Annotated in this window: 65 protein-coding genes and 1 pseudogene; 25 read left to right on the forward strand and 41 right to left on the reverse strand. The window is 68.8% G+C overall.

What is annotated here, in order from left to right; translation table 11 throughout:
• On the reverse strand, positions 1-587 hold a 587-nt coding region (locus tag DFR43_RS10785; RefSeq protein ID WP_133598536.1), incomplete at its 3' end, for a ParA family protein.
• 94 nt (positions 588-681) lie between these two features.
• On the opposite strand from DFR43_RS10785, the gene queA reads away from it, so the two are divergent.
• Genes queA through tgt form a run of 3 tightly spaced genes read left to right on the forward strand, consistent with a single transcriptional unit; the run spans position 682 to position 3,816 of the window.
• Positions 682-1,824, forward strand: a complete 1,143-nt coding sequence (gene queA / locus DFR43_RS10790) for a tRNA preQ1(34) S-adenosylmethionine ribosyltransferase-isomerase QueA (protein WP_133598688.1) — start codon at positions 682-684, stop codon at positions 1,822-1,824.
• Complete coding sequence (locus tag DFR43_RS10795) at positions 1,821-2,618, forward strand: SDR family oxidoreductase (protein WP_133598538.1); 798 nt, start codon at positions 1,821-1,823, stop codon at positions 2,616-2,618. Before queA ends, DFR43_RS10795 begins: the two co-directional genes overlap by 4 nt.
• A 19-nt stretch (positions 2,619-2,637) precedes the next feature.
• A complete protein-coding gene (gene tgt / locus DFR43_RS10800) occupies positions 2,638-3,816 on the forward strand; it encodes a tRNA guanosine(34) transglycosylase Tgt (protein WP_133598541.1) in 1,179 nt (392 codons plus the stop codon).
• A 49-nt stretch (positions 3,817-3,865) separates the two neighbouring features.
• On the opposite strand, the gene DFR43_RS10805 is transcribed toward tgt, so the two are convergent.
• Genes DFR43_RS10805 through DFR43_RS10815 form a run of 3 tightly spaced genes read right to left on the reverse strand, consistent with a single transcriptional unit; the run spans position 3,866 to position 6,956 of the window.
• Entirely contained in the window at positions 3,866-4,945 is a 1,080-nt protein-coding gene (locus DFR43_RS10805) for a zinc ribbon domain-containing protein (protein ID WP_133598543.1), read from the reverse strand.
• Positions 4,942-6,228, reverse strand: a complete 1,287-nt coding sequence (locus DFR43_RS10810; RefSeq protein ID WP_133598545.1) for an FIST signal transduction protein — start codon at positions 6,226-6,228, stop codon at positions 4,942-4,944. The genes DFR43_RS10805 and DFR43_RS10810 overlap by 4 nt, the downstream gene beginning before the upstream one ends.
• Positions 6,225-6,956, reverse strand: a complete 732-nt coding sequence (locus DFR43_RS10815) for a PhaM family polyhydroxyalkanoate granule multifunctional regulatory protein (protein ID WP_133598547.1) — start codon at positions 6,954-6,956, stop codon at positions 6,225-6,227. The genes DFR43_RS10810 and DFR43_RS10815 overlap by 4 nt, the downstream gene beginning before the upstream one ends.
• 153 nt (positions 6,957-7,109) lie before the next feature.
• Between DFR43_RS10815 and DFR43_RS10820 the strand changes: the two genes are divergently transcribed.
• Both DFR43_RS10820 and DFR43_RS10825 read left to right on the forward strand, forming a co-directional pair.
• The gene (locus tag DFR43_RS10820; protein ID WP_133598549.1) at positions 7,110-7,493 is read left to right on the forward strand and encodes a TraR/DksA family transcriptional regulator; all 384 of its coding nucleotides are present in this window, start codon (positions 7,110-7,112) and stop codon (positions 7,491-7,493) included.
• 5 nt (positions 7,494-7,498) lie between these two features.
• Positions 7,499-7,912, forward strand: a complete 414-nt coding sequence (locus DFR43_RS10825; protein WP_133598551.1) for a VOC family protein — start codon at positions 7,499-7,501, stop codon at positions 7,910-7,912.
• A gap of 12 nt (positions 7,913-7,924) precedes the next feature.
• Here the strand turns inward: DFR43_RS10825 and DFR43_RS10830 are convergent, their stop codons facing one another.
• Positions 7,925-8,884: a fumarylacetoacetate hydrolase family protein gene (locus DFR43_RS10830; RefSeq protein ID WP_133598553.1), complete on the reverse strand. Its 960-nt coding sequence runs from the start codon at positions 8,882-8,884 to the stop codon at positions 7,925-7,927.
• A gap of 24 nt (positions 8,885-8,908) precedes the next feature.
• Between DFR43_RS10830 and DFR43_RS10835 the strand changes: the two genes are divergently transcribed.
• Both DFR43_RS10835 and DFR43_RS10840 read left to right on the forward strand, forming a co-directional pair.
• A complete protein-coding gene (locus tag DFR43_RS10835) occupies positions 8,909-9,661 on the forward strand; it encodes a DUF3108 domain-containing protein (protein ID WP_133598555.1) in 753 nt (250 codons plus the stop codon).
• 149 nt (positions 9,662-9,810) lie between these two features.
• The gene (locus DFR43_RS10840) at positions 9,811-10,104 is read left to right on the forward strand and encodes a BTH_I0359 family protein (protein WP_133598690.1); all 294 of its coding nucleotides are present in this window, start codon (positions 9,811-9,813) and stop codon (positions 10,102-10,104) included.
• Positions 10,105-10,139: 35 nt separating this feature from the next.
• Here the strand turns inward: DFR43_RS10840 and DFR43_RS10845 are convergent, their stop codons facing one another.
• Positions 10,140-10,649: a Dps family protein gene (locus DFR43_RS10845; protein ID WP_133598557.1), complete on the reverse strand. Its 510-nt coding sequence runs from the start codon at positions 10,647-10,649 to the stop codon at positions 10,140-10,142.
• A 119-nt stretch (positions 10,650-10,768) separates the two neighbouring features.
• Here DFR43_RS10845 and DFR43_RS10850 point away from each other — a divergent pair, with 119 nt between their 5' ends.
• A complete protein-coding gene (locus tag DFR43_RS10850; RefSeq protein ID WP_133598559.1) occupies positions 10,769-11,674 on the forward strand; it encodes a ChaN family lipoprotein in 906 nt (301 codons plus the stop codon).
• Here DFR43_RS10850 and DFR43_RS10855 read toward each other — a convergent pair.
• From DFR43_RS10855 to DFR43_RS10880, 6 genes and pseudogenes are all read right to left on the reverse strand, one after another.
• Positions 11,638-12,144: a hydrogenase maturation protease gene (locus DFR43_RS10855; protein WP_133598561.1), complete on the reverse strand. Its 507-nt coding sequence runs from the start codon at positions 12,142-12,144 to the stop codon at positions 11,638-11,640. The two genes, DFR43_RS10850 and DFR43_RS10855, sit on opposite strands and share 37 nt — an antisense overlap.
• A complete protein-coding gene (locus DFR43_RS10860) occupies positions 12,141-13,655 on the reverse strand; it encodes a Ni/Fe hydrogenase subunit alpha (RefSeq protein ID WP_133598563.1) in 1,515 nt (504 codons plus the stop codon). Before DFR43_RS10860 ends, DFR43_RS10855 begins: the two co-directional genes overlap by 4 nt.
• Before the next feature lie 9 nt (positions 13,656-13,664).
• Entirely contained in the window at positions 13,665-14,240 is a 576-nt protein-coding gene (locus DFR43_RS10865; RefSeq protein WP_211338638.1) for an NADH-quinone oxidoreductase subunit B family protein, read from the reverse strand.
• Entirely contained in the window at positions 14,237-14,968 is a 732-nt protein-coding gene (locus tag DFR43_RS10870) for a 2Fe-2S iron-sulfur cluster-binding protein (protein ID WP_133598565.1), read from the reverse strand. Before DFR43_RS10870 ends, DFR43_RS10865 begins: the two co-directional genes overlap by 4 nt.
• Positions 14,965-16,788: an NAD(P)H-dependent oxidoreductase subunit E gene (locus DFR43_RS10875; RefSeq protein ID WP_245988906.1), complete on the reverse strand. Its 1,824-nt coding sequence runs from the start codon at positions 16,786-16,788 to the stop codon at positions 14,965-14,967. The genes DFR43_RS10870 and DFR43_RS10875 overlap by 4 nt, the downstream gene beginning before the upstream one ends.
• Positions 16,789-16,873: 85 nt before the next feature.
• A pseudogene (locus tag DFR43_RS10880) lies at positions 16,874-17,631 on the reverse strand (IS5 family transposase).
• Positions 17,632-17,690: 59 nt separating this feature from the next.
• On the opposite strand from DFR43_RS10880, the gene DFR43_RS10885 reads away from it, so the two are divergent.
• From DFR43_RS10885 to DFR43_RS10915, 7 genes are all read left to right on the forward strand, one after another.
• The gene (locus tag DFR43_RS10885) at positions 17,691-18,032 is read left to right on the forward strand and encodes a hydrogenase maturation nickel metallochaperone HypA/HybF (RefSeq protein ID WP_164499735.1); all 342 of its coding nucleotides are present in this window, start codon (positions 17,691-17,693) and stop codon (positions 18,030-18,032) included.
• 14 nt (positions 18,033-18,046) lie between these two features.
• The gene (gene hypB / locus DFR43_RS10890) at positions 18,047-18,862 is read left to right on the forward strand and encodes a hydrogenase nickel incorporation protein HypB (RefSeq protein WP_133598571.1); all 816 of its coding nucleotides are present in this window, start codon (positions 18,047-18,049) and stop codon (positions 18,860-18,862) included.
• A 32-nt stretch (positions 18,863-18,894) separates the two neighbouring features.
• Complete coding sequence (locus tag DFR43_RS10895) at positions 18,895-20,043, forward strand: Kae1-like domain-containing protein (protein WP_133598573.1); 1,149 nt, start codon at positions 18,895-18,897, stop codon at positions 20,041-20,043.
• 3 nt (positions 20,044-20,046) lie between these two features.
• On the forward strand, positions 20,047-20,286 hold the full coding sequence (locus DFR43_RS10900; RefSeq protein WP_133598574.1) for a HypC/HybG/HupF family hydrogenase formation chaperone: 240 nt from the start codon (positions 20,047-20,049) through the stop codon (positions 20,284-20,286).
• Complete coding sequence (hypD, locus tag DFR43_RS10905; RefSeq protein ID WP_245988907.1) at positions 20,283-21,446, forward strand: hydrogenase formation protein HypD; 1,164 nt, start codon at positions 20,283-20,285, stop codon at positions 21,444-21,446. The genes DFR43_RS10900 and hypD overlap by 4 nt, the downstream gene beginning before the upstream one ends.
• Entirely contained in the window at positions 21,443-22,492 is a 1,050-nt protein-coding gene (hypE, locus tag DFR43_RS10910; protein WP_133598576.1) for a hydrogenase expression/formation protein HypE, read from the forward strand. Before hypD ends, hypE begins: the two co-directional genes overlap by 4 nt.
• A 64-nt stretch (positions 22,493-22,556) precedes the next feature.
• Positions 22,557-22,742: a hypothetical protein gene (locus DFR43_RS10915; protein WP_133598578.1), complete on the forward strand. Its 186-nt coding sequence runs from the start codon at positions 22,557-22,559 to the stop codon at positions 22,740-22,742.
• 73 nt (positions 22,743-22,815) lie between these two features.
• On the opposite strand, the gene DFR43_RS10920 is transcribed toward DFR43_RS10915, so the two are convergent.
• From DFR43_RS10920 to DFR43_RS10990, 15 genes are read right to left on the reverse strand one after another with little or no spacing between them, the layout of a single operon-like run.
• Complete coding sequence (locus DFR43_RS10920) at positions 22,816-23,121, reverse strand: hypothetical protein (RefSeq protein WP_133598580.1); 306 nt, start codon at positions 23,119-23,121, stop codon at positions 22,816-22,818.
• Between the two features lies 1 nt (position 23,122).
• On the reverse strand, positions 23,123-23,716 hold the full coding sequence (locus DFR43_RS10925; RefSeq protein ID WP_133598582.1) for a DUF4376 domain-containing protein: 594 nt from the start codon (positions 23,714-23,716) through the stop codon (positions 23,123-23,125).
• On the reverse strand, positions 23,646-24,959 hold the full coding sequence (locus DFR43_RS10930; RefSeq protein ID WP_211338640.1) for a reverse transcriptase/maturase family protein: 1,314 nt from the start codon (positions 24,957-24,959) through the stop codon (positions 23,646-23,648). The genes DFR43_RS10925 and DFR43_RS10930 overlap by 71 nt, the downstream gene beginning before the upstream one ends.
• Positions 24,956-25,360: a diversity-generating retroelement protein Avd gene (gene avd, locus DFR43_RS10935; protein WP_164499736.1), complete on the reverse strand. Its 405-nt coding sequence runs from the start codon at positions 25,358-25,360 to the stop codon at positions 24,956-24,958. The genes DFR43_RS10930 and avd overlap by 4 nt, the downstream gene beginning before the upstream one ends.
• Before the next feature lie 21 nt (positions 25,361-25,381).
• Positions 25,382-27,976 carry an Ig-like domain-containing domain gene (locus DFR43_RS10940; RefSeq protein WP_133598586.1) on the reverse strand — a complete coding sequence of 865 codons (2,595 nt, stop codon included), beginning with the start codon at positions 27,974-27,976 and terminating at the stop codon, positions 25,382-25,384.
• A gap of 12 nt (positions 27,977-27,988) precedes the next feature.
• Positions 27,989-28,369, reverse strand: a complete 381-nt coding sequence (locus DFR43_RS10945; protein ID WP_133598588.1) for a phage tail-collar fiber domain-containing protein — start codon at positions 28,367-28,369, stop codon at positions 27,989-27,991.
• Positions 28,366-29,508, reverse strand: a complete 1,143-nt coding sequence (locus DFR43_RS10950; RefSeq protein WP_133598590.1) for a phage tail protein I — start codon at positions 29,506-29,508, stop codon at positions 28,366-28,368. The genes DFR43_RS10945 and DFR43_RS10950 overlap by 4 nt, the downstream gene beginning before the upstream one ends.
• The gene (locus DFR43_RS10955; protein WP_133598592.1) at positions 29,501-30,313 is read right to left on the reverse strand and encodes a baseplate assembly protein; all 813 of its coding nucleotides are present in this window, start codon (positions 30,311-30,313) and stop codon (positions 29,501-29,503) included. The genes DFR43_RS10950 and DFR43_RS10955 overlap by 8 nt, the downstream gene beginning before the upstream one ends.
• Positions 30,310-30,675, reverse strand: a complete 366-nt coding sequence (locus DFR43_RS10960) for a GPW/gp25 family protein (RefSeq protein ID WP_164499737.1) — start codon at positions 30,673-30,675, stop codon at positions 30,310-30,312. Before DFR43_RS10960 ends, DFR43_RS10955 begins: the two co-directional genes overlap by 4 nt.
• A gap of 48 nt (positions 30,676-30,723) precedes the next feature.
• A complete protein-coding gene (locus DFR43_RS10965; RefSeq protein WP_133598594.1) occupies positions 30,724-31,020 on the reverse strand; it encodes a PAAR domain-containing protein in 297 nt (98 codons plus the stop codon).
• Between the two features lie 4 nt (positions 31,021-31,024).
• Positions 31,025-31,450, reverse strand: a complete 426-nt coding sequence (locus DFR43_RS10970; protein ID WP_133598596.1) for a phage baseplate assembly protein V — start codon at positions 31,448-31,450, stop codon at positions 31,025-31,027.
• Positions 31,447-32,445: a phage late control D family protein gene (locus DFR43_RS10975; protein WP_133598598.1), complete on the reverse strand. Its 999-nt coding sequence runs from the start codon at positions 32,443-32,445 to the stop codon at positions 31,447-31,449. The genes DFR43_RS10970 and DFR43_RS10975 overlap by 4 nt, the downstream gene beginning before the upstream one ends.
• On the reverse strand, positions 32,433-32,651 hold the full coding sequence (locus tag DFR43_RS10980) for a tail protein X (protein WP_133598600.1): 219 nt from the start codon (positions 32,649-32,651) through the stop codon (positions 32,433-32,435). The genes DFR43_RS10975 and DFR43_RS10980 overlap by 13 nt, the downstream gene beginning before the upstream one ends.
• Positions 32,648-33,550 (reverse strand): phage tail protein, encoded by a 903-nt coding sequence (locus DFR43_RS10985; RefSeq protein ID WP_133598602.1) that lies wholly within the window; start codon positions 33,548-33,550, stop codon positions 32,648-32,650. Before DFR43_RS10985 ends, DFR43_RS10980 begins: the two co-directional genes overlap by 4 nt.
• The gene (locus DFR43_RS10990; protein ID WP_133598604.1) at positions 33,547-36,162 is read right to left on the reverse strand and encodes a phage tail tape measure protein; all 2,616 of its coding nucleotides are present in this window, start codon (positions 36,160-36,162) and stop codon (positions 33,547-33,549) included. The genes DFR43_RS10985 and DFR43_RS10990 overlap by 4 nt, the downstream gene beginning before the upstream one ends.
• Before the next feature lie 19 nt (positions 36,163-36,181).
• On the opposite strand from DFR43_RS10990, the gene DFR43_RS10995 reads away from it, so the two are divergent.
• Positions 36,182-36,370: a hypothetical protein gene (locus DFR43_RS10995; protein WP_133598606.1), complete on the forward strand. Its 189-nt coding sequence runs from the start codon at positions 36,182-36,184 to the stop codon at positions 36,368-36,370.
• Here the strand turns inward: DFR43_RS10995 and DFR43_RS11000 are convergent.
• From DFR43_RS11000 to DFR43_RS11050, 11 genes are all read right to left on the reverse strand, one after another.
• Entirely contained in the window at positions 36,367-36,519 is a 153-nt protein-coding gene (locus DFR43_RS11000) for a GpE family phage tail protein (protein WP_133598608.1), read from the reverse strand. The two genes, DFR43_RS10995 and DFR43_RS11000, sit on opposite strands and share 4 nt — an antisense overlap.
• Positions 36,512-36,754, reverse strand: a complete 243-nt coding sequence (locus DFR43_RS11005; protein ID WP_133598610.1) for a phage tail assembly protein — start codon at positions 36,752-36,754, stop codon at positions 36,512-36,514. The genes DFR43_RS11000 and DFR43_RS11005 overlap by 8 nt, the downstream gene beginning before the upstream one ends.
• Before the next feature lie 6 nt (positions 36,755-36,760).
• Positions 36,761-37,285 (reverse strand): phage major tail tube protein, encoded by a 525-nt coding sequence (locus DFR43_RS11010; protein WP_133598612.1) that lies wholly within the window; start codon positions 37,283-37,285, stop codon positions 36,761-36,763.
• Between the two features lie 11 nt (positions 37,286-37,296).
• Positions 37,297-38,733: a phage tail sheath subtilisin-like domain-containing protein gene (locus DFR43_RS11015; RefSeq protein WP_133598614.1), complete on the reverse strand. Its 1,437-nt coding sequence runs from the start codon at positions 38,731-38,733 to the stop codon at positions 37,297-37,299.
• A 2-nt stretch (positions 38,734-38,735) separates the two neighbouring features.
• A complete protein-coding gene (locus tag DFR43_RS11020) occupies positions 38,736-38,978 on the reverse strand; it encodes a hypothetical protein (protein WP_133598616.1) in 243 nt (80 codons plus the stop codon).
• Positions 38,975-39,178, reverse strand: a complete 204-nt coding sequence (locus DFR43_RS11025) for a hypothetical protein (RefSeq protein ID WP_133598618.1) — start codon at positions 39,176-39,178, stop codon at positions 38,975-38,977. Before DFR43_RS11025 ends, DFR43_RS11020 begins: the two co-directional genes overlap by 4 nt.
• Complete coding sequence (locus tag DFR43_RS11030) at positions 39,175-39,657, reverse strand: Gp37 family protein (RefSeq protein WP_133598619.1); 483 nt, start codon at positions 39,655-39,657, stop codon at positions 39,175-39,177. Before DFR43_RS11030 ends, DFR43_RS11025 begins: the two co-directional genes overlap by 4 nt.
• Entirely contained in the window at positions 39,654-40,070 is a 417-nt protein-coding gene (locus tag DFR43_RS11035; protein WP_164499738.1) for a DUF1320 domain-containing protein, read from the reverse strand. Before DFR43_RS11035 ends, DFR43_RS11030 begins: the two co-directional genes overlap by 4 nt.
• 87 nt (positions 40,071-40,157) lie before the next feature.
• Positions 40,158-40,418, reverse strand: a complete 261-nt coding sequence (locus DFR43_RS11040) for a hypothetical protein (protein ID WP_133598624.1) — start codon at positions 40,416-40,418, stop codon at positions 40,158-40,160.
• A 14-nt stretch (positions 40,419-40,432) separates the two neighbouring features.
• On the reverse strand, positions 40,433-41,338 hold the full coding sequence (locus DFR43_RS11045; protein WP_133598625.1) for a Mu-like prophage major head subunit gpT family protein: 906 nt from the start codon (positions 41,336-41,338) through the stop codon (positions 40,433-40,435).
• A 3-nt stretch (positions 41,339-41,341) separates the two neighbouring features.
• Positions 41,342-42,322, reverse strand: coding sequence for a phage protease (locus DFR43_RS11050; RefSeq protein ID WP_133598627.1), 981 nt, complete (start codon positions 42,320-42,322; stop codon positions 41,342-41,344).
• Between the two features lie 89 nt (positions 42,323-42,411).
• On the opposite strand from DFR43_RS11050, the gene DFR43_RS11055 reads away from it, so the two are divergent.
• From DFR43_RS11055 to DFR43_RS11075, 5 genes are all read left to right on the forward strand, one after another.
• Positions 42,412-42,894: a lysozyme gene (locus DFR43_RS11055; protein WP_133598629.1), complete on the forward strand. Its 483-nt coding sequence runs from the start codon at positions 42,412-42,414 to the stop codon at positions 42,892-42,894.
• Between the two features lie 73 nt (positions 42,895-42,967).
• Positions 42,968-43,489 (forward strand): hypothetical protein, encoded by a 522-nt coding sequence (locus DFR43_RS11060; RefSeq protein ID WP_133598631.1) that lies wholly within the window; start codon positions 42,968-42,970, stop codon positions 43,487-43,489.
• Positions 43,479-43,802 carry a hypothetical protein gene (locus DFR43_RS11065; protein WP_133598634.1) on the forward strand — a complete coding sequence of 108 codons (324 nt, stop codon included), beginning with the start codon at positions 43,479-43,481 and terminating at the stop codon, positions 43,800-43,802. Before DFR43_RS11060 ends, DFR43_RS11065 begins: the two co-directional genes overlap by 11 nt.
• Complete coding sequence (locus DFR43_RS11070) at positions 43,795-44,115, forward strand: hypothetical protein (protein WP_017936984.1); 321 nt, start codon at positions 43,795-43,797, stop codon at positions 44,113-44,115. The genes DFR43_RS11065 and DFR43_RS11070 overlap by 8 nt, the downstream gene beginning before the upstream one ends.
• A gap of 82 nt (positions 44,116-44,197) precedes the next feature.
• On the forward strand, positions 44,198-44,728 hold the full coding sequence (locus DFR43_RS11075; protein ID WP_245988908.1) for a phage protein Gp27 family protein: 531 nt from the start codon (positions 44,198-44,200) through the stop codon (positions 44,726-44,728).
• Here DFR43_RS11075 and DFR43_RS13630 read toward each other — a convergent pair whose 3' ends face one another.
• Complete coding sequence (locus DFR43_RS13630) at positions 44,729-45,136, reverse strand: DUF2335 domain-containing protein (RefSeq protein WP_281276448.1); 408 nt, start codon at positions 45,134-45,136, stop codon at positions 44,729-44,731.
• Positions 45,087-45,299 (reverse strand): hypothetical protein, encoded by a 213-nt coding sequence (locus tag DFR43_RS13635; protein ID WP_161936791.1) that lies wholly within the window; start codon positions 45,297-45,299, stop codon positions 45,087-45,089. Before DFR43_RS13635 ends, DFR43_RS13630 begins: the two co-directional genes overlap by 50 nt.
• 17 nt (positions 45,300-45,316) lie before the next feature.
• Between DFR43_RS13635 and DFR43_RS11085 the strand changes: the two genes are divergently transcribed.
• Both DFR43_RS11085 and DFR43_RS11090 read left to right on the forward strand, forming a co-directional pair.
• Complete coding sequence (locus DFR43_RS11085) at positions 45,317-46,648, forward strand: phage terminase large subunit family protein (protein ID WP_133598638.1); 1,332 nt, start codon at positions 45,317-45,319, stop codon at positions 46,646-46,648.
• The gene (locus DFR43_RS11090) at positions 46,645-48,213 is read left to right on the forward strand and encodes a DUF935 domain-containing protein (protein WP_133598646.1); all 1,569 of its coding nucleotides are present in this window, start codon (positions 46,645-46,647) and stop codon (positions 48,211-48,213) included. Before DFR43_RS11085 ends, DFR43_RS11090 begins: the two co-directional genes overlap by 4 nt.
• Before the next feature lie 215 nt (positions 48,214-48,428).
• On the opposite strand, the gene DFR43_RS11095 is transcribed toward DFR43_RS11090, so the two are convergent.
• Positions 48,429-49,067: a hypothetical protein gene (locus tag DFR43_RS11095; RefSeq protein ID WP_133598648.1), complete on the reverse strand. Its 639-nt coding sequence runs from the start codon at positions 49,065-49,067 to the stop codon at positions 48,429-48,431.
• A gap of 97 nt (positions 49,068-49,164) precedes the next feature.
• On the opposite strand from DFR43_RS11095, the gene DFR43_RS11100 reads away from it, so the two are divergent.
• Positions 49,165-49,878 (forward strand): phage head morphogenesis protein, encoded by a 714-nt coding sequence (locus DFR43_RS11100; RefSeq protein ID WP_211338641.1) that lies wholly within the window; start codon positions 49,165-49,167, stop codon positions 49,876-49,878.
• On the forward strand, positions 49,875-50,348 hold the full coding sequence (locus DFR43_RS11105; RefSeq protein ID WP_133598650.1) for a phage virion morphogenesis protein: 474 nt from the start codon (positions 49,875-49,877) through the stop codon (positions 50,346-50,348). The genes DFR43_RS11100 and DFR43_RS11105 overlap by 4 nt, the downstream gene beginning before the upstream one ends.
• The last annotated feature ends 11 nt before the right edge of the window (positions 50,349-50,359 follow it).

Here is a 50,359-nt window from a genome sequence, read left to right on the forward strand (position 1 = left end):
CTCTCATCTTCGGTGTCTGGTGTCTGGTCGTCGTCGCCGTGGCTCACATGGTACCCGTACCAAGACCGGCCACAGGGGAGTTTTTCAACGGCCTGGTAGAGCGCCTGGCGTGAGAAGTCGTCGCAATCGAACGGGATGAGGCAGCCGCTGGCCCCCATCAAGGCCGATCGGGTGTAGAAGTTCAGCGCCGGCGGCGTGTCGATGTAGATGTGCTCATACGCCTCGCCCAGTTGCTGCAGCGCCTCGCGCAGCTTGTAAATCTTGTGGCGCGATTCGAGCTTGGGCAGCAGCTCGTCGAGCCGTTCGCTGGCGGCCATCAGGGCCAGCCCGTCGAACGGGGAGGGGATGACGAATGCGCTGGCTGGCAGCGGGTGGAAGGTGAAGCTCAGCGTTTGGTCGAAAAAGCTGGCCACGGTGGGTTGATCGCCATCGGCCTGCGCCCCCAGCAGGTAGCGGGTGGAGTTGCCTTGGGGGTCGAGGTCGATGAGCAGGGTTCGCCGCCCTTGTGCCGCGCTGATGGCCGCGAGATTGCACGCGATGGTGGACTTGCCCACCCCACCTTTCTGGTTGAACACGACGAGGGCCATGGGGTTCTCCTGCTTGTTGCAGTGCAACATCATACCTTCTGCGACAATCGCGGCCATGTTTCACTTGGAACGGGCCCGTCCGGCCCTCAAGCCCATGACCCTCACCGCCGCTAACGCCCCGCGCGTTTTCACCCTGAGCGACTTCGATTTCTCGCTCCCCCCGGAACTGATTGCCCAGCACCCGGCGCCCGAACGCAGCGCCTCGCGCCTGCTCGACGGCCGACGCGCGCCGCCAGCGGATCGCATCTTCCGCGACCTGCCGGCGCTGCTGCAACCCGGCGATTTGCTGGTGTTCAACGACACCCAGGTCATCAAGGCCCGCCTGTTTGGCGAAAAAGCCACCGGCGGCAAGCTGGAGCTGCTGGTGGAGCGCGTGCTGCCTGGGCCCGGCCATGAAGTGGTCGCGCACATGAAGGTCAGCAAAAAGCCCCCCATCGGGGCCACGCTGCGCATGCATGCCGGAGGGAGCACCGAGGTGGCCTTCACCGCCACGCTGCTGGGCCGCTGGCCGCACGAGGATGGCCCCCTGTTCCGGCTGGCGTTCAGCGACGAGCCGCATGCCCTGATGGCCGCGCACGGCCACGTGCCGCTGCCGCCCTACATCGAGCACGCCGACACCGAGGAAGACGAGCGCCGCTACCAAACCGTCTTTGCCAAGAACCCCGGGGCCGTGGCCGCTCCCACGGCGGCGCTGCATTTCGACGAAGGCGTGCTCGCGGCCCTGGATGCCCGTGGCGTGCAACGCGCCAGCGTCACCCTGCACGTGGGCGCGGGCACTTTCCAGCCCTGCAAGACGGAAAACATCGCCGAGCATGTGATGCACAGCGAGTGGTATCAGGTGCCCGAAGCCACCCAGCAGGCCATCGCCGCCACGCGCGCCCGTGGCGGGCGCATCGTGGCCGTGGGCACCACCACCGTGCGCACGCTGGAGAGTTGGGCCCGCACCGGCCAGGCCACGGGCGACACCGACATCTTCATCACCCCGGGGTTTGACTTCCGGGTGGTGGACCTGCTGATCACCAATTTCCACCTGCCCAAGAGCACGCTGATGATGCTGGTGTCGGCGTTCGCCGGCTACGAACCCATCATGGCGCTGTACCGCCACGCCATCGAGCAGCGCTACCGCTTCTTCAGCTACGGCGATGCGATGCTGCTGGCGCATGCAGCATGTGTTTCATCTGAAGATGGTGACCGTTGTGGCGAGCGTGAACCAGGCACCAAAGGAGATCAACGATGAAAAGACTGGCAGGAAAGTCTGCGCTGGTCACTGGAGCCGCCCGCGGCATCGGGGCAGCAATCGCTCGTGCCTTTGTCGAACAGGGCGCGTTCGTCTTTGTGACGGATATTGACGATGCAGCCGGCGAGCAAACGGCGTCTCGGTTGGGCTCTTCAGCCACTTACCTGCACCTCGACGTCAGGGAAGAGTCCGAGTGGCTGGCTACTATTGAGCATATCGACCAGGCCCGCGGCCCTCTAGATATCGTCGTGAACAACGCAGGAATCACAGGGTTCGAGCGGGGTGAGCATGTCCACGACCCTGAGCGCGCGAGCCTTGAGAGCTGGCGCGAGGTGCATCGCACCAACCTGGACGGGGTATTTCTGGGCTGTAAGTACGCGATTCGGTCGATGCGGCCAAAGCGGGCGGGAGCTATCATCAACATCTCCTCCCGCTCGGGTCTAGTCGGCATACCAGGCGCCGCGGCGTATGCTTCGTCGAAGGCGGCGGTACGCAATCACACCAAGACGGTTGCACTGTATTGCGCGGAGCAGGGGCTCAACGTGCGCTGCAACTCCATCCACCCGGCGGCCATCCTGACACCGATGTGGGACCCCATGCTGGGAACCGGCGCCGAGCGTGAACAACGCATGAAGGAGTTCGTCAGCGACACCCCCGTCCGCCGCTTTGGAATGCCGGAGGAAGTCGCAGCCGTCGCGGTGTTGCTTGCCTCAGATGAGGCCGCGTACATGACCGGCTCGGAGCTGAGTATCGACGGTGGCTTGCTGGCTGGCTCCGCCGCCGCGCCGCGATGAGATCTACGTATTGCCTGCCATGCTGACTTTCCAATTGCTGAAGACCGAGGGTCACGCCCGGCGCGGCGTGCTCACGCTCAACCACGGGGTGGTGCAGACCCCCATCTTCATGCCCGTGGGCACCTACGGCACGGTCAAAGGGGTGATGCCGCGCAGCCTGCATGACATGGGCGCCCAGATCATCTTGGGCAACACCTTCCACCTGTGGATGCGCCCGGGGCTGGACGTGATGCGGGCCTTCGGCGGGCTGCACGGCTTCGAGCAATGGCACAAGCCCATCCTGACCGACTCCGGCGGCTTTCAGGTCTGGTCGCTCGGCGCGATGCGCAAAATCACCGAGGAAGGCGTGCACTTCGCCTCACCGGTCAACGGGGACAAGCTGTTCATGTCGCCGGAGGTGAGCATGCAAATCCAGACCGTGCTCAACAGCGACATCGTCATGCAGCTGGACGAATGCACGCCCTACTGGCAGGGCGACAAGGCCAGCGGCCACGTCACCACCGAGGCCGAGGCGCGCGCCAGCATGGCGCTGAGCCTGCGCTGGGCGCGGCGCTCCAAGGCGGAGTTCGAGCGGCTGGGCAACCCCAATGCGCTGTTCGGCATCGTGCAGGGCGGCATGTTCGAACATCTGCGGCAAGAGTCGCTGGAGGCGCTGGTGGACATGGACTTCCCCGGCTACGCCATCGGTGGCGTGAGCGTCGGCGAGCCGAAGGAGGAGATGCGCCGCATCATGGCGCACACGCCGCACCGGCTGCCGGCGCACAAACCGCGCTACCTGATGGGGGTGGGCACGCCGGAGGATCTGGTGGAGGGCGTGGCCTGCGGCGTCGACATGTTCGACTGCGTGATGCCGACGCGCAACGCGCGCAACGGGACGATTTTCACCCGCTACGGCGACCTGAAGCTGCGCAACGCCCGCCACAAGGCCGACCCGCAGCCGCTGGACCCCACCTGCACCTGCTACGCCTGCGCGGGCGCCAGCGGCGTGAGCTGGGCCGACGGCGGGCGCGACGGGTTCAGCCGCGCCTACCTGCACCATCTGGACCGCTGCGGCGAGATGCTGGGCCCGATGCTGACCACCATCCACAACCTGCACTACTACCTGAACCTGATGCAGGAGGTGCGCGACGCGCTGGACGCCGGCACCTTCGCCGCCTTCCGCCAGCGCTTCGCGGCCGAGCGCGCGCGAGGGGTTTGAGCCCTACAGGGGGGCAGAGACGCTGCGCTGGGTCGCCTGAGGCGGGCGCTCACCCAGGCTGCGTGTGGGGCGCGGCGCCGGGGGCTTCGGCGGCGGCCGCTGCCGGTGTGCCGCAGTGCTGGCAGAACCGGCTGAAGCTGTTTTTGCGGGTCTGGCAGGCGTGGCAGCGGTCAAACAGGCACAACCCGCAGTGGATGCAGAAATCGGCCTGCGCATCGCTCAAGTTCACGGGCCGCTCACACCCCGGGCACACCCCTTTGGCCAGGCGTGCTTGCGCCAAGTCATAGTCCAGCGCTTGCCGGCGCTCGGCCTCCGGGCGGGCTTCGGCGGCTTTTTGCCGCTCCAGGTAGCGATTCAGCGCCACGATGACGTATCGCCCCACCAGCACCGTCAACACCACCCCAACCCCATGGCGCACGTAGCCGCCATAACTGGGCAAAAAGGGCACCAACTCCACGAAAAACACAAAGCCCGCAAAAAACACAAAGCCCCAGACGAAGGGCCACCACGTGCCGTGGCGGTGACGCACGAACAGCCAGGCGGCCACAGCCAGCAGGGGCAGGGTCAGCGCCAGCCGGTAGCCAAAGACCCGCAATTCCTGCTGGCGCAGCGCGGCCTGCCATGCGTCCTGGGCCGTGGCATGCAGCCGCTGCCATTCGGCTTGCGCCCGCTCCTGGGCTTGACGGGCGTCGAGCAGGATGCGCTGTTGGGCCTCCACCACCGCCAAGGCCTCGCGCTCGGCCTGACGCAGGCGCTCCAGCGCGGCGCTGCGCCGGATGAGCTCAGGGTCTTGCTCGGCGCGTTCGGTCACCTGCCGCGTGGCCAGCCATTGGCTGAAGGTATCGCGCGCGGCCCGGTGGTCGGCTTGGGCGATTTGGTGTTGCAGCTGCGCCTGCTCCAGCGCTTGTTGGGCGTCGCGGATCTGGCTTTCGGTGGCCTGCATCGACTCGCGCCACGCGCGGCTGGCTTGCGCGTCGATGAAGTGCTCCACTTCCAGGCGCTGCTCCACCCGGGGCAAGTCGCCCACCACCGCGCTGCCCAAGCCGATCAGAAAGCCCGCAAACACAAAAGCCAACAGCCACAGGCCGCGGCGAAACCATTTTTCCGACAGACGCAATGCTTTGCTCATGATCCAACGCTGGGCTTGGCCGCCTCCTCGGCCGTGAACACCGTCAGTACCCCGGTGTAGCCGTAGAGCCTGTGGTGCGCGATTTCGCCCCCCGCGAAAAAGCCGATCAGGGGCACGTCGCCCAGGGCATGGCGAACGATTTGCAACTCGGCGCTGGGCGCGCCGAAATGGGGGCCACCCCGGCCGCTGCAGCTCACATACACCGCGCCGACGATGCGCTCGGCCGGCGCGGGCGCGGCAGCCATGTCGGCGGCCGGCAGAGCCACGGGTTCCAGCTCTTCGCGGATTTCGGCGCAGATGCGCATCAGGTCGGCCCGCGCGGCCTGCACGTGGCGTTCGCAAAACAGCAGCCGGCCGCCTTCAGGCACGGTGTCGGCGATGGCCACGCCGCGGCGTGCCGGGTCCAGCCCGATGAGGTGGCGTACCAGCACGTCGTCGCCCAGCGCGCCGGGTACCTGCACGCCACGGGGCTGTGGCGTGTGCGGGGCCGTCAGGCCCACCAGCGTCTGGCGCAGTCGTTGCACCGCCGCGGGCGGTTCGTCCAGCGTGATCGACAGGTCTTGCAGCAACACGTCCAACGCCGGGTGGCCATCGAGCTGCAGCACGACATGGTGGTCGGCGCGATCGATGCGGTGCGCAGGGGCCAGTGGCCGCACGCCTTGCGTGACGCGCGACAGCAGCCGCACATCTGGCCCGAAGGCCACGCCGCTCAAGCCCCCGTGAAACACGCCGGCCGCCCCGCGCCGGCCGCTGCCAGCCAGCGCGCCGTGGCTGGAGCGGGCAAATTGCACCGTCGGCCCGCGGCTGGCAGCCAGGCCGCCAAACACGTAATGGCTGACCGTGCGCTGCGCCATTTCGGCGATCAGGTCGGCTACGTCGGGGGTGGCGCCATCGGCATGCACCAGGGCGGTTTGGGGCACGAACCCGTCGGCCGCCTGGGTGGCGGCCAGCGGCGCCACGCCACTGAAGACGCGGTATTGGTGGGGGGCCAAATCGCAAAGCATGACGGCCAAGGCCGGCTCGTCGATGTACTCCACGTTGTTCGACGCGATGCCCACCCCCACGGTGCCGGCCCAATCGGTGACCTCGGGCAGCTCGGCCCCCAGGTGGTCGAGGAGGTCTTGTGCGTCGGCGGCGTAATGGTCGGTGATGTAGAGCAGCCCCAGCGACGGCTGGCTGGCGTGACCGGGCAGGGCCATTTGGGCGCGCAGCTGCGCCAGCACCAGCGCCGCGGCCATGCGCCATTGGGGGTGGGTGGCGTGGGCGTAGGGGAAGCGTTTCATGGTTGTCGGCGGCGGCGAGCGCCTGTGCGCGGCGCCGCAGAGGGCGTGTTTTTGCCCGCGCCCGAGGCAGGAGGGGTTGCACGCGCGGGCGCAGGGCTGGCCGTGCTGGCGCGACGGCGCGGTTTCGCCGCGGCGGCAGGCGCGGGCCCCTCGGGGGGCGGGGCGGTCGGGGCCATGGCTTCGGCGCCTGCCTGCACCGACTGCGCCATCTGTCCGGCGGCCCGGCTGGCGTGCTCGGCCATGTCGCGGATGGCGCCGCTGGCGATGGTCTGGAACTGCTGGGTGAGCGCGCTCCACCACTGCATCGGATCGACCGGCGGCGGCTCGGCAGGGGCCGCCGCCGCAGCGGTGGCCGCATCGCTGGGGGCCGCGGCTGCTTGGACCTCCTCGGGCCGGATGCGGAACGCTTCGGCCATGTCTTGCAGGCTCACGTTCATGCGCCGCAGCGCGGCCAGCGTCATTTTCTGCACCTCCAGCGCCTGGATGGTGGCCGCCAGCGCCTTCGTGTTTTGATCGAGCCAGAAATGCACGGCGCGCAAGTCTTGGATGCGGCGCTCGATTTCTTCGACATCCATCGTTGGGGCCACCCAGTGGCCCAGCGGCGGCATGCCGGGGGCGGCACTGGCCTGTCCTGGCGCGGCGCTGGAGGCGGCTTGCCGCGAGAGGTTCTGCAAGAACTCGAAGCCGGGGATGTAAGCGGTGAAGGAGGAAGGATTGGGCGTGTTCATGGCGGGCCTGCGGGCGAAGGGGATGCCTGCCTAGCATGCCACAGCTTTCCCGCCTTGGCACGCCGCCCGGGCCAGATGCGCCGCAGTTGACCCGCGTCAAACGCCAACGTGGCGTTTGCGGGACAATGCCACGACGTCCACAGGAGTTCCGCCATGAGTGAACCGATATCCGACACCTTTGCCCGGCAGCTGCAGCAGATGCGCGCCGACGTGATCGCGCAGATTCGCGCCCAGCGGGGTGGCAAGATCGGCCGCGCCGAAGCCGCCGGCGACCTGCGCGACGTGCAAAGCGGCGACTGGGCCCAGGTCGATGCCGAGCGCGATCTGGCCATGGCCATCGACGAGCGCGAGGCCGAAGCGCTGGCCGCCATCGACGCGGCGCTCAAGCGCATCGCCACGGGCGACTATGGCCTCTGTGTCGATTGCGGGGTGGACATTCCCACCGCCCGGCTGCACGCCAACCCCACCGCCTTGCGTTGCGTGGCCTGCCAGGACAAGGCCGAGCAAGCGCGAGGCAGCGCCCATCCTTCCCTGTGACGCCCATGCGCAGCCTGTTTCATTTCGCTTTCAACGTCACCGACCTGGACGAAGCCCGCCGCTTCTATGGCGGCGTGCTGGGCTGCACTGAAGGGCGCAGCACCGAGACGTGGGTGGACTTCGATTTCTTCGGGCACCAGCTCTCGCTGCACCTGGGGCAGCCCTTCGTCACGGCCGATACCGGGCACGTGGGCGACCACCTCGTGCCCATGCCCCATTTTGGTCTCATTCTGGCGCTCGATGATTGGCAGGCCATGGCCGATCGGCTCAGCGCCGCCGGGGTGCGCTTCGTGATTGCGCCGCAGGTCCGCTTCCAGGGGCAGCCCGGCGAGCAATGGACCATGTTTTTCCGCGACCCTTTCGGCAACCCGATCGAGATCAAGGGCTTCCGTTCGTTGGAGACGGTGTACGCCGCCTGAGCGGGCGGGGCCTCATTCGGCCAGACCGATCGTCTGCTCGATGGCCCCGAAGACGGACTGGCCATCGCGCCCTTTCATGTCCAGGCGCACGGCATCGCCGGTGGCCAGATAGGCCGTGGTGGCGCGGCCGTCGCGCAACCGCTCGGCGGCACGTCGGTCGCTGAGGCTGCCGTGGCCGCGCGGCCACTGGAGCGGATCGTCCGCGGCCGGGGCGTTGCCCACCACGCCGGCGCCCACCAGCGTGCCAGCGCGCAGACGGCGCAGCTTGCCCAGGCCGGCGATCAGGGCGCCGAAAGGCGCTTGCATGTCGCCCGCATCGCACATGCCGACGCGCCGGCCGTTGCAGGTGGCTTGCAGCGTCAGGCACAGGCGTCCCTGCTGCCAGGCGTCACCCAGCTCGTCGGGCGTGGCCACGACCGGGGCAAAAGCCGTCGGGGCCGGCACGAAGCGGCTGGGGTCGTCCTGGCCGGGTGGCACCAGCTGCGCGTCGTTGTACAGCGTCAGCAGCCGCACCGCTTCCAGCGCCCGGTGGGCCGTGGCGCCGGCGGGCAGGTCATCGATGACCACGGCCACGCCGGCGCCGAAATCGGCCGCCCAGCCGGGCCCGGGCAGGCGCAGCGCGTCGGCTGCGCCACGCAGATCGTCGCTGGGCCGCTGCTGCCCGCTGCCGTGGCCCCCATCGTCCACGGGCTCCCGCCCCGGGTGGGGGTAGCTGTCGAAGGTCACCCACTGGTAAGCGCGGGGCAGCGGGGCCATGCACATCTGGGGATCGAAAGGAAAGGCGTGCCGGGCCTTGCCCTGGTTGAGGGTGACGGAAAGGTCCTGCAACTGCGGCGCGATGAAATTCCAGTCGTCGAGCACTTGCTGCAGCGTGCCGGCGATGCCCGTGGCGTAGTGGGCGGTGCTCAGGTCGCGCGAGACGACCACGAGCTGGCCGTCGCGCGAGCCGTCCTTGTAGGTGGCGAGTTTCATGGCCGACAAGTGTACGATTGGCGCATGCATGCACGCCGTACCGATGGCCGGCTGAGCCGGCGAGCTTGGCTGGGGGCGCTGGTGGCCGCCGGTTGTTGCCCTGCCGCCGTGTGGGCCTCGGCCGCCTGGCCCTGGTCCCGCGCCTGGGTGCTGGACTACGAGGTCAGCGGTCGTGCCCGCGGGGTGCCTTACCGCGCCAGCAGCCAACTGCGCTGGGAGGCCCGGGATTGGGCCTACACGGCGGTGCTGGAGATGCGTGCGCCCCTCGTGGGCACGCGGACCCAGCGTTCCGAAGGCCGTATCGACGACCGCGGCACCCTGCGGCCCGACCGCTTCACCGACCAGGCCCGGCGCGAGCACCGCTACGAATTGGAGTGGGCGCGCCAGCGGTATCGCTATGTGCGCGAAGGCGAGCCGCTGCGCGAGGGCGCGCTGCCCGCAGGCACGCAGGATCGGCTCAGCCTGTTTTTCCAGTTGGGTGGGTGGGCCGCCGCCCAGGCCCCGAGAGGGGAGGCCAGCGTGGAGCTGCCCGTGCTGGGGCGCGGCGGCGCCGAGCCTTGGGCGTTTCGGCTGACCGGGCGCGAAGCGGTGGACACCCCGGCCGGCGCGTTGGACGCGTGGCGGCTGGAGCGCCAGATTCGCGCACCCGACGACACCGCCATCACCCTCTGGCTGGCACCGGCTTTGCAATACTTGCCCGCACGCCTGCTGCTGGAAGACGATGAAGGCCACCGGGTCGATCAGCGGCTGCGCCGGCTGCCTGCTGGAAGGGACTGACAGGGCCAGCGCCGCCGAGGTGGCCGCGCGGGCCTCTTGAAGCGCCGTCGGTCGGCCTCAATTCAGGGATGAGGCGGCTGTGCCGATGTTTCGATCAGAAACGTGGCATGAAGCTTGCAGGGTTATTGCGTTTCGAGGACATTTCCACCATGCACATGCTCTACGACTCGGAATCTTTCGCGGTGGTGCACATCTTCGCGAATGCGCCTGATGCGTCAGGAGCGGATGCGCACGCCCAGGCCGACGGCCCCCGGATGCCGCGCCACGGCTTTGAAATCGTGGACAAGCGCACCGGCAAGGAGGTCTATCTCGATGGCTCCTGGGCCGAGCTGTTTCAGCAGCAGATTCAGGCCTGGCAACGCCACACCCCCACCCAGGAAGAGGTGGAGGACACGCTGGAAGGCTACGCCACGCTGGCGCAGACGCCGGTGGTGGTGCACTGAGGGGCCGCGGCGGCTGCGCGGCCCGCCCAGGCGGGTCAGTCTTCCAGCAGGCTGCGCAGCATCCAGGCGGTTTGCTCGTGCACGGCCAGGCGTTGCACCAGCACATCGGCGGTGGGCTCGTCGCTGGCCTTTTCCACCAGGGGGAAGATGCTGCGCGCGGTGCGGGCCACGGCTTCATGGCCTTGCGCGAGGATGCGCACCATCTCCATCGCCTTGGGCGGCTCGGACGGGGCATCGGGCAGCGAGCTGAGCTTGCCGTATTCGGCATAGGAGCCGGGGGCCACGTGGCCCAGGGCGCGGATGCGCTCGGCGATCGGGTCCACCGCATTCCAGAGCTCGGTGTACTGCTCCATGAACATGGCGTGCAGGCTGTTGAACATCGGCCCGGTGACGTTCCAGTGGAAGTTGTGCGTGGTCAGGTACAGGGTGTAGGTGTCGGCCAGCAGGCGGCTGAGGCCCTGGGCGATGGCGGCGCGGTCTTTGTCGCTGATGCCGATGTCCATCTTCAGGGATTTGGCGGGAACGGTCGGGGCTTTCTTGGCCATGGGCTTCCTCCACAGAACGGGTTGAACGGGCGAAACCCCCCTATCGTATCGCAGTGCTTGAACGCTGGACATGTGTCGCGCCGCCGACGCATGGGCCGGCCTTGGCGTAGCATGGTGGCATGAACCGATACCGATGGTGGCGTTCGTGTGTGCTGCATGCCTGGCTGCTGGCGCTGGCCGGGGCGGCTGTGGCCATGGAGCCCAGCGCGGCGCAGCCGGCCGCCCCCGTGGTGGAGGCCGCCGCCGTGGCCCAGCGGCTGGCGGCGCTGCTGCCGGCGCAGGTGCTGATCTTGGGCGAGCAGCACGATGCCGAGTCGCACCAGGCGTTGCAAGCCGCGGTGGTGCGCGAACTGGCCGGGCGCGGGCAGCTGCGGGCGCTGGTGCTGGAGATGGCCGCCCGCGGACACGATACCGCCGCCCTGCCGCCCGATGCGAATGCCGCTGCGGCTCGCCAAGCCTTGGCGTGGGAGGCCGAAGGCTGGCCCTGGGAGCGCTATGCCCCGGTGGTGATGGCGGCGGTGCGGGCCGGTGTGCCGGTGCACGGCGGCAACCTGCCACGCGCCGCGCTGCGGGCGGCAATGACGGATGCCTCGCTCGACGCCGCGGTGGATGCGGCGCATTGGCCGGTCTTGCAAGCGTTGATGCATCAGGCGCATTGCGAATGGTTGCCGGCCAGCCAGCTGCCGGGCATGGCTCGGGTGCAGATCGGCCGCGATCAGGCCATGGCCGAGACCGTGCTCGGGCTGCTGGAGCCGGGCCGGGTGGTGCTGCTGGTGGCCGGGCGGCAGCATGCGCGCGGCGATTTCGGCGTGCCCTGGCACCTGCTGCGCCAGGCGCCGGCGCTGCAGGGGGCGGTGCGGGTGGTCGATCTGCGCACGCCCGAGGCCGACCCCTTGGTGCCACCGGGCAGCGCTTGGCAGCCCGATGCCGTCTGGCCCACGCCTGCCGCGCCGCCGCAGGACCACTGCGCCGCGTTGCGGCAGCGGTTTCAGCGCCCGGAGGCGGGTTCCGGCGTGGCCCCTTGAAGCGGGGCGATGGTTTCACGCGCCGGGGGCGTGAGCCAATCCCGCGCCCAGTCCAGGGCCTGCGCCAGGGCGGCCCGTGCCGGCGGGGAGAGGTCGTCGCCCAGCCCCCAGCGCTGGCCGTGCAGGCGCAGCAGCCACGCCGGCGGCGGGGTGCCCAGGGTGTCGGCATAGGCTTGCAGCACGGCGGGTGGGCTCAAGGCGTGGCTGGTGAAGCTGGCGTCGCGCCGGGGGTGGAGTGCGGTGACGCAGTAGCCCCCTGGATGATCGGCAGGCGTGCGGGCCGCATCCACGAACAGCACGCGCGCACGGCCTTGCAAATCCAGCGCGTGCTCCACCTGGAGCTGAAAATCGGTCAGGCACTCCACGCCGGGCAAGTGCCAGGCCTGCACGGCCTCGGCAAACAGCGGGCCGAGTGCGTCGTCGCCCCGGCTGGGGTTGCCCCAGGCGAGGATCAGGGTGGGCGCGATCATGGCTTGAGGAGGGCGCCGCCCGGGCGCAGCCGGCGATCCAGCTCGGTGCCATCGGCATCCAGCAGCACCACCTCCAGCGGCATTTTCCCCAGCGCATGGGTGGCGCACGAGAGGCAGGGGTCGTAGGCGCGGATGGCGACTTCGATGTGGTTGAGCAGGCCTTCGGTGAGTTCGCGCCCGTCCAGGTAGCGCTGCGCGACCTCGCGCACCGCCGTGTTCATGGCCTGGTTGTTGTGGGTGGTGGAGACGATCAGGTTGGCCATGGTGACGAGGTCGTCATCGCCCACCTGGTAGTGGTGGATGAGCGTGCCGCGCGGGGCTTCGATGACGCCCACGCCTTCGCGGACCTCAGCCAACGGGCGCTCACCCTGGGTCATGAGGTCAGTGCCTTCGAGCGCGTCGTCGTGCAGCAGGCGTTCGATGGTTTCGGCCGCATGCAGCATCTCGATCATGCGCGCCCAGTGGTAGGCCAGGGTGGCGTGCAGCATGGCGTGGCCGCGCGCGCGGGCGTAGGCCAGCAGCTGCTGGCGCGCCTGTTCGGCCAGCGGGGTGGGCAGGCGGTCGGCGTTCTGGATGCGTGCCAGCGGCCCCACCCGGTACCAGCCTTGTTCTGGCCCCAGGGCGGTGAAATAGGGGAATTTCATGTACGTCCAGGGCTTGACCGCTTCGGTCAGGAGGCGGTCGTAGCCGCGGACGTCGAACTGGTCGAACAGGCGCTGGCCGTCGGCGCCGGTGGCGCGCAGAGCGCCGTCGTACAGGTCCAGGCTGCCGTCGGGCGCGACCAGCCCCATGAAGTTCGACGGAAAGCTGCCGAAGGTGTCGTAGAGCGCCGGGTTTTGCTCGTGCAGCCGCTGCACCAGCGCCACGGCCTGCCGGCTCCAGTCGATCACCTGCCCGATGCCTTGCTGCAACGCCAGCCGCTCGGCCCCGGTGAGGGCCTTGTTCACGCCCCCGGGCACCGACGCGGTGCCGTGCACGCGCTTGCCCGAGGTGAGGCGGATGACTTCCTGCCCGTACTTGCGCAGCAGAATGCCTTGCTTGGCAATCTCCGGATGGGCCTGCGCCACGCCCATGAGGTGGCGGCGCTCCACCTCCGACTCGAAGCCGAACAGCAGGTCGGGCGAGGACAGGTGGAAGAAATGCAGCGCGTGGGACTGCAGGATCTGCCCGTAATGCATGAGGCGGCGCAGGGCCTCGGCGGTGGGGGTGAGCTGCCGTGCGCCGACCACGGCATCCAGCGCCTTGCTGGCCGCCAGGTGGTGCGACACCGGGCAAATGCCGCACAGCCGCTGCACCATCACCGGCACCTCCCAGTAGGGTCGGCCCTGGATGAAGCGCTCGAAGCCGCGGAACTCCACGATGTGCAGCCGCACCTGGTGCACGCGGTGTTGCTCGTCGAGCAGCAGCGTGACCTTGCCGTGGCCTTCGACGCGCGAGACCGGGTCGATGGCGACCCGGCGCAGGCCCTCGCGCGGCACCTGGGCGGTTTCGAGGTCGGCGGCAGGGGTCATGGCAGGGCGTCAGTCGTAATGCAGCAGGCCATGGCCCAGGCGGGGCTCGCGGCCGGCGATGAGGTCGTTCAGGAAGGCCCAGATGGCGTCGCCCGAAGGCGGGCAGCCGGGCAGGAAGTAATCGATGCGCACCACCTCGTGCACCGGGTGGACCTGGTTCAGCGGCAGGGGCAGTTCCGGGTCGTTGGGGATCTGGCTGCCTGGCGCCAGGCCGTGGCCGGTGATGTAGACCTGTTGCAGCACGTCGCCCACTGCCAGGTGGTTGCGCTGCGCGGGCAAGCCGCCGTTGACGGCGCACGCCCCCAGAGCCACCAGCACGCGGCACTGGGCGCGGAATTCGCGCAGCACGTGCACGTTCTCAGCGTTGCACACGCCGCCTTCGATGAGGCCGATGTCGCACGGGCCGCAGTGCTTGATGTCGGTCAGCGGGGAGCGGTCGAATTCCACCAAGTCCAGCAGCGGCAACAGGCGTTCGTCGATGTCGAGGAAGGACATGTGGCAGCCGAAGCAACCGGCCAGCGAGACGGTGGCGATCTTGAGTTTGCGCGGGGGCGTGGCCATCGGTGTGTCCACGGGCGGGTTCATGCGTCGCCCCCCGAGGACGGGGCCACGTCCACCGCGCTCGCAGGCTGCGCGTCGTAGCGGCGCTGGCCGATGGGCACGGCAAAGCCCACGCGCTTTTTCAGGATCACGCCCACGGGGCAGATGTCGGCCGCGCGGTCGGTGGCGGCAAAGTCGGTGTCGGCCAGCCGGCCGGTGGGGCTGTTGACGATGAGGTGCGATTGCGTGCCCCGGCCCGAGAGGGCGAACACGTGCTTGCCGTCCACGTCGCGGCTGGCGCGCACGCACAGTTCGCACAGGATGCAGCGGTTGAAGTCCAGCAGCACGTCCGGGTGCGAGGCGTCCAGCGGCCGGTCGGGGAAGAAGTGGTCGAAGTGCGGGGTGAGCATGCCGGCCTCGTAGGCCGTGGCCTGCAGTTGGCAGTTGCCGCTTTTCTCGCACGCGGGGCAGAAGTGGTTGCCTTCCACGAACAGCAGTTGCAGCAGGGTGCGGCGTTTTTCTTCAAGTTCGGGCGTCTGGGTGCGCACCTCCATGCCTTCGGCCGCGGCCAGCGTGCAGCCGGTGGCCAGCCGGCCGTTGGCCTGCACGGTGCACAGCTTGCAGGAGCCGTGGGCGGCAAAGTCGGGGTGCCAGCAGAGGTGGGCGATGTAGCGGCCGGCCGCGTAGGCGGCCTGCATCACCGTCTGGCCAGGCGTGAAGGGAACGGGCTGGCCGTCGAGCAGAAAAGTGGGGGAGGCAGATGGCGTGCTCATGGCGTCTGCCCCAGGCCCGCGCTGCGGTTGCTGCCCAGGTGGGCGAGGGCGTCGTCGCGCCTGGTCATGCGGCGGGCTTCGCTCAAGGCCGCGTCCAGATCGAAGGCGGGTTCGTAGGTGGTGGAAGCCAGCCGGCGCTCGAACGCGGGGCGGAATTTGCGCGCCAGGTCCTGCAGGGCCAGCGTGGCGGTGTTGCCCAGGCCGCAGTGGCTGGCGCCCTGCATGAGGCGGTGCATGCGGTCCATTTCTTCCAGGTCGTAGGGCGAGCCGCGATGGGCGGCCAGCTTGTCGAGCAAGCGGGCGTTGACGGCGGTGCCCACGCGGCAGGGCGTGCAGAAGCCGCAGCTTTCGTGCGCGAAGAAATGCGCCACGTTGTGGGCCAGCTCGAACAGATCGCGCGAGCGGTCGAACACCATGATCGAGCCGCCCGTGGCCACGTCCTCGAAAGCGATGCGGCGATGCAGTTCGCCGGCGCTCAGGCAGGGGCCGGCCGCCCCGGCCGTGGTCACGGCCTGCACATCGGCGGCCCCCGCCGCGTGCAGCACCTCGGCCAGCGGGGTGCCGAAGGGGCATTCGTAGATGCCGGGGCGGGCCACGTCGCCCGAGACCGACAGCACCTTGGTGCCGCTGGACGACTCGGTGCCGATGGCGCGCAGCCAGTCGCCCCCGTGCAGGGCCACCAGCGCGGCCGTGGCCAGCGTTTCCACGTTGTTCACGGTGGTGGGCCGGCCCAGGTAGCCCTGCGTGACCGGGAACGGCGGGCGGATGCGCGGCTTGCCGGGCTTGCCTTCCAGCGATTCGATCAGCGCCGATTCTTCGCCGCAGATGTAGGCGCCAGCGCCCAGGTGGATGTCGATGTCGAAGTCCAGCCCCGGCCCTAGGCAGCCTGCGCCCAGCAGGCCCTGGGCACGCCGCTCGGCCAGCCGGGCCTGCAGGCGCGGCAGCAGGTAGCGGTATTCGGCGCGCAGGTAGAGGAAACCCAGCCTCGCGCCCACGGCCAGCGCCGCCACGCACATGCCGTCCACCACCAGGTCGAAGGCGGTGGAGAGCAGCACGCGGTCCTTGAAGGTGCCGGGCTCGCCCTCGTCGGCGTTGCACACGATCACCCGCTGCGCCCCCGGGGCCTCGGCGCAGGCGCGCCACTTGAACCCGGTGGGAAATCCCGCACCCCCGCGCCCGCGCAGGCCCGAACGCGCCACCTCGTTCAGCACCCCCTGAGCACCCCGCGCGCGCGCCGCCTGCAGCACCTCGCCAGGCCGCCACACGTGGCGGAGCAGCACATCACGCCGGTGGATGCGGTCTTCGATCGCAAACCAGTCTTCAGGCCAGTCGGCCACCGGCACGCGCTGCTGGATCAGACCCGCCATCGCGTCGATGCGCTCGGGCGTGACGCGCGGCATGGCGCGGCCATTGACCAGCAGCGCGGGCCCCTGGTCGCACAGGCCGGTGCAGGAAGTGGTGGCCACGCTGGCCAGCCCGTCGGGCGATACTTTGCCCGGCTCCAGCCACAACCGCTCGCACAAGCGTTGCATCAACGCAGGGGCGCCCAACAGGCAGTCGGTGATGTTGTCGGAAAACAGCACCCGGTACTGGCCCACGGGCCGGGTGTACAGGAAGCTGTAGAAGCCGGCCGTGCTTTCCACCGCCACACGGGGCAGGTGCAGCCCGTGGGCCACGGCGGTCAGGGCTTCGGGGGGCAGCCAGCCGTACAGGTCCTGCACGTCATGCAGGATTTGCAGCAGCCGGTGCGGCCGGTGGCCATGACGGGCCAGCACGGCAGGGATGGGGCCGGCGGGATCGGGGGTGACGGTGGTTTGCAAACGGGGCCCTCCACGGCACGCCAGTCAGGCGGGTTACGCGCCATTGTGCCTTGGTCCATGCCGCATCGGCTAGGGCCTGTTAACACTATCGCAACGATTCGACGATCAGTGCGAAGTGGATGAAGGCCGCGAACATGACGTCGAGCTTGTCGAAGCGGCTGAAGATGCGGCGGAACCCTTTCAGACGGCGCAACAGGCGCTCGATTTCGTTGCGGCGCTTGTAGATCTCGGTGTTGTACGCCCATGGCTGGGCCCGCAGCGGATGCGGGGGCACGACCGGATCCAGGCCCAGATCCAGCGCGAGCTGCCGGGTTTCATTGCCCTCGTAGGCGCGATCCATGACCAGATGGCAGCGCGCGCTCAGGGGTGGCAGGGCATGCAGCAGGGCGCGACCGGCTGGGGCATCGCCCGCCTGGCCCGGCGAAAGCCAGAAGGCTAACGCGCAGCGGGAATCCGCGGCAGCCATATGAATTTTGGTGGTCCAGCCTCCGCGGGAGCGGCCGATGGCCTGCGGGCCGTTTTTTTTCGTGCGCCGGTGCCGTCCGGGTGGACCTTGACGATCGTACTGTCCAGGCTGACCGCCTCCAGCCGCACCCGGAGCAGCTGTTCGGCCTGCATGCGCTCGAAGACCCGATCCAGGACCCCGGCCTTGGCCCACCGGTTCATCCGCGTGTAGATCGTGTGCCAGTTGCCGAACCGCTTGGGCAGGGCCCGCCACTTGCAGCCATTTTCGGCCACGAACAGGATCGCGTTGAGCACTTGAAGGTTGTCCAGCGACACATTGCCCCGCTGCCGCGGCAGGCAATCCTCGATACGCGCGAATTGCACAGGCGTAAGTTCCATGCGCAGTATGTTAGCACGTAGTGTTAACAGGACCTAGGGGATGAGGGACAATGCCCCCCATGCACGAACTTGCCCTGGCCGATGAGATGGTGGCGCTGATCGAGGCGGCGGCGCGGCAGCAGGGTTTTCGCCGTGCCCGGGTGGTGCGGCTGGAAGTGGGCGCGTTGGCGTGCGTGGAGCCGCAGGCGCTGCAGTGGGCGTTCGAGGCCGCCAGCCAGGGCACCTGCGCCGAAGGGGCCGAGCTGGTGTGGCTGCGCGTGGCTGCCAAAGGGCTGTGCCCGGCCTGTGGGCAGCGCCAAGGGCTGGCCACGCTGTACGATGCATGCATGGCCTGCGGCCATCTGCCGATGCAGGTGGCCTCGGGCACCGAACTGCGCGTCCGCGATCTGGACGTGGAATGAACCGGGAGACAGCGATGTGCACCACCTGCGGCTGTGGCGGCGACGGCGCCACCTTCCATGCCCACCCTGCCCACGACCATCCGCATGACCATCCCCACGAGCACAGGCATGCGCACGAACAACGCCATGCGGGTGCCCATATGACACTGGCGCCCGAACCGCGCCTGGTGCAGATCGAACAAGACCTGCTGGCCCGCAACGACCGCCAGGCGGCGATCAACCGCGCCACCTTCGCGGGCCTGGGCGTGCTGGCGTTGAACCTCGTCTCCAGCCCCGGCTCGGGCAAGACCACGTTGCTGGTCAAGACCATCGAGCGGCTGGCTGGCAGCGTGCCGGTGGCGGTGATCGAGGGCGATCAGCAAACCGCGCTCGATGCCGAACGCATCCGCGCCACCGGCGCCCCGGCGCTGCAGATCAACACCGGCAAGGGCTGCCACCTGGACGCCCGCATGGTGGCCCAGGCCCTGCCTGCCTTGCCCCTGTCCCGTGGCGGATTGCTCCTGATCGAGAACGTGGGCAACCTGGTCTGCCCGGCCGCGTTCGACCTGGGGGAGGCGCACCGGGTGGTCGTCCATGCCGTGACCGAAGGCGAGGACAAGCCGCTCAAGTACCCCGACATGTTCCGCAGCGCCGACGTGATGTTGCTCAACAAATGCGATCTGCTGCCGCACCTGTCGTTCGACGTGGCCCAGGCCGAAGCCCATGCGCGGCGCGTCAACCCCACCTTGCGCGTGTTCCGGGTGTCCGCCACCACGGGCGAGGGCATGGACGACTGGCTGGCGTGGCTGCGGGCGGCGCTGCGCCTGGCCCCGCTCGCGGCGGCGCGCTGACCTTGGCTGTCGCCTGTGCATGCCCCCATGCCGTGAACGAGGTTTGGATCGATGACCTGCCCCTGCCTGCCGGGCCGCCGGTGCTCGCGCTGGGGGCGCACTTCCAAGCCGCGGTGTGCGTGGCCGGCCCGCGCGTGGCCCGGCTCAGCCCGCCGCTGGTCGATCTGGACAGCGCCCAGGCGTGCGACAGCCTCCGGGCCCAGGCGCTGGACGGTTTGCGCCGGTTGGCCGGGCAGGCCGTGGCGGTCCAGGCCATCGCGCACGATGCGCACCCGGACTTCCCCAGCACTGCGCTGGCGCGCCAGCTGGCCGCCGAGCGCGGGGTGCCCGCATGGGCCGTGCAGCATCACCATGCCCATTTGGCGGCGGTGTGGGCCGAGCACGCCATGCCCGAGCCGGCCCCACACCTCGTCGGGCTGGCGCTGGACGGCTTTGGCCTGGGCACCGATGGCCAGGCTTGGGGCGGTGAGCTGCTGCACCTACACGGCCCACGCGCGCATCGGCTGGGTCATCTGAGCCCGCTGCCCTTGCCCGGTGGCGATGCCGCCAGCCGCGAACCGTGGCGCCTGGCCGCTGCCGCGCTGCACCGGCTGGGCCGGCGTGACCAAGCGCTGGCCCATGCCGTGGCCCACGGGCCGGCCGGCATGGCCGAGCCGCTGCTGCACCTGCTCGACCGCGGCTGGCGCTGCCCCCCTTCGACCAGCCTGGGCCGGCTGTTCGACGCCGCCGCCTCGTTGCTGGGCCTGTGTCACCGGCAGACGCACCCGGCCGCCGCCGCGCAGGCCCTGGAAGCCGCCGCCTTGCGCCACGGCCCCTGCCCACCGCTGCCTGGCGGCTGGCAGCGCCATCGGCCCGCCAACCAACCGGAACAGCTCGATTTCGGCCCCTTGCTGGCGCACCTGGCCGATGCCACCGACCCCCTGGCCGGCGCCGCCTGCTTCCAGGCCACGGTGGCCGAAGGGCTGGCCCTCTGGCTGATGGGCGCCGCAGCCCAAGTGGGCACCGGCGCCGTCGCGCTGGGCGGCGGCTGCTTGCACAACCGCTTGCTGCGCAGTGCCCTGCACGACCGCCTTTCCCGCGCCGGCCTGCGCTGCCTGCTGCCGCAGCGCCTGCCACCGGGCGATGCCGCCATCGCCTATGGGCAAGCCGTGGTGGCCCGGCTGGTTCTGGCCTACCATTGAGCCATGTGTCTGGCCGTTCCTGCCCGCGTGGTCGAATTGCTCCCTCCTCAGGACGCCTGGGTGGAGCTGGACGGCGTGCGCCAGCGCGTCTCCCTGGCCCTGCTCGACGCGGTGCAGGTGGGCGACTATGTGATCGTGCACGTGGGCTTTGCCCTGCAAGTGATCGACGAGGCTGAAGCCCAGGCCACGCTGGCCCAGCTGCGCGAGCTGCAGCGCGAAACCCTGCCTCCGCCCTTGCCATGAGCCCCGCCACGGCGCCGCCTTTTCCGCTGATGTACGCCTTTCGCGATGCTGGCCTGGCGCAGGGCCTGGCCCGTGCCATCGCGCAGGCCCTGCCCGCTGACCGCGAGGTGCGCGTGATGGAGTTCTGCGGCGGGCACACCCACGCCCTGGCCCGCCACGGCCTGCCCGACCTGTTGCCAGCGCGGCTGCGCCTCGTCCATGGCCCAGGCTGCCCGGTCTGCGTGCTGCCCATCGGCCGCATCGACCAGGCCATCGCGCTGGCGCAGCAGCCCGGCGTGACCCTGTTCACCTACGGCGACGTGCTGCGCGTGCCGGCTTCGGACCGCCTGACGCTGCGCAAAGCCCAGGCGCTGGGGGCCCAGGTGCGCATGATTACCTCGCCGCTGCAGGCGCTGCAATGGGCGCGGGACCATCCGCGGCAGCAAGCGGTGTTCCTGGCCATCGGGTTCGAGACCACCGCGCCTCCCACGGCCGTGGCCGTGCTCCAGGCCCACGCCGAGGGGCTGCGCAACTTCTCGGTGCTGTGCCACCACGTGCTCACGCCAGCGGCCATGCACGCCATCCTCAGCGGGCCTGAGCCTGCGGTCATCGACGGGTTCATCGGCCCTGGTCACGTGTCCACCGTGATCGGCAGCGCCGCCTACGAGGCCGTGGCGCGCCAGCACCGCAAGCCCATCGTGATCGCGGGCTTCGAGCCGCTGGACCTGTTGCAAGCGCTGTGGATGCTGCTGCGCCAGATCGTCCAGGGCCAGCACAGGGTGGAGACCGCCTTCACCCGCGCCGTCACGCACGAGGGCAATCTCAAGGCCCAAGCGCTGGTGCGACAGGTGTTCGCCCGGCGCGAGTCGTTCGAGTGGCGCGGTCTGGGCACCCTGCCCGACAGCGCCCTGCGGCTGGCCGATGCCTACGCCGATTTCGATGCCGAGCGCCGTTTCGGTCTCGCCTACCGGCCCGTGCCCGACCACAAGGCCTGCGAATGCGCCGCCATCGTGCGCGGCGACAAGCGGCCCCAGGACTGCGCCATCTTCGGCACCGGCTGCACGCCGGATCACCCGATCGGCGCCTGCATGGTCTCGGCCGAAGGCGCCTGCGCGGCCCATTACCAGTATGGCCGCTGGCGCGACCCGGTGGCCATGGCGCACAAGCCCCCAAGCCCATGAGCAGACCCCTGCCTTTCGTCGCTGAAGCCCTTGATCTGTCCCACGGCCATGTCGATCTGACCCATGGCGCCGGTGGCCGGGCCATGATGGCGCTGATCCACCACGTCTTTCGGCAGGCGCTGGGCAACCCGGCGCTGGACGCCGGGCACGACGGCGCGGTCCTGCCCGCCGTGCCGGGCCGGCTGGTCATCGCCACCGATGCCCACGTCGTCGCGCCACTGTTCTTCCCGGGGGGCGACATTGGTTGCCTGGCGGTGCACGGCACCCTCAACGACGTGGCCGCCATGGGCGCGCAGCCCCTGTACCTGTCGGCCAGCTTCATTCTGGAGGAGGGCCTGGCGCTGGCCGATCTGCAACGCATCGCCGCGTCCATGGGGCGGGCCGCCCGCGAGGCAGGCGTGCCCGTGGTCACGGGCGACACCAAGGTCGTGCCGCGCGGACAGGGCGGCGGCGTGTACATCACCACCACGGGCGTGGGCGTGCGGCGCGAGGGCGTCGAGGTCGATGGCGCGCGTGCCCGGCCCGGTGATCACATCCTCGTCACCGGGCCCATCGGCGACCATGGCCTGGCCATCCTGTGCGCCCGCGAAGCGCTCGGCCTGGCCACCCCCATCGTGTCCGACACCGCGGCCCTGCATGGCCTGGTGGCCGATTTGCTGCACGCGGCCCCCGAGGTGCATGTGCTGCGCGACCCGACGCGCGGTGGCCTGTCGGCCACGCTCAACGAGATCGCCCACCAGTCCGGCGTCGGCATGGTGCTGCAAGAGGCCGCCATCCCGGTGCGCCCGGCCGTGGCCGCGGCCTGCGAGCTGCTGGGCCTGGACCCGCTGGACATGGCTTGCGAAGGGCGCATGGTCATCATCGTTGCGGCCGCGGCCGCTGGCCGGGCGCTGCAGGCGCTTCGGGCCCACCCGTTGGGGCGCGAGGCGGCTCTGATCGGCGAGGTCGTGGCCGACGGGCGGCATTTCGTCCAGATGCAGACCCGCTTCGGCGGCCGCCGGCTGGTGCACTGGCTGGCCGGCGACCCGCTGCCGCGTATCTGCTGACGACGCGCTATAGTGACGAGACGCGCCCCATTCTTCTTGCCGCCTTTCTGCCGCCCTCCTGCCCATGTATCTGACCGACTTTTTCGCCGATGCCGATACCGATCTCATCGGCTGCATCCGCTGCCGCGACGCCCAGCCGCTGGAGATGGCGCTGAAAATCGCGTTCCAGCCGATCGTCGATGTGCAGGCGCGCCAGATCTTCGCCTACGAGGCGCTGATCCGGGGTGCCCAGTGGGCTTGCACAAATTAAATGCGACGCGTGCACGCATTACACGCGACGTGCACGCATTCCACGCGACAAAAAGATGTCGCACGGAATGCGATCAAAGCCGCTCGATGCTGCGCTCACAGTGACCAGGATCAAGTCGATCCAGCAGTCGGCAGAGGAGGCAGGCCCACCGCTTGCCTTGCCGCTGCGCGCGGCCTGCGCGGCTGCTGATCGTCTCGTCCTCATGCCCGCCGAAGGCCGCGTTGGCAAGCTGGTCATAGGCTATCGCCAGAGTCCATGCGCGGCGGCCATGCGGGCTTGCGATGGCGGCGAGTAGCATCCAGGCTGCCGCGACCAGTGCGGCGACCTGGCATAGCGCCCATAGCGCGATCAACAGCGCGCGGCGTTTCAGGTCGTCCATCTTAGGCAGGCCAGCCCGTGGCGATGTCGATGGCGGCAAGGTCGGCCTCCGTCGTGGCCGCATCAACAGCCGCTTTGAGCTGCCGTGCGTGCAGATGGACGGCATACACGCGCTGCATGAGCGCAGCAGGCATGCCGATCATCTGCTGAGCGTCCAACGTGATCTCGGTGTTGTCGGCGCATACCCAATCAATGCTGAATGGCGCACCGGCAGAAACAGCCGCCTGGGCGGCCTGCACCGCGCCGGTGATGCGCTGGATACTGCGCTCATCAGCATCGAAGGTCTTGCCGAGGTAGGTAAGCGGCATGGTCTCTTGCCGATACCGCTCGGCATTGACGCGCGCGCGCAGCTCGGTTTTGGCCGCCGCGAGCTTGGCCGCTGGGTCGGCCTCCAGCTTTGCCTCGCCGATGAGCTGTGCACCGCTGCATGCCGGGACTTCCTCGATGCCACCCTGCGGGGTGACGGAGATGAAAACCCCATCCGGCCGGTAGTCTTCCGGGACGCTCCAGGCCCGGACGATGGCCTCAACAGGCAAAGACGGGAGGCTGTAGGACTGGGAATTGACGATCAGATGACGATCTTCGGTGATGTGCATGGCTTGCTCCTAGGGTGAACCGGGAAAGGATTGATGCGCTTGTCCTCCACGCGTTTGCGTGACGCATGACCGCGAGAAACGACATGACGCGCTGTCGGCACTGGCCAAGCGTCGCTTGGCCGCTTTCGTGGCGGCGGCGCAAAGCGGCAAACCGTTTTTTCCAGGCGCACAGACAGCGCTTGCGCGGCCGGATATGTGCATGAAAGATACGATAGCCGCAAAAATCAACGCCGCGCGCGGCAGGCCATATCCCGCTCTTTGGGTTGACGCGCAGACCAAGCGCGGCAAGCTCCAGCGCAATGCGCCCCAGCAAGCTACGGGCGGCATTCTTGCCACTAACGACGGCCACCATGTCGTCCATGTAGCGTACGTAGTAGCGCACGCCAAGGTCATCCTTGACTTTGTGATCGATGACATCGAGCAAGATATTGGCGGCCAACTGGCTGGTCAGCGCACCAACTGGCAGACCGACGCCGCTAAAGCCATAGCCGCTATACACCGTACGCAGCAAGGCAAGAACGCGATCATCGCGCACGACGCGCGACATCTGACGCAGCAGCACATCGTGGTCGATGCTGGCGAAGTAGCTCTTGACATCGACCTTGACGATATAAGGCCGCGACCACGTGCGCACCGCGCCGCGCAGAAACGATTGCGTGCGACGCACGGCAGCGTGCGTGCCTTTGCCGCGCCGGCATGCGTAGCTGTCGTGGACGAAGCGGCGCTCGAACAGTGGCTCGATAATGCGCACGATGGCGTGGTGAACGATGCGGTCTGGAAACGGCGGCGCGGTGATTTCACGCCACTTCGGGTCGCGCACCCAAAAACGCCGTGCCTGTCCGGGCTGCCATGTGCCGCGCAGCAGGTGTTCGTGGATGTCGACCAAGTTGGCGAATGCGTCTGCATCGAAAGCGGCCACTTCCTGCGACTGCCGCTTGCCTTTGCGCGCTTCGCGGTAGGCGGCCACGAGGTTGTCCCACGCCACGATACGCTCGAATAGGGTGGGCGAAGCCACGGGCACTTTACCCGCCGCGTCGCCCGGCTTTTGTTCGTCTCCGATGAGACAGGAGTGCGCCCCCGAAGGATGGGGCACTGTCGGCGCAGCCGTAGCCGCACCGCTTCTGGCCCAGTCTTCCATCGCCAGGCGGCAGCCGATGTTGCTGTTCGCGTTCGACGGAGCGTTGTTCGCGTTCAGATAGAACAACCCGGCGTTCCCGCCGTTGCCCCAGTTGCCGCCGTTCACAGGACACCTCCCTTCGCCTTGGCCGACTCGTGCTTGATCCACGCGCCGACCATGCGACCGATTTCGGCTAGGTGTCGTGCGCACACCTCAAGCCGGTGATCGTTGATGTATTGCAGCCGCCATGCCTTGCGCACGAGCGATTTGAGTACATGCAGTTCGACATCGAGGTCGAACAGCGCACCAGCGCGGCTCTTGCGCTTCCACGCCACAGCTACGAGCCGATGAATCTCCGTCATCTGCTCGCGGCAGCGTGCAGACAGCCCGTGGCGCTCAGCCTTCGGCCACTGCTGCGTGATCTGGTGCAGATAGACATCAAAGTCTTCGAGCGCCGCCATCAGACGCGCCAGCGGCTGCGGAACTTCGTACTCTTGCCCCGCGCTTCGGCGCGGGGCTTGGATCATGGGATCGTGCACCATATACCATCACACCTTCGCCAGGCGGCCGCCGATGCTGCCGTCCGCGGTCGACGGAGCGTTGTTCGCGTTCAGATAGAACAACCCGGCGTCCCCGCCGGCGCCCCAGTGACCGCCGTGATAAGCGATTTGGTCGCCGGTGGTTGTGTTCGACCAGAAACAATCGCCGGTCGAGCCGTTAGATGCCGTGCCATCGACGGTGGCCGGGACGATGATCCCCGCCGACAGCAGTGTCGTATCGAAGGTCACCGGGTACCCGCTGGTGGTTAGCGCCGCTCGGCCCGTATTGACGTAGCCGGTTGCGAAGTCCGACGTGGTGGTGTTGCCGGGCACGTTGTACTGCCAGCGCCACCATGTGCCGCCGTTGCGCTTGAGGCCGTCCACCATCTGCCAGACATTACCCCACAGGCCGACAATGCCGCGCCAGGTGGCCTGGGCAACATCGCTGGCATCGACGTTGGCCGCACTCGATGCACTGACGCGCCCTTGGCCGATGAGGGCTTGCATGTCGAGCCCGCCCATTTCGATGGTGGCGAGCATCTGGATGGCGGCAAGGTCGTAATAGCTCCACAGGCGGAAGCCCGATACGCCGGAGACGTTGCGGGCATAGGCTTCGGCACGCGCTGTGGGGAAGTCCATGCTTACACGCGGCAACACACCGGGGACGGATTGCAGCTTGCCGCCGGAAGAGCTGGCTTGGTATTTTCCGACCCAAATTTGGTCGAGCTCGACGCCGCCTGCGCCGATAAATGCTGGGTGCACGCTGAAGCCCGATACGGGCTGATCCGAGATCATCCAATAGGCTTTGCCCGCATACGTGCCAGACGGCACAGTGCCCGCCTTGAAGTAGAACTTCGGAATCTTGATCATCGACTGGCCGTCGATGGTCTGCTGGATGATCCCTGCGTACGTCGGGTGGTTATTGAAAAACGCCGCGTCGGTGGTCTGGGGCGCGAAGTTTTCGTTGATGCGGACGTAGGCACCGGCACCGCCGCCGGTGGCGGCTTGTACCAATCCGACGATGGTCGCGAATTGCTGCTTTGTCGTGATCGTCACATCAGCCGACCACTCCGACCAGCCCAGTGTCGCGCCTTTGTGGCGCACGCGCAGCACGTATTGCGTCTGCCCGGGTTGTAGCACACCGGCAGGTACAACGTAGCTTGTCTTGGCAGTCGTCGTCTCGCCCGAGTCGTGCACAGGCGATGACCAGCTGCCGCTGGCCAGGCGAATCTGCCATTGGCTGGATTGATGGGTGTCGGTGCCGCCCGTCACCGCAAAGGGCGACGAGATGATGGTCGGCCGCTCAGGAATGTCGGTTTGACCGTTGGTCGGGCTGGTGATTGCCGGCGTGTTGACGTATGCGAATGAGGTTTTGGTGGTAAAGCTCGATGCAGACGACCAGTCCGAGACGAGTCCTGCTGCATCCTTGACGCGGGCGCGCACATAGTAGGTGGCGCCTGTCGAGAGGATGCCGGCGGGCAGCGTGTAGGACTGCGCTGCCACCTCGCCGGAGTCATGCAGCACCGACGCAAACGTCGATGCAGTCGAGATCTGGAATTGCGTATAGGCGAACGAGTTGCCGGCCGGCGAACTGAATCCGGCGACGGCCAGCGTCGGCGTCTCGCCAATATCGGTTGCGCCATTGGCTGGATTGGAGATGGTTGGCGCATCGGGGCGCATGGCTGGATTGACCGCTCCGCCAGCGCCCGTGGGCGAGCCCGTGGCGACGATGTGAAGGATATCGACGGGTTCGCCGTCGATCTCGATGCGCAAATAGCCGTTGCCGCGCATCGGCACCAGATATTCGTCGTCGCAGTAACCATCCGGCACGCCGGCGATCTCGCCCTGACGGCGCAGACTCCAGATGCGCTCCGTCCAGGCTGGCGTATAAGCGTCGCGATAATAGAGTCGCACCGCGCCGGCATTGAGGCTGCGACGGATGATCACAGCGCGCGCTGTGTTGTCGTCGCCCAAAAACAGCTCCTTCGAGACCCAAGCATCGCCGACCTGGCCGCGCACGCCTCCGCTGCCGCCCGCGATGGGCTGAAGCGACATACCGGTGAGCATTGCCGCGCTCGTCCAGTTGCGCGTGAGCGTGGCTGTCAGGCGCAGGCGCTGACTGGTCAGGATTTGCGCCACACGCACCAGCGCGACGTTTCCGCCCTCAACCAACAGATAATCCTGGCCGACCTTGAGCCCTTCGGTGCTGGTCACATCCAGCGACTCGTCTCCGGCGACGCCAGATACCACCGACACATCCTCGGTGGGCACCAGACGATAGCCGGCAGCGAAGAGTTCGAAGGCGATGCGGCGGTTGCGGTAGAGCCAGTCGAGCCCCACGGCGCGCTGCACCGACACGGGCGACGCCATGCCGGAGAGCGTGCCGGAGATGCCGCCGATTTGCGTGATGATGGCGTTGATGGTGGCGGCGAGATTCGGATTTCCTGCTCGCGCGGACGAAACCTCGGACTCAAGCGCGCTGGCGCGTTCATCGAGGGCGGAGAAGTTTTCGTCGATCTCGACATAGCGCGTGTTCCAGAGGCTGGGCACGGCCTCCGGTTCGTTGTTCGGGATCGGGGTGATCGGGTGGTGCGGCAACGTCATGTCAGGCTCCTATCAGAAACGGGGTTTGATGCGGACTTCGTAGCGCTCGCCGGCCTCGACCGCCTTGGGCGCAAAGGTGCGCCAGGCGATGAGCGTGCCGTCGTCGCCGATCAGCCCGACCTCGGAGAACAGGCGGCCCACCATCGAGCCGCCCTCCAGGTAGGCGACGGCCTCCGCCTCGGTGGGCGCAGGACGGGTCAGGCTGGCCAGCGCCACGCGGTCGCGCTCGGCGTACAGCGCCGTGCGCGCGGCTGGCGCTGGTTTTGGCGTGAGGTCAGGATTGTGTCCGCCGTCGCCGAAGGCGATGTGGGTTGGCACAGGGGCGGTGCGCCCGCCGGCCATCTGCTCGGCCAGGCGCTCGCGGAAGGCATCGGTCAGTACGGCTTCGCTCATGCGGCAATCCTCTCAATCGTGATCTCGGGGGTAACAGGCTGCCCCAGCCGCCAGCGGCCGGAGACGGTCAGGCGAGCAGGAGGCGGCGCAATGTGGCCTTCGCCCAGACGGAAATCGCCGAAGCGCAGACGGCGTCGGAAAGCGGCGTGCGCCAACCGAAAGCCGAACGCCTGGCCGAAGCGGCTGTGGTGCAGCCGCCATCCACCATCCAGGCGGCGCGGTCTGTCGATCAGGCGCGGCGGCGGCAGGATGATCGGGTCACGGTTAGCGGCTAGCCGCTCGCGCGGCAGCGCGGCATCGAGCGTGGGCAAACGCCCGGATACGGCGATGGGCGCGCGGCACCCACGCAACACGCGGCCAGGCACTGCACCGCGCCGCTCGCCCACGCTGAAAGAACCGAAGGGCTGCGGTAGACGCACGGGCTCGCCATCGCGCCCCATGCGCCATGCGGCATCCGGGTAGGCGGATAGCGATGCGTTGCACCATGGGTGCAGCCGGGTGGCGGGCAGCCGTACATCGAGTTGCTGCTCGGCGGCCATTGCCGCTCGAAAGTCGGCGATGAGGAGCAGCCAAAGCAGAAAAATCTGATGCCGCGAGACCGGTTTCCACTCGTCGATTAGGCGGCGCGCCAGGGCAAGACCGTCAGCGTCGCGCGCATCGGCCAGATTGACGCGCGCGATGAACTGCGCCCAGTGCTGGATTTGCGGCACGGCGGCCAGCCGCTCGATGGGCCGGATCGTATGAGCGCCATCGAGCCGCCACGAACCATCGATTTTCAGTGGCATGAGCGGCGCGTAGATGGCGCGCTGCGCTGTCTGGTCGATGATCTCGACCTCGAATCCAACCTGCTTGAGCGCTTCTTTGATGGCCCACGGCGTGCCTTTCTTGCGGTGCAGGGCGATCGCGCGGCGCAGGATGGCGCGGCGCTTCTCGGGCGTGTCGGCCAGCCGCCAGCCTTCGAGGTCGGTGACATGCCAACCCCAGGCGAGCGTCGGCAGCAGGCGCTCATCCACCCGGTCCACCAGATGGGCGAGCACCTTGTCCACCGGCAGCGCCTCCAGCCGCGCCGACAGGTCGGCCAGCGCCGCCAGACGCGCGTCGGTGGCGATGACGTCCGGATACCAGCGGCGGTCACTCATCCTCGGGCTCCGTGACGGTCACCGCGATGCTGGTGGCGTTCGTCCAGTGGTGCACGTCGGCGGCGATGTCGGCGGCGGGGTGCGCGAGCGCCACGCGCTTGACACCCGGCACGTGCAACGCGGCGATCAGCGCTGAGCGGGTCACGTCCTGCCCCAGGCGCTGCGCTTTCGTCGCGCAGAATGCGGTCACGTCGGCAAGCGCGGCGGCGCGCACGCTCTCGGCATCGGCCCAGGCGTAGGGGGTGACGGTGGCGGCCACGCTGTAGGGGAAGTCCACCGGGTCCTGCACGCTAACTGTGTCGCACAGGGGACGGGCGTCCTCTGCACTGGCAGCGGCCAGCACGCGCGCCTTGATGTCGGCGGAAGGCAGACCGGAGGCGGTGAGCGGGTGTAGCACCACGAGCCCAGGCTCGGGCGAGCGCACAGCCACATCGGTGATCGAGGCATCCGCCGTCATGGCGTGGTAGCGGTAGGCCAGGCGCGGCCCGGCCACAGAGAAGTGCTCTGGCGCGAGCCGGATGCGCTCGCGCAGACGCTCGTCGTCCTCGCCCGGCAGACGCGCCACCCCCACCAGCTCGCCCAGGTAGTCGAGCATGGGCGCGCGCGCGAAGGCGACCAGGTTTTGCCGCGCGGCCTCGTTGATCGCGGCGCGGCACAGGGATTCGCGGTAGGCGCAGATGTCGATCAGCAGCTGCTCGACCTGACCGGGGTAGACGGTGCGGCCGGTGGCGGTCTCGTAGGCCGCCTTGAGCTCGGCTGCGATGGCCGCCGGGTCGTCGGCGATGAGCTTGATAGGGTCGGTCATGGACGCACCTCGGCCAAGCCGGATAGACCATCGGCGGCAGCGAAGTGCACGCCGATGCTCAGGTGATGCGCCTCATCCAGATCGACGCTGACGCGCTCGATTTTGACGCGCGGCTCCCAGCGCCGGATGGCAGCATAGACCTCGCGCACGAGGTGCGGGCGGGCGCGGTCGATGGGGTGGTCCAGATAGCGCCAGAGGTCGGATCCGAACTCCGGGCGCAGCGGGTCGCTGCCGCGGCGCGTGGTGAGGATGATGGCAATGGCCTGGCGCAGATCGTCGAGCGCCTGCGCGTAGCCATCCCCGCCCAGGGCAAGCTGCCAGTGGGCGCGGCGCGGGATGGAGGCGGCAGCGGGCGCAATCATGGCAAACATGATCCTCGCGCGCGCGCGTGGCGCGAAGGCTGATCGGCTTCAGGCAGCACGGTCATCGGCAAACACATCCGGGCTGCCGGTGGCGGCGGACGAGCCGCAATCGACCGGATCGCCGATGCGTCCGGCGGCGCGGCCGTTGACGAATACGGTCGGGCTGCCGGCAGCGAGAGCGCCGCCGTGACAGACCGGCCCGCAGCAGTGCGCGGCCCAGCCGTCGCCGACGCGGTGCCAGCCCATGCCGTTGACGAAGACATCTGGGCTGCCCTCGGCATTGGCGCGGCTGGGGTAGCAGCCGTGGCCGGTGCAGGTGTCGGTGTGGCGGTGCGCGGCGGGCATGGCGTCAGTTGAGGTCGATGCGCGGCGCGCGCAGGATGATGTGCGTGGCGGAGACGATCTCGATGTCGCCGACACAGTGGACGCTGAGCTTGTGCGTGCGCCGGTCGTAGTCGATGGTGGTGCCATCACGAAAGCGGATGTGGTGTCGATCCGGCGCGCCGGTGACGGGCGCCGGGTCGCGCTGCGAGTAGATGCAGCCCAGGCACACGCCGGTTTCGCCGCGGCGGTCGAGCAGCACGGCCACGTGCTCGCCGATGTCGGGCAAGCCATAGTGGCGGTCGCCGCGGCTACCCATGGTGAGCACGGGCAGCCACCAGGTCTCGATCTCGAGGTCGGGGATCTGCGCCCGGATAGTGTGGGCCGTCTCATCCAATGCGGTCACGAACGCGTAGCGCAGGGTCACGCCGGCCTCGTCGTGGGTCTCGATCATGGCAGCCTCCGGGTTTGCAGGTCGGTCGTGTAGCCAGCGCGGGAGATGCTGTGCCGCGCTTCGACGATGAGGTAGCGGCCATCGAGGCGCGCGAAGCCCTCCAGCCGCACTATCGAGCCGGCCACGAGCAGCGGCTCGCCCGGCAGCGAAAGCTCCAGCGCCGTCTTGTCCACGGCGTGGCGCTCGGCCTCGCCTTCGGCCTGTGCGGCGGCGTCCTCGGGCGAGCGGGCGCGCCGGTGGATGCGCCGCACATCCACCGGCTTGACCTCGCCGGTGGCGGCATCCTTGCCATAGACGAGCGCGCTTTGGGTGTCGTGGTGCTTGACCTCCACCTTTTGCGGCACGTCGGAAATCTTGTCGCGGTAGCGCCAGGCGGTGATGAGGGCGGGCGCAAGCACGGCCACATCGTCTTGCTCGGCCAGATGATCGGCGCGCGCCACGGCCAGCGTCTTGTTGTTTTCGGTGAGCTTGATCGTGTAGCCGTATTCGGCCAGCAGCCGCCGGAGGAAGGCCCAGTCGCCCTCCTGGTATTGCGTCACGCGGTCGAGCAGCGGGTCGGGATCGATTCTCCCGGCGCGCTTGGCGCCCAGCCGCGCCGCCACCGCATCGACGATCTGGGACAGGCGCAGGTTTTCATACGCCCGGCCCAGCCGCGTGCGCGCCTGGCGCGTGATGCCGGCGGAGAGCGCCCGGATGCGCACGCTCAAGGGCGGCGCGGCGATCTCGATCTCGTCCACCTCCATCTCGCCGGTGTCGCCCAGCAGCCGGTCGCGGTAGCCGTAGCGCATCCGCAGCGTCACCCCCTTGTCCGGATACCAGTCGGCCAGCCACCGGGTGTCGCGCACGGACGGGCTGGCCAGCTCGACATCGAGGTCGTCGGCCTCGCCCGAGAGCCGGTCGGTGTAGGTCGCGCTCATCAGGTAGGGCGAGAGATCGGCGGTGACGTCGCGCCCGTTGTAGAGGAGCTCGACGGCGGGGTGGGTCAGCGACGCCATGGCGGCAGCCTCGCGGTGGAGACGACGGCCTCGCGTCGATCGATGATGGGCACGACGACGCGCTGGCCGGAGGGCAGCGTCGGGCGCGCGGCCAGATGTGGATTAGCCGTCAGCAGGCGCGGCAGCTCGGCCACGTCGCGCCAGTAGCGCCAGGCGATGGCGTCCCAGCGCTCGCCGTCGCGCGTGATGTGGATGAGCGCCTTCATGCCACCGCGCTCCGGATGGCGATGTCTGCGGCAAGGCTCGACAGCGCCTGCCGCCCGCCCTCGAGGGCGCGCAGGGCGTATTGCGCACCGCTTGCGGCGGACTGGGCGCGTAAAAGGATGTCGACTGGCCCCGCGCCATCGAGCACGGATGCCGCCGCTTGCAGCTGCGACACGGCCGCCTGCGCGGCGCTGGCGGCATCGGCCAGACGCGCCACACCGGAGAGCGCGCCCACTGGCAGCGCATCCGCTGCGCCGGAGATCGACGCCGCCACGCTCGGCGCCAGCGCCAGCGCAGACGCCGGCGCGACCCGCGCAAGACTTGCGAGACTGGCGACCTGCCCGGCCACCTCGGCCACGCGCGACGCGCCTGCCACCGCCGCCGAGACCGTCTCGGCCAGATCGCCCACGGGCGAGTCGGCGAACACCGTCGCGATGGGCGCATCGACCACATCCACGCCGTCGGCCACCGGCGCTTGCCAGCCAGGCAAGAGCACCGCCGGCGGATTGGGCTCGGCCGGATCGCCCACGCACTCTTTGAGGGTCAGGCGCGCCTCCAGCGCCATCAAGGCGCCGGCGCCATCGGTCTGGCGCGTGGTGGTCTCGATGTCGGTGAGCACGAAGACGCCGCGATACTCGCCCGTGCCGAGCACGAAGGCCATGGGCTCGGCGGCGTCCAGCCGCGCCTTCAGCCGCCCCAGCTCGGCGCCAGGGTCGCACCACTGCGCGTGCAGCAGCACGTCGATGCGCACCTCATCTGGCTTGAAGCCGGTGTGCTGGATCAGGCTCTTGCGCCCGATCAGGCCTTGCTCGGGCCACTCGGCGGCGAACTTGGCCTCGAAGCCATCGAGCCACTGGATGACTTCGAGCTCCGTCTCGCCCAGCACGGCGTATAGACTCATGACATCCACCCTCCGCCGGGCGCGATGCGCCGCCGCTCGGCCTCATAGCGGCGCATCAGGCGCTCGAACTCGGCAAAGCTCATCTGCACTGCCTGCTGCACCTGCTCGCGCGCGGCGGCCGGGTTGCCGCCTGCGTTGACGTTGATCGTCGGCGCGAAGGTGATCTGCGTGGCGGCTGGCGCACCCGTGCGCGCGGCAGATGCCGTCGCACCCGCGCCGACTTTTGTCGCCTGCAATTCGGGCAAATCGGAGGCCAGCGCGGGCTGAAATGCCGTCGTGGCAGCAATGGCCAGCCCCGCCGACGCCTTGCCCACCGCGCCTGTCATTCCGGCGATTCCCTGCGCCGCACCCTGGCCGATCATCTGGCCGAAGCCGGCGAAGACAGTGGAAGGCGAGCGGATGCCGAGCCACCCCTTGAACCGGCTCTTGATGCTCTCGCCCAGCTCTTCGATGGCCTTGCCCGCCGAGGCGAGTTTGTCTTTGATGCCCTTGATCAGCCCGGCGACGATCTCGCCGCCGATGCGCAGCATCTCGCCAGGCAGCGAAAGCAGCTTACCCGGCAGCGACAGGAACATCTGTGCCGCGCTGGCAATGGCTTGCCCGACGCGGCGACCTAGCGCCTCTGCCGCGCCGCCCGCATCGTCCATGGGTTTGAGCAGATCACCCACGCCCGAGACGAGCCTGCCGACCCAGCCGATGACGGTCTTGAACGCGCCAATCACAGGATCGAGCAGTGGCGCTACCGGCGCGAACGCGGCGCGGAAGGCGCCGACCACAGGCGCCAGTCCAGCGGTTATGCCGTCCCACAGACCTTTGAAGAACCCCTTGATCGGCCCCCAGAACTTGTAGACGAGCAACGCCGCCGCCGTGAGCGCCAGCCCGATCGGATTGAGCATCACCGCGCGCCCCAGCCACAGGATGGCCTTGCCCGCCCCAAGCAAGGCCGACTTGAGCGCGCCACCCACCGCCAAGGCCGCGCCTTTTGCCTGCCCGCCAATCTGCGCCAGGTGCCAGCCCACCGCCTTCATGGGCGCGCCGGAATTGGCGATCTCGCGCAAGCGACCGAGCAACCCCGCCGCCGCCGGCGCGGCGTTGCCCAGCAGGGGCGCGAGGCTGCGCGTCTGTATCGCCAGCGACGCGGAGATCCACGCCGCGCGCAACGCCTGGATGCGTCCGATGCTGCCCAGCACGCCGATGGACATGAGGTGATAGGCCGCGCGCGCCGCGAGGCTGCCCGCCTTGAATGCCAGCAGCGCGGCGGTGAGCTTGCCGATGGCCGACACGACGCCGGGGTTTTCTCTGGCCCACGAGGCCAGCCCCTCAACAACCGGGCGCAGACTGGACAGCACGCCATTGAGCGGCGGCAGCAGCACCGAGCCGATATTGATCGCCAGCTCGGAGACCGTGTTTTTCAAAAGCTGCAGATTGTTGGCCGTGGTGGCCGCCCGCGCCGCGAATTCCTTGCCCATCGACCCCTGGGCGCGCGCCGCCGCGTCGAGCTGCTGCCTGTAGACGTCCAGGTTGCCGGCCAGCGCGGCGATGTCGTCTGAGTACTCCAGGCCGAACAGATCCACCAGCACGCCCATGCGCGCCTCCTTGGGCACGGACTCCAGCGCCTTCAGGAAGCCCAGCAGCGCGCCTTGCGCATCTTCGCCGATCGCTTGCTTGAGCGCGCCGGCCGACATGCCCATGGACGCGAGCGCCGCCTGGAACTTCTCGCCCTGCTTGTCCGCCGTCTGCAACTTGAGCAGCAGCGCGTTGATTGCCGTGCCCGCCACCTCGGGCGGCTTGCCCATGGCGATGAAGGCCGCCGACAGGGCCGAAGCCTGCTCGGCAGACAGACCGAATGCCTGCGCCACGCCGCCCACGCGCGACAGCGCCCGCACGATCTCGCTGGCCTTGGCCGGGCTTTCGTTGGAGATCTGGTTGATGGCATCACCCAGCCGGCCAATCTCGGCGATGGGAATCTTGTAGACGTTGGCGATCTTGGCCATGGCATCGCCGGCCTCGTTGGCACCCATGTCGAAGGCCACCGCCATCTTGGCCGTCGTCTCGACAAAGGCCGGCAGGTCTTTCAGGGCCACGCCAAGCTGCCCACCGGCGGCAGCCAGGGCGGCAATCTCGGTATGCGCCAGCGGCAGGCTGCGCCCCATGCGCATGATGGCGGCCGACAGGCCGTTCAGTTCCTCGTCCGTGCCGTCGACGACCTTCCTGACATCGGCGAACGCGGACTCGAAATCCATGGCCGCCTTGACCGGCGCCGCCATGGCCATCCCCAGCCCGGCCACGCCGACGGCCTGCCCCCAGAGCTCGCCGGCGGCGGCCTTGTGTCCGGCGATCTTCGCCTGCACCGCCTCGAAGCGTTCGGCATGCGCCCTGGCCTGCTCGATCGTCCGGCCAAGCTTCACGTAGGCATCGGACAAGCCCTCGATCGGGCGATTCTGCCGGCCCACCAGCGCCAGCTTCTCGCCCAGCTGCGCATGGCTGCGGGCGGCCTCCGCCGTGCGCGCCTTCAGGCGATCCATGTTCTGGCCGAGGGACTGCAATGCGCCATGCGCCGCACCGGCGGCTGCCGTGACCAGGATCCCGAGCGTTACCGTTGCGCCTGCCATGCTCTATACTCGTCTAGCCATGTCTTCGGAAAACCTCACCCTCGCCGCGCTCTGCGCCGCCATGGCCGCGCCCGCGCTGGTCGTGCTGATCACCGGCGGCAGCCTGGGTGCTGCGCTGCTGGCGGCCGTCCTTTGCCTGCCCGTCAGCGGCCCGATCATGGCCGCCTTCTTCGGCGCCGCCGCAGAGCTGTTCGGGCCGAAGCCCTAACCGCTGCCGCCCTCGTCCCTGATCTGCTCGCGCGCGAGCCTCACCCAGCGCAAAAAATCAGCCACCTCCAGCGAATCGATTTCCGACGGCTGGAAGCGAAACCAGCGCGCCAGCAGCGCCGCGCCCGCCCACAGGTCGCCATCACGCATCCAGCAGTTCGCGAAAGGACTCCTGGATGCGCTTGTAGTCGGCCAGGTCGATGAGCTCCACGTCCTCCGGCACCAGGCCGGTGAGGCGGGCGATCAAGGCCAGTTCCTGGTCCTCCGGCTTGTCGGCCTGCCGCTGCGCGGCCTTCAAGTCGCCAACGGTGGCGCGGCGCAGGGTGACGCTGGCCACCTTGCTGCCGTCGGGGCGGGCGATTGGAAATTTGAGGTCGATCTTCATCGCTCATCAGCCTCCGATGTTGGCGCGGTAGTTCGCCAGCACATCCGCTCCGCCCACCTTGTAGATATTGGCCGCCACGTCGATCTCGAGGATGTCCTGGCCTTCGGCCGAGAGCTTCAGATACCAGGCGTCGAACTCGGTCTCGACCTCGACGTTTTCGTGCTGCTTGAAACTACCGGCCGGGAAGGTCTTGAAGAGCACCTGCATCACGGCCACCACGGGCTTTTCCGCGTTGCGCCCGGCCGGCGTGTTCCACTCCTCGAGCGAGCCGCGCACCTGAAGCTGCACGGTCTTGAAGGGGTTGGCGGCTTTCTTGAGCACGTCGGCATACAGCGACGCCCACTTGATCTTGCCTTCCAGCGCCTCGACGCCGGCAAAGGCGCGGATGGTGCCGACCATGCCCAGCGCCTTGTGCTCGGCCATCTTGACCTTGACCTGCGGCAGCGCGATTTCCTCGGCGCGGCCCAGCAGGTTGGAGCCGTCCATATAGACGTTGGCGTTGGTGATGCGGTGGATCAGTACGTTAGCCATGATCTAGCTCCTCATTGCTGGCTGCCCAGACCGCGCAGCAGGTTGATGTCGATGAAGCTCTCGAAGCTGATGCGCTCGGCGGGCGTGGGCGGCATGAAGGTGATGTCGAAGGTCAGATGCCCCAGCGCGATCTCGGTGGGCGGGTTCTTGGCCGGGTCGTAGGTGCAGCTGCCATCGATCAGCGCGCCGCGCGCGATCAGTGTGCGCATGAAGGCGTTGACGCTCTCCTTGATGGCATCGATGAGGCCATTGTCGATGGGGCAGTCGATGAACTGGAGCATCGAGTACTCCACGCTCTCGTGCAGCACGTCGGCGGTGCGGCGCACGTTGATGAAGTTGCGCGGATGCGTCATCGACGGCCAGGCCGCGGAGCGGTTGCCCCAGGCGCGGTAGCCGGTGCCAAAGCTGTTAAACACCGTGACGATGCCGTTCTCATTCAGCAGGTTGGCCTCGGACTGCGGGTCATTGATGCGCGCGGTGATCGGGCGCTCGGTGCCGGTGATGCCCATGATCTCGGTGTTCGACGGGCTCCACCAGTAGCCGTTTTCCGTGTCCTTGCGGCAGATCACGCCAGCCAGACGCGCGGCCATGCCCTCCAGCCGCTCGCTGCCCGTGGCCTGATCGAACACCTTGAGGTGCGGGTAGCACAGGATGGCGCGCTCGGAGCTGGTGTTGAAGTTGATGCCGCCCGACGGGCCGCGCCCCTCCACCGCCTGCTGCACGGTCACGCCGATGGGCGCGTCGATGAGGGCCATCGCGCGCAGCTTGTGCGCCATGCTGATGAGCTCGGCGGAGACGCTGGCGAGCGTGCCGTAGACCGGCGCGACGAGCAGCTTGGCGTTGAAGCCGAAGCGGTTGTAGGTGTCATCCAGCGCCTTGAGGCCGGTGCGGCTGCCTGCGGCGTTCACCGTGCCGATGATGTCGGAGGCGGTGACAAGCTGTGGGTCGAGGTATTGATAGTCCACCTTGAGCGAGGCGCCAGAGGCGATGGCCCCGCCCGGCTTGCGCGTGATGGTGCCGGTGGTGGCGTCGAGCGTGTAGTCGGTATCGAGCACGTAAGTGGTCGTGCCGGCGTCGTTCTTCACCACCACCGACGACACGTAGGGGTGGGCGAGCTTGGCGCTGTCGGTCACGGTGGAGAGCGTCACCGCCTCGGCGGTGACGGCGCTCTTGTGCGTGGCCGGGTTGAGCACATTGACCACGATCACGGTGCCCGCGCCCTGATCGAAGATGGCGTCCAGCGCGGCAGGGATGGTGAAGTCGCGGCTGATGGCCACATCGCCGAAGGCGGCGGCGTCGCGCTCGGAGAGCACGATGGTCGGCTCATTGACCGCGCCGGTCGGGGCGGTGCCGATCAGGCCGACCACGGCCGTTTTGACCTGGCGGATGGGGCGCGGGCCTTTGAGGACTTCGATGGTCTCGACGCCGTGCAAAAAATTGGCTGGCATGGTCAGTCTCCTTGTTCAAAGCGATCGATGCCGCGCGCGGTGATGTGCACGGCGGTGCCGCGGTAGGCAGCGCAGCCCGCCTCGATCAGATAGTCGAGCGCGAAGCGCGCCTCGGCTTCCGCTTGCCCGGCCTGGGCCGTCAGGTCGCGCGCATAGACGATGCGCCCCTCGGCGCGCGCGGCGTACAGCTCGCCCAGCATGGCGCGGCGGATGGCGCGCTGGCGCGAGACGAAATCCGGGCTCATGCCGCCTCCTTGTCCTTGGCGGCGCGCGCCGGGCGAGCGGGCGCGGCTGGTTGTTCGACCAAATGCCCCAGCGCCGCCAGGGTCTGCACCCAGTCGTTGTCTTCGGGCAGCTCGACGGTCTGGCCGGGATAGAGCACCACGTCGCGCCCGTCGGGCAGGGTGGCGGCGCTCATCGGGCCGCTGTAGCGGTAGGTTTTCATGGCGGGGCCTCCTGTTCAAAGCCATAGTCGGCCGTCACGCGCGCCAGACGCGGCACGGCGGATAGATCGCGATCCTCGATGGCCAGCGTCTCGGCCTCGAAGACGAGCTCATACGTCCAGATGCCCGCCTCCTCGCTCACGAAGCGGTCGGAGACGAGCCGCATGCGTCCGCAGTTCGTCGCGCGCAATCCGAGCAAGGCGTCCGCCGCGGCATCCACCAGCGGCACCGCGCCATAGGCGTCATGCAGCGCGCGTGCGACGACGTAGACGTGCACGCGCAAGACGCGCTCCTGCACCACCAGGTCGGCGTCGCGCGCATCGCCGTAGCGGCTGCCGCCGTAGGCCACCAGCAGCGCCGCGCGCGGGTGATTGAGCCGCCAGGCTTGCGGCCGCTCCGGCGTGAGCGCCACCTCCACCTCGGGGATGGCGGCGCGCAGCCGCTCGGCCACGTCCTTGAGCACGGCGCGGGTGTCGATCATGCGAGCATCCCCCAGTCACGCGCGCGGCTGCCGGGCACCACCTCCAGCGTGCCAGACGGGTGGCCAGCGGCGCCGATGCGTAGCCGCCCGGCAGCGATGGCATCCAGCATCTTCTGCGCCGCCTCCATCTCGCGCCGGATCGCCTCCGGATAATCCATGCCCTCGGGGCGGCGCGCGTAGAGCCAGCCGCGCGCCAGCTGCACCGCAAGATGCCGGATCACCGCCGGCGGCGGGTCGGGCAGCGTCGCGCCAGCCGAAGCCAGCGCCGCATCGATGCGTGCATCGGCGTGCGCCAGCGCCGCATCGACGATGGCGGCATCGGGAGCGGTCGCCATCGGGTCGTCGCTCGCCAGCCGGGTGAGCACATCCGGCGGCATGGCCTGGGCCAGATCGGTCAGCGCGGCGTATCTCATCCGGCCAGCCTCCATCTAACCCCATCAAACGGGTTTTTAGGCCCGTGGAGCGATTTTTTGGGGATGGGTGATACCACCATAGCCACCTCAGCCGTTCGAGGCCTCAGCGCCGTTTTTGCGCCGGGTGCGTGCAGCAGCGGGCGGCGGCGCGGGTTTTGCGGCGGGCGCGCCCGCATCGGCTGCCCCGTCCGCCTCGGCCACCAGCAGCGCCGGGTCGGCGCGCAGCGCCTCGGCCTGCGCGGGCGTGACCTCCACTTCGAGCGGCTCGCGCCCGAAGGGGCCCAGCCCCGCGCGGTAGCGCCGCGCGTCGCCGTGGGCGGGCCGGGTGCGGACGATGAGGCGGATCACGGCATCACCTCACATCAGGCCAGCCACGGCGAGACGATCACCTCGACCGCCTTGTAGTTGGGGTTGCTCACCCCGCCCGTGGTCAGTTGCGCCTCGATCAGCGCCATGGCATCGGCGCGCAAGCTGGGCGGCACCACCAGGGTGGTGGGCTTGACGCCCAGCGGGCGGCCGCCGTCGGCCTTGGCCTGCATCATCGCCGCCATCGCGGCGTTGAAGTTGGCGGCATCCAGCGCGGCCTTGCTCTTGTAGGCCAGCTGCCAGAAGCCGAAGCCCGCGTTGCAGCGGTAGCGCACGCCGTAGCGGTAGGCGTCCGACATGAACACCATCTCATCCTGCGTGCTGGTCAGCGCATCGAGCTCCGGCGTGGTGCGCTCCTGGAAGATGAGCGGCTTGAGCGCGCGGCTGGTGTCGAGCAGATACCAGGCCGGGCCGGTGCCGGCTTGCAGGTTGGAGACGAGCGTCGCCGTGCCGGTGCCGTCCACGTTCGGGTAGACCGGGTGGTCGGTGTCGAAGAAGTTCTGCTCGTCGTAGCAGGTCGTGTTCTCGCCGGCGGCCAGCAGGCCGAAGACCAGCTGGTCGGCGTGAGCCTTGGCAGCGCGGCCCATCTCAGAAAACAGCGGGGTATAGACGCCCACGTTGTCGTCTTCGATGTCGGTGCGCTTAACCGCCACCGTGCCCTCGTAGAGCTTGTTCTGGACCTGGTAGGCCTGCGCCGCCATGTCCTTGAGCACGCGGTCGCCCACCCACTCGCGCAGGGCCGGGAACTGGCCCAGCCAGCCGTAGGTGTTGCTGGCGGAAGAGGACGGCACGCGGGTGGCGACCTTCTCCCAGTCGGTGGGGGTGGCGGCGAGCGCGTCCTGGAAGGCTTTCGAGAAGCCGGTGCGCAGGCCGGACAGCAGGGCGGGGGTGATGATGGCCATGTCTTACTCCTTGTTGAGCGATTCGAGCTTGCGCTTGTGGGCGATGAAGTCGTCCTCGGTCAGCCCGAGCTGGGCGCAGACGTAGCGCTCCTCCTCGGTCAGCACCTCGGGCGTCTTGGCCGCGTGCGCGTCGGACTGGGCGCTGACGATGACCGGGGCGGCTGCGGCCCAGGCGGCAAAGCCCTCGGGGTCGTGGCTGGCGTAGCCCATGGCCCAGTCTTTGAGCGCCGGGGCGAGCTTGCCGGCGCGCATGGCTTCAGACACGGCGGCCTCGGCCTTTTGCCGGGCCACCTCGGCTTGCAGACGGGCCAGCTCGTCGGCCACGGCCTTGTGCTGGCTCATCGGCACCCACTCGGCGGGATCGGGGGAGTCTGCGCGGCGGCGCAGGCTGGCCGCATGGGCCACGAGCTGCGCGGCGTCGGCGTCGGCAGGCGCGCCCAGGGCCTCGGCGATGGGCGCAAGATCGATCGGATCGGACATGGCGTCTCCTTGTCGGTTGGCAACCGGATTGAGGTCGAGATTCGGGTAGTGCACCAGCCCCGCCCCGGCCAGAGCCACCACGCGGCCCTGTTTGTGGCGGAACACCGGGGAGAGGAAGCGGTACTCGCGCGCGGCGATCAGCTCGGCGGCGCGCGGCGTCCACTGCACACGAGCCCACAGCGCGCCATCGCGCACCTCGAGTTCCTTGATCCAGCCGGCGGCGGGCACCGGCCCGGCCTTGGCCTCGGCCTCCAGGCTCTGGTGCTCGTAGTCGATGGGCAGGTCGATGCCGCCCGCGGCAAAGGCCTTGAGCACCGCCTCGGCATCGAGCCGGTACGGCCCGCGCCCGTCCCGCCCGGAAAAATCCCCCGCCGGAATGAGCTCGACCCACTCCGGCGGGGCGTCGGCGGCCACTGAAGGGCTGGAGGCATGAATCGACATCAGCGCGCCGCCGGCCGACAGCTCGGCGGCGGGGTGCGCGGGCGATGTGCGTGGGGTCTGCATGGCCGCCAGTCTGCGCGGCCGCGCCGGCAGCGCCAACGCTGACAGGCTTCAGACTGTCACCGGAGCCGGTACTGGACGACGATTGCGCCATGCAGCGCACGCCTGCCATCCTCATCACCGTCTCGGCGCTCACCTTGGCCGGCATCGCCGGCTGGGAGGGCTACCGCCGCACGGCCTACGACGATGGCGCGGGCGTGCAGACCGTGGGCTTTGGCTCCACCACCCACGAAGACGGCCGCCCGGTCAGGCCCGGCGACACCATGACGCCGGAGCGCGCCGTGCTGCGCCTGGCGCAGGATGCCAACCGCCTCTGGCGCGAGGCCGCCGCCTGCATCGGCGACGTGCCGCTGGCCGCCCACGAGGCGGCCGCCTTTCAGTCGCTGATCTACAACATCGGCCCGGCGGCGTTTTGCCGCAGCACGCTGGTGAAGAAACTCAAGCAGACCCCGCCGGACTACGCGGGCGCATGCAAGGAAATCCTGCGCTGGACGCGCGCGGGCGGCCGCGAGCTGCCCGGGCTGGTGCGTCGGCGCGAAGCCGAATACCGGCAGTGCACGGGAGAGACCCCATGATCGGACTGTGGATGCTGCTGCCCGCGCTGGCGTGGCGGCTGACGCTCGACGCTTGGCTACAGGGGCGCTGGATATGGTGACCCCCTGGCCCATGCTCGCGGTGGCCGCTGTCTGCCTGGCCAGCGGTTTCGCAGGCGGCTACGCGCTCAAGGGCCGCCTGGCCGATGCCGAGATCGCCCGCCTTCAGGCCGCCCATGCCGCTGAACGCCAGGCCGCCGCCGAGGAGGCGGCCCGGCGGCTGGCCGCCGCGCAGGACGCCGAGCGCGCCGCCGTGCACGCATTGCAGGCGACGAAAACCCGCCTCACCGACACCCAACGCCGCCTCAAGGAGACCCTGTATGGATTGCCGACCGCTGACCGCTGCGGCCTGTCTGGCCCTGCTCGCGGGCTGCTCAACGCCGCCATCGCAGACGCCAGTGCCGTGCCCGCGCCCGCCGGCGAGCCTGCTCACACCGATGCCGCCGCTGCCGCCGATCCCGGCGCGACAGAGGCCGACATCGCCGGATGGGCCGCAGACGCCATCGCCCTCTACGGCGAATGCCGCGCCCGCATCGACGCCATCCGCCAGTGGGACGAGGTGACGCATGGAAGGTGACATCCTCTCCGGCCTCATGCGCTGGCAGGTCTCGGTGTGGGCCATCGGCGCGCTGCTGGGCGCGGTGGCGCTGATGGCGCGCGGCTTTGCCAACCGGCTCATGCGCGAGATCGACCAGCGGTTCGAGCGCCTGGAATCCATGGCCGCCGAGATCCGGCGCATCGATGCCGAGCTCACCGGCCTGCGCGCGGAACTCCCGCTGCACTACATCCGGCGCGAAGACCACATCCGCGACATGTCGGCCATCACCATCAAGCTCGACCGCATCCACGAAATGCTGCTCATGATCGTCAAGGAGACCCGCCATGGCTAATCCGCTCGGCCAGGCCATCGACATCGAGCGCGCCGAGCGCGAAACCCTGCGCTGGGTGCTGCTGACCGCCCTGTGGCACGCCCGCCCCTACGGCGCGCTGGAGACGCTGCTGGCCGCCTGCGCGCACGACATCCCCGTGCGCGCCAGCGCCGCCGACATCCGCCGCGAACTTGGGTGGCTCAAGGCCCACGGCCTGGTCACCATCGATGAGCGCGGCCCCGTGTGGTCCGCCGAGCTCACCGCGCACGGGATGGACGTGTACGAATACCGGGCGGATGCCCCCGCCGGCATCGCCCGCCCGCCGAGGTGGTAATCATGGTGCACCCCCACGCTCGCATGCGCTCGCTGCCCCCCGAGGGGGCGCATGCCTCCCTCGGGGCGGCCCGTCGGGAGGCATGATGGCCCGCCGCAGCAAGGTCGATGCCCTGCCGCCCGAGGTACGCGCCTGGCTGGAAAAGACCCTGGCCGACCGCGCGCACCCCGGCTACGTGGCGCTTGCCGAGATGCTCAAGGCGCAGGGCTATGAGCTCTCGCACTCAGCCATCTGGCGCGCGGATCAGCGCATCCAGCGCACCATGAGCGCCATCAAAGCCAGCGCCGAAGCCGCCCGGCTCATCGCCGAAGCCGCGCCGGACGCCGCCGACGAACACTCCGCCGCGGTGATCCGCCTGGTGCAGTCGGCCCTGTTCGAGGCCATGCTCAAGGTGCGCGAGGCCGAAGACGCCGACCCGGCAGAGCAGGTCAAGCTCCTGTCGCAAGCCGCCCGCGCCGTGGCCGAGGCCAGCCGCGCCAGCATCGGGCAGAAGAAGTGGGCGGAGGAGGTCAAGACCAAGCTGGATGCCATCGAGCGCGAAGCCGGGCGCGCCGGCAAGACGCTGGACGCGGAGACGCTGCGCGTGGTCAAGGAGGGGTTGTATGGCGGGTGATCAGCGTTTTCTTCTCACCAGCTCGGCGGCCACGATCATGACCGGCAGGCTGATGAATGCCACCGACACCTGCCATGGCGCGCCGATGGCGACCGACCAGATGGCGGCACCCAGGCTGGCAGCCAGCGCCAGGAATCCAAGCACCATGCCGAGGAGGTTGTCGCGGGCGGTGATGCGAACCGTTTCTTGCTTGGTATGCATGGAGGCGGCTTCGATGGCGTGGCGGTGGCGCTGCTCATCTTCCGCCATTTGCAAGATGCGGGCGGCGGCTCCGGGCACGATGCGCTCGAAACCCTCCAGGGCGGCAGGAGGCGGAACCGGCCCCAACCACTGCTGTGATGCCGCGACGACCCGGCTGTCAGCGGGTTCGGTGGGCTTCTTCAGTTTGGAATTTCTCGACTGCGACACGGAAGTCGCCGCCGATCTTGCGCCAATCGCCGCGCAGCGCGTCGAGATCGCTTCGCTTATGGATGCTTGGGGCAAGCGGGCGCAGGTCTCGCGCGGCGAAAAGCCCCGCGCCCATGCCAAGCGGCATGGCGGCCACGATGCGAGACAGGCGCGCCGGATTCATGCGCTGAAGCTTATCACATGACCGGCCCCATCCTCTACCGCTATCAGCGCCGCTATCTGGCCGACACGGCCCGCTTCAAGGCGGGCATGTGGAGCCGCCAGGCGGGCAAGACCTTCACGACCACCTTGGAGGCGGTGCTGGACGTGCTGGAAGCAGAGGCCGCCGGGCGCGTCTCGCACTGGACGATCCTCTCCGTCTCGCGCGACCGGGCGCTGGATGCCATGGACAACGGGGTCAAGCTCCACCTGCGCGCCATCGGCGCCGCCTTCGAGGCGCTGGATGAGCCGCTGGATGTGGACGAACTGGCGCACGTGGTGCGCATCGGCTCGCGCGGCAGCTACATCCGGGCGATTGCCAGCAAGCCTTCCACCGCGCGCGGCATGAGCGACAACCTCATCCTCGACGAATTCGCCCACCACCAGGACAACAGGGCCATCTGGACGGCGCTGCTGCCGGTGGTCTCGCGCCCTGACCTCAAGCTGCGCGTCATCTCGACGCCCAACGGGCGCGGCGACAAGTTCTACGAGATCATGACCGCGCCGGACAGCCTGTTTTCCCGGCACGTGGTCACCATCTACGACGCCGTGGCGGACGGCCTGCCGCGCAACGTGGACGAGCTCAAGCGCGCGATGAACGACCCCATCGCCTGGGCGCAGGAGTTCGAGTGCCAATTCATCGACGAGGCCACCGCCTGGCTGCCCTACGACCTCATCGACGGCTGCGAGGATGCCGCCGCCCCCGGCGAGTACCAGGGCGGCCCGGTGTACGTGGGCATGGACTTCGCCGCGCGCGGCGACCTGACAGTGATTGCCGTGCTGGAGCGGGTGGGCGACGTACTGTGGCTGCGCGAGCTGATCGAATTGCGTGCGACGAGCTTCGCCGCGCAACTGGCCGAGCTCGACCGCGTGATGCGCGACTACCGCGTCATCCGCGCCGCGCTGGACCAGACGGGGCTGGGCGAGATGCCGGTGCAGGAAGCGCAGCGGCGGCACGGCGCCTACCGCGTGGAGGGGGTGCTTTTCAGCCCGGCGCGCAAGCTCGACATGGCCACCGCCTTGAAGGAGGCGATGGAAGACCGCAGGCTGCGCCTGCCCGCCGGCAACGCGGCCCTGCGCGCCGACCTGCATTCCGTGCAGCGGGTGGCCGGCCCCACCGGCGCGCCGCGCCTGGTGGCCGAGCGCAGCGAGCAAGGCCACGCCGACCGCTTCTGGGCGCTGGCGCTGGCGGTCTCGGCCAGCCTCGATGCCGCCCCGGCCTATGACGGCTTCGTGCCGCTGCCGCGCCGTCCAGCCAAACCGGACTTCGATGACGCGCCCCGATACGGCGGGCGCGGGGAGGTATTCGCATGACCGAGACCATCCGGCCCGCGGCCCTGCGCGAGCCGCAGACCGCGCGCGTGGCCCGCTACGCACGCCCCTGGCACGAATCGGCCCTCTCGGGCCTCAAACCAGCCACCGTGGCCGCCATGCTGCGCGAGGCCGACGCGGGCGACCTCTCCGCCCAGGCGCGGCTCTTTGCCGACATGCAAGACCGCGACGCCATGATCGCCGCCGCCATGCAGCAGCGCGCGCTCGCCATCGCGCGCCTGCCGCGCAAGATCGAGCCGCCGAAGGACGCCTCGACGGCAGAAAAACGCGCCGCCGAGGCCATCGCCGGGTGGCTCGACGGCATGAGCGACGCCATCGAGGACGCCATCGTGGCGCTGACGGACGCCGTGGGGCATGGGTTTTCCGCCATCGAGATCGTGTGGGACAGGGGCGACGGCCTGTGGCTGCCGCAGCTGCACGCCCGGCCGCACGACTGGTTTGCCATCTCCGAGGATCGCCGCAGCATCGAGCTGGCCACCGACGCCGGATCGGAGCCGCTGCGCCCCTACACGTGGATCCTGCACCAGCCGCGCATGCCGCGCGCAGGCTATGTGGCGCGCGGCGGCATCTACCGCGCCATCATCTGGCCGTTCGTCTACAAGGCCTATGCCATCGGCGACTTCGCCGAGTTCCTGGAGACCTTCGGCCTGCCCTTCGTCATCGGCAAATACGGCCGCGAGGCCACCGAGGAGGACAAGAGCCGCCTGCTGCAAGCGGTGGCCAGCCTCGCCCACGATGCGCGCGCCATCATGCCGCTGGAGATGCAGCTCGACATCCAGCGCGTGGCATCCAGCGGCAGCGACAGCCCGCACCTGGCCATGGCACGTTGGGCGGACGAGGCCATCGCCCGCGCCATCCTTGGGCAGACGCTCTCCATCCAGGCCAAGAGCACCGGCCTAGGCTCCGGCGTGGCCGACATGCACGAGCGCGTGCGAGAGGACATTCGCGACGCCGACGCGCGCCAGGCGGCCGCCACGCTGACGCGCGACCTCATCGCGCCCTTTGCCGCGCTGAACTTCGGTGTCCCGCCAGACCGCTGCCCGCGCCTGGTGTTCGACACCAGCGAGCCCGACGACATCGCCGCCTACGCCCAGGCCATCCCGGCGCTGGCGGCCGCCGGCGTGCGCATCCCCGAGCGCTGGGTGCGCCAGCGCCTGGGCATCCCGGATCCGGCCGATGACGAGCCCGTGCTGGGCGGCGCCGCCCAGCCTACTGCGCCCGACACCGAAGCCAATGCCGCGCAGCTTGTCGCATGCAATGCGAGCAAACATGACGGCTGGCGCGACGCAGCCGACGACCCCACGCCCGTCACCGCCATGGTCGAGCGCATGGACATCGAGGCCGCGCCCGCCTGGGGTGTGATCCTCGACGCCGTGCGCCGCCTGGTCGATGAGGCCGAAAGCCTCGAGGCCCTGCGCGATGCGCTCCTTGCCGCCTACGGCGACCTGCCCAGCGACCAGCTTGCCGAGGTCATGGCGCTCGGCTTTGCCGCCGCGCATCTGGCCGGGCGCTATGACGTGGAGACGGAAAGTGGCGGACGACGCTGACATCACGCAAGCGCGCCTGGAGCGCGAAGAGGCGCTGCGCCGCCGCCTGCGGCCCGCGCCGAGCCTGCCTTACTGCGGCCAGTGCTACTGGTGCGGTGAGCCGCTCAAGGCCCCGCTGCGCTGGTGCGACGCCGACTGCCGCGACGACTGGGAGCGCGACCATGCCCGCCGCGCGCGCGCACCTGAGGTGGCGGCAGCGCTCAAGCTTACCGGGTCTATCTTTCACAGTGGCCGCATGGATAGTCCTTGTAGCGATCAACGTCGAACATTGGGCAGACATCTATGTTTTGTTCAATGGCGTGCGAAAGAATTTGGCTTTTCTTGTCTGGCGCTTCTTTTGCCTCTCTTATTTTCCAGCCAGTCATCTGTCTGCATGGAAGAATAAGAAATGGTCTTTGTTCTTGCTCTGGTTGTTGGAACACCAGTTCACCAGGCATCCTTATAGAAATGACACTGGTTACGATCGGCCCTCCGTACTCGTACACAGATTTGCAGTAGTCTTCTTGGTGCGTATGAGAAAAAGACTTTACGTAACACTCTATAACCTGCTGTATGCGCCATTCCCAACGCATCGGACGCCCTTTCATGAACATCATGGTTCCACGCCATCCCGACACGATCGGCATGAGAGCAAGAAGTCTGGTTGCGTCGCGTTCCGTCTTTTTGAATCCGACAAGATAAAAGGTCTTCGATTCCGATTTGTCTTCTGCAAAAAAACTTGCGCTTCTGGCAATCGAAATGGCAAGCCTGGAGCCAACGCCTTTCGATTCGAAGAAAAAAACGACGGCAAGGTAATCGCTTGCGGCCAACAAATCGACCGCTTTATGGGAGATTGATGTGAGCGCGCCTTCCATATCTTATGTCCTTCCAGGAAAGGACAAGGATGGTAACTGGGTTCCCGTCCCCTTCGAAGAGCAAATCGCCTTCTTCCGCGGCAAGCTCGGGCGGCTCGTGCCCACCGCCAAGTGGGACGACCTCATGCACGCCGAGCACGACGTGGCCTTCATGGTCGCCGGCGCGGCCAAGGCCGACCTGCTGGCCGACCTGGCCGAGGCGGTGGACAAAGCCATCGCCGATGGCGAGACGATCCAGCAGTTCCGCCGCCGCTTCCTCGATATCATCCAGCGCCACGGCTGGGCGGGCTTTACCGGCGACGACCGCAAGTCGCCGGATGACAAAGGCGGCAAGGGCCTGGCCTGGCGCACCCGGGTGATTTACGAAACCAACCTGCTCACCAGCTACGCCGCCGGCCGCCGCGCCCAGCTGGAGGACGGCGGCTACACCCACTGGATGTACAAGCACAGCGACTTCGTGCAGCGCCCGCGCCCGCATCACGTGGCGCTGAACGGCATCGTGCGCCCGAAGGACGACCCCTTCTGGCAGACGCACTACCCGCCCAACGGCTGGGGCTGCCGCTGCCGGGTGCTTGGGGTGCGCGGCCCAGCGCAAGCGCGCCGCCTTGGAGGCGACCCGGACAAGCCGCTGCCATCGTGGGCCGGGCAGACCGACCCCAAGACCGGCGCGCCGGTGGGGGTGGACAAGGGGTTCGGCTATATGCCCGGCGGCAGCGTGGTGGATCGCACGCGGGCGCTGCGCGACAAGCTGATCAAGCTGCCCGGACGCCTGGCTGATGATCTACGCAACGACCTGGACGCGAGATCATGATCCACATCGAAGTCGACGACCGCGAAGTCCGCGCCGCGCTGGAAAACCTCCAGCGCCGCGTCTCGGACCTCACCCCCGTCATGCACGACATCGGCCAGGTGCTGGTGGAGGGCATGCGCGCGCGGCTGCGCGACAGCCGCGACGTGGAGGGCCGGCCCTTTGCGCCCAACTCGCCCGTGACGCTGGCACGCAAGAAGGGCACCCGCCCCCTGGTGGACTCCGGCATGATGGCCAGCCAGTTCGCCTACCAGGCCGGGCGCGATTATGTCGAGGCCGGCAGCAACGCCGTGCAGGCCGCCACGCTGCACTTCGGCGCCAAGCGCGGCGCGCACGGCAAGACCCGCCGCGGCGCGCCCATCCCCTGGGGCGACATCCCGGCGCGGCCATTCGTCGGGCTGTCCAGCGAGGACAAGGAGGCGGTGCTCGAGACCATCGCCGAGGCGCTGGAGCGGGCTGCGCAAGGCCGCTGAAGCCGCGCCTC

Source organism: Tepidicella xavieri, assembly GCF_004363315.1.
Classification (GTDB): domain Bacteria; phylum Pseudomonadota; class Gammaproteobacteria; order Burkholderiales; family Burkholderiaceae_C; genus Tepidicella; species Tepidicella xavieri.

Excerpts from the sequence above, each read along its gene's own strand:
- queA (WP_133598688.1), top strand. The coding sequence starts at position 682 with ATGACCCTCACCGCCGCTAACGCCCCGCGCGTTTTCACCCTGAGCGAC.
- DFR43_RS10795 (WP_133598538.1), top strand. The coding sequence starts at position 1,821 with ATGAAAAGACTGGCAGGAAAGTCTGCGCTGGTCACTGGAGCCGCCCGC.
- tgt (WP_133598541.1), top strand. The coding sequence starts at position 2,638 with ATGCTGACTTTCCAATTGCTGAAGACCGAGGGTCACGCCCGGCGCGGC.
- DFR43_RS10805 (WP_133598543.1), bottom strand. The coding sequence starts at position 4,945 with ATGAGCAAAGCATTGCGTCTGTCGGAAAAATGGTTTCGCCGCGGCCTG.
- DFR43_RS10810 (WP_133598545.1), bottom strand. The coding sequence starts at position 6,228 with ATGAAACGCTTCCCCTACGCCCACGCCACCCACCCCCAATGGCGCATG.
- DFR43_RS10815 (WP_133598547.1), bottom strand. The coding sequence starts at position 6,956 with ATGAACACGCCCAATCCTTCCTCCTTCACCGCTTACATCCCCGGCTTC.
- DFR43_RS10820 (WP_133598549.1), top strand. The coding sequence starts at position 7,110 with ATGAGTGAACCGATATCCGACACCTTTGCCCGGCAGCTGCAGCAGATG.
- DFR43_RS10825 (WP_133598551.1), top strand. The coding sequence starts at position 7,499 with ATGCGCAGCCTGTTTCATTTCGCTTTCAACGTCACCGACCTGGACGAA.
- DFR43_RS10830 (WP_133598553.1), bottom strand. The coding sequence starts at position 8,884 with ATGAAACTCGCCACCTACAAGGACGGCTCGCGCGACGGCCAGCTCGTG.
- DFR43_RS10835 (WP_133598555.1), top strand. The coding sequence starts at position 8,909 with ATGCATGCACGCCGTACCGATGGCCGGCTGAGCCGGCGAGCTTGGCTG.
- DFR43_RS10840 (WP_133598690.1), top strand. The coding sequence starts at position 9,811 with ATGCACATGCTCTACGACTCGGAATCTTTCGCGGTGGTGCACATCTTC.
- DFR43_RS10845 (WP_133598557.1), bottom strand. The coding sequence starts at position 10,649 with ATGGCCAAGAAAGCCCCGACCGTTCCCGCCAAATCCCTGAAGATGGAC.
- DFR43_RS10850 (WP_133598559.1), top strand. The coding sequence starts at position 10,769 with ATGAACCGATACCGATGGTGGCGTTCGTGTGTGCTGCATGCCTGGCTG.
- DFR43_RS10855 (WP_133598561.1), bottom strand. The coding sequence starts at position 12,144 with ATGATCGCGCCCACCCTGATCCTCGCCTGGGGCAACCCCAGCCGGGGC.
- DFR43_RS10860 (WP_133598563.1), bottom strand. The coding sequence starts at position 13,655 with ATGACCCCTGCCGCCGACCTCGAAACCGCCCAGGTGCCGCGCGAGGGC.
- DFR43_RS10865 (WP_211338638.1), bottom strand. The coding sequence starts at position 14,240 with ATGAACCCGCCCGTGGACACACCGATGGCCACGCCCCCGCGCAAACTC.
- DFR43_RS10870 (WP_133598565.1), bottom strand. The coding sequence starts at position 14,968 with ATGAGCACGCCATCTGCCTCCCCCACTTTTCTGCTCGACGGCCAGCCC.
- DFR43_RS10885 (WP_164499735.1), top strand. The coding sequence starts at position 17,691 with ATGCACGAACTTGCCCTGGCCGATGAGATGGTGGCGCTGATCGAGGCG.
- hypB (WP_133598571.1), top strand. The coding sequence starts at position 18,047 with ATGTGCACCACCTGCGGCTGTGGCGGCGACGGCGCCACCTTCCATGCC.
- DFR43_RS10900 (WP_133598574.1), top strand. The coding sequence starts at position 20,047 with ATGTGTCTGGCCGTTCCTGCCCGCGTGGTCGAATTGCTCCCTCCTCAG.
- hypD (WP_245988907.1), top strand. The coding sequence starts at position 20,283 with ATGAGCCCCGCCACGGCGCCGCCTTTTCCGCTGATGTACGCCTTTCGC.
- hypE (WP_133598576.1), top strand. The coding sequence starts at position 21,443 with ATGAGCAGACCCCTGCCTTTCGTCGCTGAAGCCCTTGATCTGTCCCAC.
- DFR43_RS10915 (WP_133598578.1), top strand. The coding sequence starts at position 22,557 with ATGTATCTGACCGACTTTTTCGCCGATGCCGATACCGATCTCATCGGC.
- DFR43_RS10920 (WP_133598580.1), bottom strand. The coding sequence starts at position 23,121 with ATGGACGACCTGAAACGCCGCGCGCTGTTGATCGCGCTATGGGCGCTA.
- DFR43_RS10925 (WP_133598582.1), bottom strand. The coding sequence starts at position 23,716 with ATGCACATCACCGAAGATCGTCATCTGATCGTCAATTCCCAGTCCTAC.
- avd (WP_164499736.1), bottom strand. The coding sequence starts at position 25,360 with ATGATCCAAGCCCCGCGCCGAAGCGCGGGGCAAGAGTACGAAGTTCCG.
- DFR43_RS10940 (WP_133598586.1), bottom strand. The coding sequence starts at position 27,976 with ATGACGTTGCCGCACCACCCGATCACCCCGATCCCGAACAACGAACCG.
- DFR43_RS10945 (WP_133598588.1), bottom strand. The coding sequence starts at position 28,369 with ATGAGCGAAGCCGTACTGACCGATGCCTTCCGCGAGCGCCTGGCCGAG.
- DFR43_RS10950 (WP_133598590.1), bottom strand. The coding sequence starts at position 29,508 with ATGAGTGACCGCCGCTGGTATCCGGACGTCATCGCCACCGACGCGCGT.
- DFR43_RS10955 (WP_133598592.1), bottom strand. The coding sequence starts at position 30,313 with ATGACCGACCCTATCAAGCTCATCGCCGACGACCCGGCGGCCATCGCA.
- DFR43_RS10960 (WP_164499737.1), bottom strand. The coding sequence starts at position 30,675 with ATGATTGCGCCCGCTGCCGCCTCCATCCCGCGCCGCGCCCACTGGCAG.
- DFR43_RS10965 (WP_133598594.1), bottom strand. The coding sequence starts at position 31,020 with ATGCCCGCCGCGCACCGCCACACCGACACCTGCACCGGCCACGGCTGC.
- DFR43_RS10970 (WP_133598596.1), bottom strand. The coding sequence starts at position 31,450 with ATGATCGAGACCCACGACGAGGCCGGCGTGACCCTGCGCTACGCGTTC.
- DFR43_RS10975 (WP_133598598.1), bottom strand. The coding sequence starts at position 32,445 with ATGGCGTCGCTGACCCACCCCGCCGTCGAGCTCCTCTACAACGGGCGC.
- DFR43_RS10980 (WP_133598600.1), bottom strand. The coding sequence starts at position 32,651 with ATGAAGGCGCTCATCCACATCACGCGCGACGGCGAGCGCTGGGACGCC.
- DFR43_RS10985 (WP_133598602.1), bottom strand. The coding sequence starts at position 33,550 with ATGAGTCTATACGCCGTGCTGGGCGAGACGGAGCTCGAAGTCATCCAG.
- DFR43_RS10990 (WP_133598604.1), bottom strand. The coding sequence starts at position 36,162 with ATGGCAGGCGCAACGGTAACGCTCGGGATCCTGGTCACGGCAGCCGCC.
- DFR43_RS10995 (WP_133598606.1), top strand. The coding sequence starts at position 36,182 with ATGTCTTCGGAAAACCTCACCCTCGCCGCGCTCTGCGCCGCCATGGCC.
- DFR43_RS11000 (WP_133598608.1), bottom strand. The coding sequence starts at position 36,519 with ATGCGTGATGGCGACCTGTGGGCGGGCGCGGCGCTGCTGGCGCGCTGG.
- DFR43_RS11005 (WP_133598610.1), bottom strand. The coding sequence starts at position 36,754 with ATGAAGATCGACCTCAAATTTCCAATCGCCCGCCCCGACGGCAGCAAG.
- DFR43_RS11010 (WP_133598612.1), bottom strand. The coding sequence starts at position 37,285 with ATGGCTAACGTACTGATCCACCGCATCACCAACGCCAACGTCTATATG.
- DFR43_RS11015 (WP_133598614.1), bottom strand. The coding sequence starts at position 38,733 with ATGCCAGCCAATTTTTTGCACGGCGTCGAGACCATCGAAGTCCTCAAA.
- DFR43_RS11020 (WP_133598616.1), bottom strand. The coding sequence starts at position 38,978 with ATGAGCCCGGATTTCGTCTCGCGCCAGCGCGCCATCCGCCGCGCCATG.
- DFR43_RS11025 (WP_133598618.1), bottom strand. The coding sequence starts at position 39,178 with ATGAAAACCTACCGCTACAGCGGCCCGATGAGCGCCGCCACCCTGCCC.
- DFR43_RS11030 (WP_133598619.1), bottom strand. The coding sequence starts at position 39,657 with ATGATCGACACCCGCGCCGTGCTCAAGGACGTGGCCGAGCGGCTGCGC.
- DFR43_RS11035 (WP_164499738.1), bottom strand. The coding sequence starts at position 40,070 with ATGAGATACGCCGCGCTGACCGATCTGGCCCAGGCCATGCCGCCGGAT.
- DFR43_RS11045 (WP_133598625.1), bottom strand. The coding sequence starts at position 41,338 with ATGGCCATCATCACCCCCGCCCTGCTGTCCGGCCTGCGCACCGGCTTC.
- DFR43_RS11050 (WP_133598627.1), bottom strand. The coding sequence starts at position 42,322 with ATGCAGACCCCACGCACATCGCCCGCGCACCCCGCCGCCGAGCTGTCG.
- DFR43_RS11055 (WP_133598629.1), top strand. The coding sequence starts at position 42,412 with ATGCAGCGCACGCCTGCCATCCTCATCACCGTCTCGGCGCTCACCTTG.
- DFR43_RS11060 (WP_133598631.1), top strand. The coding sequence starts at position 42,968 with ATGGTGACCCCCTGGCCCATGCTCGCGGTGGCCGCTGTCTGCCTGGCC.
- DFR43_RS11065 (WP_133598634.1), top strand. The coding sequence starts at position 43,479 with ATGGAAGGTGACATCCTCTCCGGCCTCATGCGCTGGCAGGTCTCGGTG.
- DFR43_RS11070 (WP_017936984.1), top strand. The coding sequence starts at position 43,795 with ATGGCTAATCCGCTCGGCCAGGCCATCGACATCGAGCGCGCCGAGCGC.
- DFR43_RS11075 (WP_245988908.1), top strand. The coding sequence starts at position 44,198 with ATGATGGCCCGCCGCAGCAAGGTCGATGCCCTGCCGCCCGAGGTACGC.
- DFR43_RS13635 (WP_161936791.1), bottom strand. The coding sequence starts at position 45,299 with ATGAATCCGGCGCGCCTGTCTCGCATCGTGGCCGCCATGCCGCTTGGC.
- DFR43_RS11085 (WP_133598638.1), top strand. The coding sequence starts at position 45,317 with ATGACCGGCCCCATCCTCTACCGCTATCAGCGCCGCTATCTGGCCGAC.
- DFR43_RS11090 (WP_133598646.1), top strand. The coding sequence starts at position 46,645 with ATGACCGAGACCATCCGGCCCGCGGCCCTGCGCGAGCCGCAGACCGCG.
- DFR43_RS11095 (WP_133598648.1), bottom strand. The coding sequence starts at position 49,067 with ATGGAAGGCGCGCTCACATCAATCTCCCATAAAGCGGTCGATTTGTTG.
- DFR43_RS11105 (WP_133598650.1), top strand. The coding sequence starts at position 49,875 with ATGATCCACATCGAAGTCGACGACCGCGAAGTCCGCGCCGCGCTGGAA.